66 protein-coding genes and 1 tRNA gene are annotated in these 48,742 nt (G+C 61.7%); 20 read left to right on the forward strand and 47 right to left on the reverse strand.

What is annotated here, in order from left to right:
• Nucleotides 1-18 precede the first annotated feature (18 nt).
• The 4 genes from H7A76_RS08470 (at nucleotide 19) to H7A76_RS08485 (ending at nucleotide 3,684) form a co-directional block, all read left to right on the forward strand.
• Nucleotides 19-333: a 3-phosphoglycerate kinase gene (locus H7A76_RS08470; protein WP_185698082.1), complete on the forward strand. Its 315-nt coding sequence runs from the start codon at nucleotides 19-21 to the stop codon at nucleotides 331-333.
• Nucleotides 334-491: 158 nt separating this feature from the next.
• Entirely contained in the window at nucleotides 492-1,091 is a 600-nt protein-coding gene (locus H7A76_RS08475) for an FMN-dependent NADH-azoreductase (RefSeq protein WP_185698083.1), read from the forward strand.
• A 211-nt stretch (nucleotides 1,092-1,302) separates the two neighbouring features.
• A complete protein-coding gene (locus tag H7A76_RS08480) occupies nucleotides 1,303-2,166 on the forward strand; it encodes a carboxylate/amino acid/amine transporter (protein ID WP_022642950.1) in 864 nt (287 codons plus the stop codon).
• 273 nt (nucleotides 2,167-2,439) lie between these two features.
• On the forward strand, nucleotides 2,440-3,684 hold the full coding sequence (locus H7A76_RS08485; RefSeq protein ID WP_185698084.1) for an MFS transporter: 1,245 nt from the start codon (nucleotides 2,440-2,442) through the stop codon (nucleotides 3,682-3,684).
• A 219-nt stretch (nucleotides 3,685-3,903) separates the two neighbouring features.
• Here H7A76_RS08485 and H7A76_RS08490 read toward each other — a convergent pair whose 3' ends face one another.
• Nucleotides 3,904-5,202: a mechanosensitive ion channel family protein gene (locus H7A76_RS08490; protein WP_185698085.1), complete on the reverse strand. Its 1,299-nt coding sequence runs from the start codon at nucleotides 5,200-5,202 to the stop codon at nucleotides 3,904-3,906.
• 193 nt (nucleotides 5,203-5,395) lie between these two features.
• Here H7A76_RS08490 and H7A76_RS08495 point away from each other — a divergent pair, with 193 nt between their 5' ends.
• Nucleotides 5,396-6,739 carry a DEAD/DEAH box helicase gene (locus tag H7A76_RS08495; protein ID WP_185698086.1) on the forward strand — a complete coding sequence of 448 codons (1,344 nt, stop codon included), beginning with the start codon at nucleotides 5,396-5,398 and terminating at the stop codon, nucleotides 6,737-6,739.
• A 62-nt stretch (nucleotides 6,740-6,801) separates the two neighbouring features.
• Here H7A76_RS08495 and H7A76_RS08500 read toward each other — a convergent pair whose 3' ends face one another.
• On the reverse strand, nucleotides 6,802-7,077 hold the full coding sequence (locus tag H7A76_RS08500) for a hypothetical protein (protein ID WP_185698087.1): 276 nt from the start codon (nucleotides 7,075-7,077) through the stop codon (nucleotides 6,802-6,804).
• Nucleotides 7,078-7,371: 294 nt separating this feature from the next.
• Here H7A76_RS08500 and H7A76_RS08505 point away from each other — a divergent pair, with 294 nt between their 5' ends.
• Nucleotides 7,372-7,953: a hypothetical protein gene (locus tag H7A76_RS08505; RefSeq protein WP_185698088.1), complete on the forward strand. Its 582-nt coding sequence runs from the start codon at nucleotides 7,372-7,374 to the stop codon at nucleotides 7,951-7,953.
• A 202-nt stretch (nucleotides 7,954-8,155) separates the two neighbouring features.
• Here the strand turns inward: H7A76_RS08505 and H7A76_RS08510 are convergent, their stop codons facing one another.
• Nucleotides 8,156-9,100, reverse strand: a complete 945-nt coding sequence (locus H7A76_RS08510) for a GyrI-like domain-containing protein (protein WP_185698089.1) — start codon at nucleotides 9,098-9,100, stop codon at nucleotides 8,156-8,158.
• A 67-nt stretch (nucleotides 9,101-9,167) separates the two neighbouring features.
• Complete coding sequence (locus tag H7A76_RS08515) at nucleotides 9,168-9,914, reverse strand: thioredoxin family protein (RefSeq protein WP_185698090.1); 747 nt, start codon at nucleotides 9,912-9,914, stop codon at nucleotides 9,168-9,170.
• A 158-nt stretch (nucleotides 9,915-10,072) separates the two neighbouring features.
• Between H7A76_RS08515 and H7A76_RS08520 the strand changes: the two genes are divergently transcribed.
• Nucleotides 10,073-10,465, forward strand: a complete 393-nt coding sequence (locus H7A76_RS08520) for a transcriptional regulator (RefSeq protein ID WP_185698091.1) — start codon at nucleotides 10,073-10,075, stop codon at nucleotides 10,463-10,465.
• A gap of 1 nt (nucleotide 10,466) precedes the next feature.
• On the opposite strand, the gene H7A76_RS08525 is transcribed toward H7A76_RS08520, so the two are convergent.
• From H7A76_RS08525 to H7A76_RS08535, 3 genes are all read right to left on the reverse strand, one after another.
• Complete coding sequence (locus H7A76_RS08525; protein ID WP_185698092.1) at nucleotides 10,467-11,336, reverse strand: DUF6279 family lipoprotein; 870 nt, start codon at nucleotides 11,334-11,336, stop codon at nucleotides 10,467-10,469.
• Between the two features lie 66 nt (nucleotides 11,337-11,402).
• On the reverse strand, nucleotides 11,403-12,122 hold the full coding sequence (locus H7A76_RS08530) for a TorF family putative porin (protein WP_185698093.1): 720 nt from the start codon (nucleotides 12,120-12,122) through the stop codon (nucleotides 11,403-11,405).
• Nucleotides 12,123-12,312: 190 nt separating this feature from the next.
• The gene (locus H7A76_RS08535) at nucleotides 12,313-12,501 is read right to left on the reverse strand and encodes a hypothetical protein (RefSeq protein WP_185698094.1); all 189 of its coding nucleotides are present in this window, start codon (nucleotides 12,499-12,501) and stop codon (nucleotides 12,313-12,315) included.
• Between the two features lie 349 nt (nucleotides 12,502-12,850).
• Between H7A76_RS08535 and H7A76_RS08540 the strand changes: the two genes are divergently transcribed.
• Complete coding sequence (locus H7A76_RS08540) at nucleotides 12,851-13,687, forward strand: S1 RNA-binding domain-containing protein (RefSeq protein WP_185698095.1); 837 nt, start codon at nucleotides 12,851-12,853, stop codon at nucleotides 13,685-13,687.
• On the opposite strand, the gene H7A76_RS08545 is transcribed toward H7A76_RS08540, so the two are convergent.
• Nucleotides 13,684-14,655, reverse strand: a complete 972-nt coding sequence (locus tag H7A76_RS08545) for a LysR family transcriptional regulator (protein ID WP_185698096.1) — start codon at nucleotides 14,653-14,655, stop codon at nucleotides 13,684-13,686. The genes H7A76_RS08540 and H7A76_RS08545 overlap by 4 nt on opposite strands.
• 175 nt (nucleotides 14,656-14,830) lie before the next feature.
• On the opposite strand from H7A76_RS08545, the gene H7A76_RS08550 reads away from it, so the two are divergent.
• Nucleotides 14,831-15,676, forward strand: a complete 846-nt coding sequence (locus H7A76_RS08550) for an SDR family NAD(P)-dependent oxidoreductase (RefSeq protein ID WP_185698097.1) — start codon at nucleotides 14,831-14,833, stop codon at nucleotides 15,674-15,676.
• Between the two features lie 6 nt (nucleotides 15,677-15,682).
• Here H7A76_RS08550 and H7A76_RS08555 read toward each other — a convergent pair whose 3' ends face one another.
• Nucleotides 15,683-16,843 (reverse strand): MFS transporter, encoded by a 1,161-nt coding sequence (locus H7A76_RS08555; RefSeq protein ID WP_185698098.1) that lies wholly within the window; start codon nucleotides 16,841-16,843, stop codon nucleotides 15,683-15,685.
• Between the two features lie 104 nt (nucleotides 16,844-16,947).
• Between H7A76_RS08555 and ptrR the strand changes: the two genes are divergently transcribed.
• Nucleotides 16,948-17,841 (forward strand): putrescine utilization regulator PtrR, encoded by an 894-nt coding sequence (gene ptrR / locus H7A76_RS08560; RefSeq protein ID WP_185698099.1) that lies wholly within the window; start codon nucleotides 16,948-16,950, stop codon nucleotides 17,839-17,841.
• Between the two features lie 134 nt (nucleotides 17,842-17,975).
• Nucleotides 17,976-18,104, forward strand: a complete 129-nt coding sequence (locus tag H7A76_RS32290) for a PA1414 family protein (protein ID WP_022642969.1) — start codon at nucleotides 17,976-17,978, stop codon at nucleotides 18,102-18,104.
• Nucleotides 18,105-18,181: 77 nt separating this feature from the next.
• Here H7A76_RS32290 and H7A76_RS08565 read toward each other — a convergent pair whose 3' ends face one another.
• The 5 genes from H7A76_RS08565 to speB form a co-directional block, all read right to left on the reverse strand.
• Nucleotides 18,182-18,442: an acyl carrier protein gene (locus H7A76_RS08565; RefSeq protein WP_185698100.1), complete on the reverse strand. Its 261-nt coding sequence runs from the start codon at nucleotides 18,440-18,442 to the stop codon at nucleotides 18,182-18,184.
• A gap of 27 nt (nucleotides 18,443-18,469) precedes the next feature.
• Nucleotides 18,470-18,733 (reverse strand): acyl carrier protein, encoded by a 264-nt coding sequence (locus tag H7A76_RS08570; RefSeq protein WP_185698101.1) that lies wholly within the window; start codon nucleotides 18,731-18,733, stop codon nucleotides 18,470-18,472.
• A gap of 265 nt (nucleotides 18,734-18,998) precedes the next feature.
• Nucleotides 18,999-20,378 (reverse strand): sodium:solute symporter, encoded by a 1,380-nt coding sequence (locus tag H7A76_RS08575; RefSeq protein WP_185698102.1) that lies wholly within the window; start codon nucleotides 20,376-20,378, stop codon nucleotides 18,999-19,001.
• Between the two features lie 420 nt (nucleotides 20,379-20,798).
• Nucleotides 20,799-21,167, reverse strand: a complete 369-nt coding sequence (locus tag H7A76_RS08580; RefSeq protein WP_185698103.1) for a DUF4440 domain-containing protein — start codon at nucleotides 21,165-21,167, stop codon at nucleotides 20,799-20,801.
• 10 nt (nucleotides 21,168-21,177) lie between these two features.
• Complete coding sequence (gene speB, locus H7A76_RS08585; protein WP_185698104.1) at nucleotides 21,178-22,128, reverse strand: agmatinase; 951 nt, start codon at nucleotides 22,126-22,128, stop codon at nucleotides 21,178-21,180.
• A gap of 357 nt (nucleotides 22,129-22,485) precedes the next feature.
• On the opposite strand from speB, the gene H7A76_RS08590 reads away from it, so the two are divergent.
• Both H7A76_RS08590 and H7A76_RS08595 read left to right on the forward strand, forming a co-directional pair.
• Entirely contained in the window at nucleotides 22,486-23,379 is an 894-nt protein-coding gene (locus H7A76_RS08590) for a LysR family transcriptional regulator (RefSeq protein ID WP_031321135.1), read from the forward strand.
• Nucleotides 23,380-23,391: 12 nt separating this feature from the next.
• Complete coding sequence (locus H7A76_RS08595) at nucleotides 23,392-23,988, forward strand: tRNA-uridine aminocarboxypropyltransferase (RefSeq protein WP_185698105.1); 597 nt, start codon at nucleotides 23,392-23,394, stop codon at nucleotides 23,986-23,988.
• Between the two features lie 15 nt (nucleotides 23,989-24,003).
• Here the strand turns inward: H7A76_RS08595 and H7A76_RS08600 are convergent, their stop codons facing one another.
• Complete coding sequence (locus tag H7A76_RS08600; protein WP_152896936.1) at nucleotides 24,004-24,399, reverse strand: YbaN family protein; 396 nt, start codon at nucleotides 24,397-24,399, stop codon at nucleotides 24,004-24,006.
• 10 nt (nucleotides 24,400-24,409) lie between these two features.
• Nucleotides 24,410-24,997 carry a YecA family protein gene (locus H7A76_RS08605; protein WP_185698106.1) on the reverse strand — a complete coding sequence of 196 codons (588 nt, stop codon included), beginning with the start codon at nucleotides 24,995-24,997 and terminating at the stop codon, nucleotides 24,410-24,412.
• Nucleotides 24,998-25,329: 332 nt separating this feature from the next.
• Between H7A76_RS08605 and recQ the strand changes: the two genes are divergently transcribed.
• The gene (gene recQ, locus H7A76_RS08610) at nucleotides 25,330-27,453 is read left to right on the forward strand and encodes a DNA helicase RecQ (RefSeq protein WP_185698107.1); all 2,124 of its coding nucleotides are present in this window, start codon (nucleotides 25,330-25,332) and stop codon (nucleotides 27,451-27,453) included.
• Between the two features lie 120 nt (nucleotides 27,454-27,573).
• Complete coding sequence (locus H7A76_RS08615; RefSeq protein WP_085595951.1) at nucleotides 27,574-28,008, forward strand: MarR family transcriptional regulator; 435 nt, start codon at nucleotides 27,574-27,576, stop codon at nucleotides 28,006-28,008.
• A gap of 100 nt (nucleotides 28,009-28,108) precedes the next feature.
• Here H7A76_RS08615 and H7A76_RS08620 read toward each other — a convergent pair whose 3' ends face one another.
• Entirely contained in the window at nucleotides 28,109-30,298 is a 2,190-nt protein-coding gene (locus tag H7A76_RS08620) for a patatin-like phospholipase family protein (protein ID WP_185698108.1), read from the reverse strand.
• A gap of 71 nt (nucleotides 30,299-30,369) precedes the next feature.
• On the opposite strand from H7A76_RS08620, the gene H7A76_RS08625 reads away from it, so the two are divergent.
• Complete coding sequence (locus H7A76_RS08625; RefSeq protein ID WP_185698109.1) at nucleotides 30,370-30,657, forward strand: SelT/SelW/SelH family protein; 288 nt, start codon at nucleotides 30,370-30,372, stop codon at nucleotides 30,655-30,657.
• Here H7A76_RS08625 and H7A76_RS08630 read toward each other — a convergent pair.
• Together H7A76_RS08630 and H7A76_RS08635 are read right to left on the reverse strand one after the other, a co-directional pair.
• On the reverse strand, nucleotides 30,651-31,544 hold the full coding sequence (locus tag H7A76_RS08630) for a DMT family transporter (RefSeq protein ID WP_185698110.1): 894 nt from the start codon (nucleotides 31,542-31,544) through the stop codon (nucleotides 30,651-30,653). The two genes, H7A76_RS08625 and H7A76_RS08630, sit on opposite strands and share 7 nt — an antisense overlap.
• Nucleotides 31,545-31,590: 46 nt before the next feature.
• Nucleotides 31,591-32,406, reverse strand: coding sequence for an AraC family transcriptional regulator (locus H7A76_RS08635; protein ID WP_185698111.1), 816 nt, complete (start codon nucleotides 32,404-32,406; stop codon nucleotides 31,591-31,593).
• Between the two features lie 132 nt (nucleotides 32,407-32,538).
• On the opposite strand from H7A76_RS08635, the gene H7A76_RS08640 reads away from it, so the two are divergent.
• On the forward strand, nucleotides 32,539-33,360 hold the full coding sequence (locus H7A76_RS08640; protein ID WP_185698112.1) for a UDP-2,3-diacylglucosamine diphosphatase: 822 nt from the start codon (nucleotides 32,539-32,541) through the stop codon (nucleotides 33,358-33,360).
• Nucleotides 33,361-33,445: 85 nt separating this feature from the next.
• Here H7A76_RS08640 and H7A76_RS08645 read toward each other — a convergent pair whose 3' ends face one another.
• The 28 genes from H7A76_RS08645 to H7A76_RS08780 form a co-directional block, all read right to left on the reverse strand.
• Entirely contained in the window at nucleotides 33,446-33,757 is a 312-nt protein-coding gene (locus H7A76_RS08645; RefSeq protein ID WP_022642985.1) for a DUF962 domain-containing protein, read from the reverse strand.
• Between the two features lie 61 nt (nucleotides 33,758-33,818).
• Nucleotides 33,819-35,069, reverse strand: coding sequence for an Arm DNA-binding domain-containing protein (locus H7A76_RS08650; RefSeq protein WP_185698113.1), 1,251 nt, complete (start codon nucleotides 35,067-35,069; stop codon nucleotides 33,819-33,821).
• 255 nt (nucleotides 35,070-35,324) lie between these two features.
• The gene (locus H7A76_RS08655) at nucleotides 35,325-35,498 is read right to left on the reverse strand and encodes a ribosome modulation factor (RefSeq protein ID WP_185698114.1); all 174 of its coding nucleotides are present in this window, start codon (nucleotides 35,496-35,498) and stop codon (nucleotides 35,325-35,327) included.
• A gap of 312 nt (nucleotides 35,499-35,810) precedes the next feature.
• A complete protein-coding gene (locus tag H7A76_RS08660) occupies nucleotides 35,811-36,146 on the reverse strand; it encodes a hypothetical protein (RefSeq protein ID WP_185698115.1) in 336 nt (111 codons plus the stop codon).
• Nucleotides 36,147-36,195: 49 nt separating this feature from the next.
• Nucleotides 36,196-36,588 carry a hypothetical protein gene (locus tag H7A76_RS08665; protein ID WP_185698116.1) on the reverse strand — a complete coding sequence of 131 codons (393 nt, stop codon included), beginning with the start codon at nucleotides 36,586-36,588 and terminating at the stop codon, nucleotides 36,196-36,198.
• Nucleotides 36,589-36,638: 50 nt separating this feature from the next.
• Nucleotides 36,639-36,890 carry a hypothetical protein gene (locus H7A76_RS08670; RefSeq protein ID WP_185698117.1) on the reverse strand — a complete coding sequence of 84 codons (252 nt, stop codon included), beginning with the start codon at nucleotides 36,888-36,890 and terminating at the stop codon, nucleotides 36,639-36,641.
• Nucleotides 36,880-37,341, reverse strand: a complete 462-nt coding sequence (locus H7A76_RS08675) for an HNH endonuclease (protein WP_185698118.1) — start codon at nucleotides 37,339-37,341, stop codon at nucleotides 36,880-36,882. The genes H7A76_RS08670 and H7A76_RS08675 overlap by 11 nt, the downstream gene beginning before the upstream one ends.
• Nucleotides 37,338-37,850, reverse strand: a complete 513-nt coding sequence (locus H7A76_RS08680) for a hypothetical protein (RefSeq protein WP_185698119.1) — start codon at nucleotides 37,848-37,850, stop codon at nucleotides 37,338-37,340. The genes H7A76_RS08675 and H7A76_RS08680 overlap by 4 nt, the downstream gene beginning before the upstream one ends.
• A gap of 41 nt (nucleotides 37,851-37,891) precedes the next feature.
• Nucleotides 37,892-39,049: an RNA-directed DNA polymerase gene (locus H7A76_RS08685; RefSeq protein WP_185698120.1), complete on the reverse strand. Its 1,158-nt coding sequence runs from the start codon at nucleotides 39,047-39,049 to the stop codon at nucleotides 37,892-37,894.
• 212 nt (nucleotides 39,050-39,261) lie between these two features.
• The gene (locus H7A76_RS08690) at nucleotides 39,262-39,615 is read right to left on the reverse strand and encodes a four helix bundle protein (protein WP_185698121.1); all 354 of its coding nucleotides are present in this window, start codon (nucleotides 39,613-39,615) and stop codon (nucleotides 39,262-39,264) included.
• 51 nt (nucleotides 39,616-39,666) lie between these two features.
• On the reverse strand, nucleotides 39,667-40,236 hold the full coding sequence (locus H7A76_RS08695) for a DUF1566 domain-containing protein (RefSeq protein WP_185698122.1): 570 nt from the start codon (nucleotides 40,234-40,236) through the stop codon (nucleotides 39,667-39,669).
• A gap of 116 nt (nucleotides 40,237-40,352) precedes the next feature.
• Complete coding sequence (locus H7A76_RS08700) at nucleotides 40,353-40,829, reverse strand: hypothetical protein (protein ID WP_185698123.1); 477 nt, start codon at nucleotides 40,827-40,829, stop codon at nucleotides 40,353-40,355.
• 57 nt (nucleotides 40,830-40,886) lie between these two features.
• The gene (locus H7A76_RS08705; RefSeq protein ID WP_185698124.1) at nucleotides 40,887-41,240 is read right to left on the reverse strand and encodes a hypothetical protein; all 354 of its coding nucleotides are present in this window, start codon (nucleotides 41,238-41,240) and stop codon (nucleotides 40,887-40,889) included.
• Between the two features lie 2 nt (nucleotides 41,241-41,242).
• Nucleotides 41,243-41,731, reverse strand: coding sequence for a single-stranded DNA-binding protein (gene ssb / locus H7A76_RS08710; protein WP_185698125.1), 489 nt, complete (start codon nucleotides 41,729-41,731; stop codon nucleotides 41,243-41,245).
• 14 nt (nucleotides 41,732-41,745) lie between these two features.
• Nucleotides 41,746-42,363, reverse strand: coding sequence for a lambda exonuclease family protein (locus H7A76_RS08715; RefSeq protein WP_185698126.1), 618 nt, complete (start codon nucleotides 42,361-42,363; stop codon nucleotides 41,746-41,748).
• Complete coding sequence (locus H7A76_RS08720; protein WP_185698127.1) at nucleotides 42,347-43,120, reverse strand: ERF family protein; 774 nt, start codon at nucleotides 43,118-43,120, stop codon at nucleotides 42,347-42,349. The genes H7A76_RS08715 and H7A76_RS08720 overlap by 17 nt, the downstream gene beginning before the upstream one ends.
• Nucleotides 43,121-43,378: 258 nt before the next feature.
• On the reverse strand, nucleotides 43,379-43,528 hold the full coding sequence (locus H7A76_RS08725; RefSeq protein WP_185698128.1) for a hypothetical protein: 150 nt from the start codon (nucleotides 43,526-43,528) through the stop codon (nucleotides 43,379-43,381).
• Entirely contained in the window at nucleotides 43,525-43,728 is a 204-nt protein-coding gene (locus H7A76_RS08730) for a hypothetical protein (protein ID WP_185698129.1), read from the reverse strand. Before H7A76_RS08730 ends, H7A76_RS08725 begins: the two co-directional genes overlap by 4 nt.
• Nucleotides 43,725-44,135 (reverse strand): hypothetical protein, encoded by a 411-nt coding sequence (locus H7A76_RS08735; RefSeq protein WP_185698130.1) that lies wholly within the window; start codon nucleotides 44,133-44,135, stop codon nucleotides 43,725-43,727. The genes H7A76_RS08730 and H7A76_RS08735 overlap by 4 nt, the downstream gene beginning before the upstream one ends.
• 20 nt (nucleotides 44,136-44,155) lie before the next feature.
• A complete protein-coding gene (locus H7A76_RS08740) occupies nucleotides 44,156-44,440 on the reverse strand; it encodes a DUF551 domain-containing protein (RefSeq protein ID WP_185698131.1) in 285 nt (94 codons plus the stop codon).
• Nucleotides 44,437-44,688 (reverse strand): hypothetical protein, encoded by a 252-nt coding sequence (locus H7A76_RS08745; RefSeq protein ID WP_260497932.1) that lies wholly within the window; start codon nucleotides 44,686-44,688, stop codon nucleotides 44,437-44,439. The genes H7A76_RS08740 and H7A76_RS08745 overlap by 4 nt, the downstream gene beginning before the upstream one ends.
• 134 nt (nucleotides 44,689-44,822) lie before the next feature.
• Nucleotides 44,823-44,890 (reverse strand) — tRNA-OTHER (locus H7A76_RS08750).
• Nucleotides 44,891-45,025: 135 nt separating this feature from the next.
• The gene (locus H7A76_RS08755; protein WP_185698132.1) at nucleotides 45,026-45,508 is read right to left on the reverse strand and encodes a DUF1566 domain-containing protein; all 483 of its coding nucleotides are present in this window, start codon (nucleotides 45,506-45,508) and stop codon (nucleotides 45,026-45,028) included.
• Nucleotides 45,509-45,529: 21 nt separating this feature from the next.
• Entirely contained in the window at nucleotides 45,530-45,670 is a 141-nt protein-coding gene (locus tag H7A76_RS08760; RefSeq protein ID WP_185698133.1) for a hypothetical protein, read from the reverse strand.
• A gap of 26 nt (nucleotides 45,671-45,696) precedes the next feature.
• The gene (locus H7A76_RS08765; RefSeq protein ID WP_185698134.1) at nucleotides 45,697-45,939 is read right to left on the reverse strand and encodes a hypothetical protein; all 243 of its coding nucleotides are present in this window, start codon (nucleotides 45,937-45,939) and stop codon (nucleotides 45,697-45,699) included.
• Nucleotides 45,940-45,996: 57 nt separating this feature from the next.
• Nucleotides 45,997-46,224 carry a hypothetical protein gene (locus H7A76_RS08770; protein ID WP_185698135.1) on the reverse strand — a complete coding sequence of 76 codons (228 nt, stop codon included), beginning with the start codon at nucleotides 46,222-46,224 and terminating at the stop codon, nucleotides 45,997-45,999.
• 426 nt (nucleotides 46,225-46,650) lie between these two features.
• Nucleotides 46,651-47,142 carry a hypothetical protein gene (locus H7A76_RS08775; RefSeq protein WP_185698136.1) on the reverse strand — a complete coding sequence of 164 codons (492 nt, stop codon included), beginning with the start codon at nucleotides 47,140-47,142 and terminating at the stop codon, nucleotides 46,651-46,653.
• A 12-nt stretch (nucleotides 47,143-47,154) separates the two neighbouring features.
• Nucleotides 47,155-47,859: a helix-turn-helix transcriptional regulator gene (locus H7A76_RS08780; RefSeq protein WP_185698156.1), complete on the reverse strand. Its 705-nt coding sequence runs from the start codon at nucleotides 47,857-47,859 to the stop codon at nucleotides 47,155-47,157.
• A gap of 105 nt (nucleotides 47,860-47,964) precedes the next feature.
• Here H7A76_RS08780 and H7A76_RS08785 point away from each other — a divergent pair, with 105 nt between their 5' ends.
• Genes H7A76_RS08785 through H7A76_RS08795 form a run of 3 tightly spaced genes read left to right on the forward strand, consistent with a single transcriptional unit; the run spans nucleotide 47,965 to nucleotide 48,616 of the window.
• Nucleotides 47,965-48,171, forward strand: a complete 207-nt coding sequence (locus tag H7A76_RS08785; RefSeq protein WP_185698137.1) for a transcriptional regulator — start codon at nucleotides 47,965-47,967, stop codon at nucleotides 48,169-48,171.
• Nucleotides 48,172-48,185: 14 nt separating this feature from the next.
• Complete coding sequence (locus tag H7A76_RS08790) at nucleotides 48,186-48,380, forward strand: hypothetical protein (protein ID WP_185698138.1); 195 nt, start codon at nucleotides 48,186-48,188, stop codon at nucleotides 48,378-48,380.
• Between the two features lie 38 nt (nucleotides 48,381-48,418).
• On the forward strand, nucleotides 48,419-48,616 hold the full coding sequence (locus tag H7A76_RS08795) for a hypothetical protein (protein WP_185698139.1): 198 nt from the start codon (nucleotides 48,419-48,421) through the stop codon (nucleotides 48,614-48,616).
• Nucleotides 48,617-48,742 lie beyond the last annotated feature (126 nt).

Below are 48,742 nucleotides of genomic sequence, written 5' to 3' on the forward strand. Positions count from 1 at the left end.
CGCATTGGAGAGCGCCGAATGAGAAAATTCTGTTGTGTGCTGCTGGCCTTGCTGCCCCTTGGGGCCTGGGCCTATCCCATCGATGTCGACAAGCAACTCAATGGCCTGGGCATCGACTACATCACCTACGATACCGACGCCGACATCGGCTCGATCCAGTTGAACAACTACGGCAAGACCGATGCCGTGTGCTCGGTGGTTTTTCGCAACGGTCCCGAATCACCGCGTACTCGCAGGGTGGAGGTCGCCGCCGGCAAGAGCCGCAACGTGACCGTCAAGTTCAACCGCAACATCATCAAGCTGCGCCTGGACCTGAACTGCCAGGCCAAGTGACCGCCGTGATGCCGGTCCTGTCGATCATGGCGGGACTGGGCTTGCTTATAAACGAATTTATTGATTGGTTATAGCAGTTATTTGCGCTTTTTCATCGATATATCTCTATTTAATCTGCGCCCCATCGACTTACGCATACCCCGATGGAGGCTTCACCCATGTCCCGCGTCCTGATCATCGAAAGCAGTGCCCGCCAGCAGGATTCCGTATCCCGCCAACTGACCCAGACCTTTATCCAGCAGTGGCAAGCGGCCTATCCGGCGGACTCGATCACTGTGCGCGACCTGGCTCGCAACCCGGTGCCGCACCTGGATGCCAACCTGCTGGGGGGCTGGATGAAGCCTGCCGAGCAACGCAACGCCGCCGAGCAGGATTCGCTGCAACGCTCCAATGAGCTGACCGAGGAGCTGTTGGCGGCCGACGTGCTGGTGATGGCGGCGCCCATGTACAACTTCGCCATCCCCAGCACACTCAAGGCCTGGCTTGACCACGTGCTGCGCGCCGGGGTCACCTTCAAGTACACGGAGACCGGTCCCCAGGGCCTGCTCACTGGCAAGCGCGCCTTCGTGCTGACGGCCCGGGGCGGGATCTACGCCGGCAGCAGCACTGATCATCAGGAACCCTACTTGCGCCAGGTCATGGCCTTCATCGGGATCCATGACGTGCAGTTTATCCATGCCGAGGGCCTGAACCTGGGTGGTGATTTCCACGAGAAGGGCCTGAACCAGGCCAACGCCAGGCTGGCCCAGGTGGCCTGAGGGGTTAATCCCCGGATAATCGCTGGATGTTCAAATAGCTCCTGCGTGCCCCTTCAAGCAGGTCCGCGCATCGAACCTCCCTTTGCACTGCGTGCTCCTTCAGTGCCGACGCCCGATCTAGCGCCTTGCGAGATCGGGCTTTTTTTGCCGGGGATTTCACCCGCGCCGACAAAAACCGTTATCGTCGCCGCCATCCAACGATGAGGCGAGCATGGGCTATCTACTGGTTGTCACCCTGATCCAGGCGTTTTCCTTCAATCTGATCGGCGAGTACCTGGCCGGGCATGTCGATAGCTACTTCGCGGTGCTGGTGCGGGTGCTGCTGGCAGGCTTGGTGTTCATTCCGCTGACCCGCTGGCGCCGGGTGGAACCGGCCTTCATGCGCGGCATGCTGCTGATCGGCGCGCTGCAGTTCGGCATCACCTACGTGTGCCTGTACCTGAGCTTCCGGGTGCTGAGCGTGCCGGAAGTGCTGCTGTTCACCATCCTCACGCCGTTGCACGTGACCCTGATCGAGGACGCCCTGAACCGGCGCTTCAATCCCTGGGGCCTGCTGGCGGCCCTGGTGGCGGTGGCGGGCGCCGCAGTGATCCGTTATGACCGGATCAACCCGGACTTCTTCATGGGTTTCTTGCTGCTGCAATTGGCCAACTTCACCTATGCCGCCGGGCAGGTGCTGTACAAGCACCTGGTGGCGCGCTACCCCAGCGACCTGCCGCATTACCGGCGTTTCGGCTACTTCTACCTGGGGGCCTTGCTGGTGGTGTTGCCGGCGTTCCTGCTGTTCGGCAAGGCGCACTTCTTGCCGGATGCCCCGGTGACCTGGGCGGTGTTGCTGTTCCTCGGGCTGGTGGCCACGGCCCTGGGGCTGTACTGGTGGAACAAGGGCGCCTGCCTGGTCACCGGCGCGACCCTGGCGGTGATGAACAACCTGCATGTGCCGGTGGGCCTGCTGCTCAATTTGCTGATCTGGAACCGCCATGAAGACCTGGGCCGCCTGGCTCTCGGCGGGCTGGTGATCCTGCTGGCGGTGTGGGTCAGCCGCCATGGCCAGCGCAGGGTGGCCACGGCGTGAGGGTTACGGGCGCCAGCCAGATTGGGTAGCGGTTCTACGCAACTGTTACCCCCATCCCCAGGAGCGATGCTTTTTCCAGGACCCGCCACACCGGCGGGTTCTTTTTTGTTTTTGTTTTTTCCATTTGAAACAATGAGTTAGATGAGTCAAGAGAAGAGCCGAGCGCTCGGTGACGCGTCTGGCCGTAAAATTGCATTCATATGTATATACAAGACATTACAAGATGAGCTGGCTTTGCTGACGCCAGTTCCTGGCAAGGGAGGGCGTTGTGCCATGAAGTTCCAGGTATTCCACGGCTGGTATGTGGTGTTGGCCACCCATGTGCTGCTGGCGCTGATCTTTGGCGGTGCCTACTCCTTCGGTGCGTTCTTCTCGCAGATCCAGGCCAATTTCGCAGTGGGGAGCTTTTCCGTGGCCTCGGTGTTTTCCCTGACGGCGTTGATCTATTACGCCATGGGGGTCGTCGCGGGCGTGCTGGCCGATCGCACTTCCACCCGGCGGGTGGTGGGGAGCGGCATCCTGTCCCTGGCGCTGGGTTTTTTCTGCGCGAGCCTGGCGTCCGGGTCGTTGTGGTGGTTCCTGCTGTGCTTCTGCGTGCTGGTGGGGCTGGGCGTCGGCCTGGTGTATGTGCCGGCGGTGGCGGTGGTCCAGCGCTGGTTCGTCAGCCGGCGCAGCCAGGCCTCGGGCCTTGCCCTGGCGGGAACCGGGGTCGGGACTTTTGCCGGGCCGCTGCTGGCCGGCTGGCTGATGGAGCATTTTTCCTGGGAGGCGACCCTGCAGATCTTCGCCGGCGCGATCCTGCTGCTCGGCCTGGCTGCCACGGCCCTGATGCGCAGCGGCCCCCAGGAGCTGGGGCTGTTCGCGGACGGCCTGCCCGCCATGGCCGAGCGGCCCCAGGTGGCCACGGCCGGCCTGTGCCTGGCCGAAGCCTTGGGCATGGCGCGCTTCTGGTGGTACTTCGCGGCGATCCTGTGCGGTTCGGTGGGGCTGTTCGTGGCGTTGGTGCACATCAATCCCTATGCCCGGCAGGCGGGGCTGGGGGTGTCCGAAGCCAACTTGCTGATTGGCCTGATCGGCGTCGGCAACGTCGGCGGCCGCTTGTTCCTCGGCAGCCTGGGCGACCGGATCGGCAGCCGGCGCCTGCTGATCGCCCTGACCTTGGCCCTGGTGCTGTTGAACCTGCTGTGGCTGCTGGCCGATGGCTTCATGGCCCTGGCGTTGTTCGCCCTGTGCTTTGGCGTGGCCAACGGCGGTTGCATTTCGCTCTACCCGGCGGTGGCGGCCGATTGGTTCGGCACCGCCAACCTGGGGGCGATCCTTGGTGCCCTGTACATGTCGGTAGGTATCGCGGCATTGCTGGGTGGCAGTCTCGCCGGCTGGCTGTTCGACCTGTACCAGGGCTACGGCGCGGCGATTGGCCTGGGGGCTGCGTGCGCGTTGCTGTCCGTGCTGTTCATCCTGATGGCTTGCCGTTCGCTGCCCGACCCGCTGTCCCAGGCAGCGCCGACGGCAGCCTGAAACGCCAGGAACTGGGGGGGGGCTGGCGTTTGCGTTGGGCGCAGAGCGCCTAGTGCCGGCCAGTCAAGCGAGGCGGCCCCCTGTAGGGGCAGCCGATCGACGCTCGATTGCTCGCGAGGGGCGTAAACGGTGGCGCGTGTTCACCGGGTAAACGCAGCGCTCTGAGGTCCATCGCGGGCAAGCCTCGCTCCTCACCGTTCCTTGACTGATCGGCATGGGTCAGAGCGCCTGTTTCTCGCTCGGGCCGATATGGCTGGCGCCCAGTACCGCCGGCAGCAGGCCGGCCCGCAGGTCGCTGCCGCTGGGTTGCTGGTACAGGCTCAGGCCGAACTCCGGCATCACCGCCAGCAGGTAGTCGAAGATATCCCCCTGGATCCGTTCGTAGTCGGCCCACACCGTGGTGCGGGTGAAACAGTAGATCTCCAGGGGAATGCCCTGGGCCGTGGTCTGCATCTGGCGCACCATGCAGGTCATGTTCGGCTGGATCTCGGGGTGGCTCTTCAGGTAGGCCAGGGCATAGGCGCGGAAGGTACCGAGGTTGGTCATGCGCCGACGGTTGGCCGCCAGCGCGGCAACGTTGCCCTGGGCCTCGTTCCAGCTTTTGAGCTCGGCCTGCTTGCGCCCGATGTAGTCGGTGAGCAGGCGTACTCCGCTCAGCCGCGCCTCTTCGTCGTCATGCAGGAAGCGCACGCCGCTGGCGTCGATGAACAGGCTGCGCTTGATCCGCCGGCCGCCGGATTGCTGCATGCCGCGCCAGTTGCGGAACGATTCGGACATCAGCCGCCAGGTGGGGATCGAGACGATGGTCTTGTCGAAGTTCTGTACCTTGACCGTGTGCAAGGTGATGTCCACCACGTCGCCGTCGGCGCCCACCTGGGGCATTTCGATCCAGTCGCCGACCCGCAGCATGTCGTTGCTGGTCAGCTGCACGCTGGCGACGAAGGACAAGAGGGTGTCCTTGTACACCAACAGGATCACCGCCGACATGGCGCCCAGGCCCGAGAGCAGCAGCAGCGGCGAGCGGTCGATGAGCGTGGCGACGATGATGATGGCGCCGAACACGTACAGCACCATCTTCGCCAGTTGCACATAACCCTTGATCGAGCGGGTGCGGGCGTGCTCGGTACGGGCGTAGATGTCCAGCAGGGCGTTGAGCAGGGCACTCAGGGCCAGCAGCTGGAACAGGATGGTAAAGGCCATGGCCAGGTTGCCGAGGAACAGCTGGCTGGCCTGGCTCAACTCCGGGACCAGGTGCAGGCCGAACTGGATCACCAGGGACGGAGTCATCTGCGCCAGGCGGTGGAACACCTTGTTCTGGCGTAGGTCGTTGAGCCAGTGCAGGGCCGCTTGCCGACCCAGCAACCGCACGCCATGCAGCACCAGGTAGCGGGCCACCCGTCCGAGTACCAGGGCGACCACCAGCAACAGGGTCAGGCCCAGGCCGGCGTGGAGGAGCGGGTGTTGGTCGAGGGCTCCCCAGAGGTCCTGGGTATCGAGCCAGAGCTGTTTGAAGTCCATGGGCTAAAACGATTCTTCTGTGTGGCACAAGGGGGGATTAGAGCATCTAACCCCGGCAAAGTTACGGCGTGAGAAAAATCGGCTAACAAAAAAACAACTCTTTGCCACCGTTTGCACAAAGAAACTCGGCCTTGGCGCTCGAAACCGTTACCCTATGCAGCTGTTTTTCTGCACATCTTCGAGGTAGCACCCCGTGTTTTCCCAATTCGCCCTGCACGAACGCCTGCTCAAAGCCGTGGCCGAGCTTAAATTTGTCGAGCCGACTCCGGTACAGGCCGCGGCTATTCCGCTCGCGCTGCAAGGGCGTGACCTGCGGGTGACGGCACAGACCGGCAGCGGCAAGACCGCGGCCTTCATCCTGCCGATCCTCAATCGCCTGATCGGCCCGGCGAAGATCCGCGTCAGCATCAAGACCCTGATCCTGCTGCCGACCCGGGAACTGGCCCAGCAGACCCTGAAGGAAGCCGAGCGTTTCTCCCAGTTCACCTTCATCAAGTCCGGCCTGATCACCGGCGGCGAGGACTTCAAGGTCCAGGCCGCCATGTTGCGCAAGGTGCCGGACATTCTCATCGGCACCCCGGGCCGCCTGCTGGAACACCTCAACGCCGGCAACCTGGACCTCAAGGAAGTCGAAGTGCTGGTGCTCGACGAAGCCGATCGCATGCTCGACATGGGTTTTGCCGAAGACGTGCAACGCCTGGTGGATGAATGCCCGAGCCGCCAGCAGACCATGCTGTTCTCCGCCACCACTGGTGGTTCCGGCCTGCGGGAAATGGTCGCCAAGGTCCTCGATAACCCCGAGCACCTGCAACTCAACAGCGTCAGCCAGCTCAACGAGACCACGCGCCAGCAGATCATCACGGCCGACCACAACCAGCACAAAGAGCAGATCGTCAACTGGCTGCTGGCCAACGAGACCTACCAGAAGGCCATCATCTTCACCAACACCCGGGTCATGGCCGACCGCATCTACGGCCGCCTGGTGGCCCAGGACTACAAGGCGTTCGTCCTGCATGGCGACAAGGACCAGAAGGATCGCAAGCTGGCCATCGACCGCCTGAAGCAGGGCGGGGTGAAGATCCTGGTGGCCACCGATGTCGCTGCCCGCGGCCTGGACGTCGAGGGCCTGGACCTGGTGATCAACTTCGACATGCCTCGCAGTGGCGACGAGTACGTGCACCGCATCGGCCGTACCGGCCGCGCCGGCAACGAAGGCCTGGCCATCTCGCTGATCTGCCATGGCGACTGGAACCTGATGTCGAGCATCGAGCGCTACCTCAAGCAGAGCTTCGAGCGTCGCACCATCAAGGAGGTCAAGGGCACCTACGGCGGTCCGAAGAAGGTCAAGGCCTCGGGCAAGGCCGCGGGTACCAAGAAGAAAAAGACCGATGCCAAGGGCGACAAGAAAAAGTCCCTGGCCAAGTCTCCGACCAAGCGCAAGAGCGCCAACCGGCCGAAGAGCGACGGTCCGGCCCTGGTCAGCCAGGACGGCCTGGCGCCGCTCAAGCGCCGCAAGCCCGCGCCGGCCGCTGAGTAAAGTGCAGGCCTGAGCGCCATGAAAAGCCCGGACCTGGTCCGGGCTTTTTGTTTTCCGGACTTTCAGCGGTCGGCTTTTTGCTCGGCGTCGGCCAATTCCTTGAGGCGTTGGTCGATCAACTGGCAATCGTCGGGCAGATCCTTGCTGGCGCTGCCAAGGTTCATCTTCTGCAACTCATCGTTGATTTCCTTGGCCTTGGTCGGGTTCTGCTCGGTGATCTTGCTGACCTCCCGGGCCAGTTGCTCGCGCTTGGCGCTGGCTTCGTCCGGGGTACAGGCCCAGGCGGGCAGGGCCAGCAGCAGGCTGCCGGCGAGGGTGAGCAGGTTCAGGGTTTTCATGGGCAGTGCCTCATGTGGCGGGCAGGGGGACATCCGGTTGAGGCGCCAGGAGCGGGCAAAGTTCAGTTGGATCAACCCCGGCACGCCCGTTCTGCAAGCTGGGTTGAATTGACGCCTGGATGGTGGCGAACTAATATCGCGCGCCTTTCCTGGTATCGCTGCTGTCCCTTAGGGGCGAGTCTTCGCGTTTTCCCCTCAAGCGTCCCGGGTCAGGGGCGAGCGCCAATCGCCTGGATGCGTTTCCTTGATCCGAGCCAGTGCACCCAACGAAATCGCTTTCAAGGAAGATCCTTAATGCGCCTGCTGTCGCTGTTGTTCACCTGTGTCTTGCTCGTAGGGTGTGCCTCCCGGCCGGATTACTACATCTCGTCCAAACCCGTGCGGATTCCTGCCGACGCCACCTACTGGATCGACCATTTCGATCTGCAACTGATCGGGGAGAGCCCGCGCTTCTTGCCTGAGGACAAACTGCGCCAGCAACTGGGCACGGAGCTGATCCAGCAACTGGGCAATGCCAATCGCTACGCGGCCACCAAGGAGAGTGCCGATTACCTGCTGGATGTGGAGGCGGTGTACAAGCGCCGGCTCAGTGATTCCCAAGGTGGGCTGGTGTCCAAGATCGTCGATGACAATACGATCCTGGCCAGTGTCGACTTCGCTTACAAAGTTCAGGTCAAGCGTGCCGGTGCCGAAGTGTTGCACTTCGCCCAGCAACGCGATGGGCTCCAGCCTGCCGGCGCCATGGGCCAGTTGCGCAATATGAAAACCATGCTTGGGGTGATTACCAACAGCGGTAACTCCGATGTGGAGACCTTCTATGTCCGGGTTCTGCCGCGCTTCATCGTGCGCGATATCAGGGCCATTCCGTCCCGCTGAGGCCAATGCGCTGGTCATGAACCTGGCAAAAATGACGGGGGAGCACAGGCTCCCCCGTTTGCATCTGGCGACTACAGGATCGTGAGCGTAATGCCGGGCTTGCATTCCGGCCCACCGGCGCTGGGAACGTGGTGGGCATCCACCGGATAAGCTTCGCATCCGGGCGGCCTGCTACCTCCTGCGCATTCAGATTCTTTGTGGCTTACAGCGCCTTGACCGGAAAGCAGATATCGAACTCCAGATCACCGGTTCGATCGTTCCAGGCGTCCAGCGGATACAGCTCGAAGGCTGGCCGCGCGTCGGGCTGCATACCGCTCTTGGGCAGCCAATCGCGGCACAACTCGCTCCAGGTATCGGCGATATCGGGGCCTTTGCCCTGGTAGTGAGTGATCGCATAAAGGCCGCCGGGCAGGGTGGTGACGACCGCGGGAGCGCGGCCTTTGAAGTCGAGGGGGACTTCGACGCAGGCGTCGTAGCGACATTTCTCGGGCGGGGTGACGTAGGGGTCATCATGCCCGATGCCATAGCGTGCGCGGCCCAGCAGCCCGTTCTCGGCCATCCAGGGGATGACGGTCTGCTGCCAGAACAGGCCGATCCCCGGTCCGTAGGCGCCGATATAGCGCAGGTAGGCGACGCGGACGGGAGGCAGTTCCTTGATGGTGACCTTCATTGTGAGCTCCTTCAGGTGAATGAAGGCATCAGGGTCGTCGAAAGCCGGGATGTGGGTCTGATCAGGATTGCGCAATTGCCGCAGGCGGCGTTCGCGAATGTCGTCCAGGCGTCGGTGCCAGCGCTTGGGTTCGGTGTCGCGCCAGGTGCTGGGCGAGACTGAGAAGTGCTGCTTGAACGCCCGGGAAAAGGCCTCGCCGGAGCCGAAACCGACTTCCAGAGCGATCTCCAGGATCGAGGCAGCGGGGCGGCTGGCCAGCAGATACGCGCCGCGGGCCAGGCGCCGGCGCCGTAGATAGACGCCCAGGGGTTCGCCGACCCAGGCGCTGAACAGGCGATGAAAATGAAAAGGCGAGAAATGCGCCACCTGCGCCAAGTCACTTAGCTCCAGGGGCTGGTCCAGGTGTTGGTCGATATGCTCCAGCACCCGGTTCATGCGCAGGGTGTATTCGTGGAGGCTGTGGTAGGCAGGAGTCATGCCTACAGCTTAGCTGGCACCGTGGTGGAACCGCTACTACGGTGCCACCGTCGATCGTGCGCGTCGTTCAGTGGTCGCAGCAGCATCCCGCCCGCGGCTCTGCACCTGGGGTTGGCGCATAGCGGTCATGATGGCGAACCCAGTTCATGATCGGCCCCTCGTTGCGCCCCTTGGGCGTGAGATCGAGGAAGTTGTATGTCCCCAGCAGCAGGTCCAGGCCCCGGGCATAGGTGGAGTAGGTATGGAATATCTGTCCCTGCTCGTTGCGATAGAACACGCTCAGGCCGGGCCGCTCCAGCTCGTTGCCGCTGACTGGCGCGTAGTTGTAGCTGGCTGTGGCGCTGGCCAGCTGTTCGCTGTCGAAACTGACGCCGAAGTCCTGGTTGAAGTCGTTGCCGGCGCTGGAAAACCAGTCGAAGCGCCAGCCCATGCGCTGGCCAAAGGCCTGGAACTGCTCGTAGGGCGCGGGGGACACCGCCACCAGCGCCACGTCATGGTGGGCCAGGTGCAGGTTGGCCCCATCGAAATGATCGGCCAGGAATGAGCAACCCTTGCAGCCTTCCTCCCAGCCGTCACCGAACATGAAGTGATAGACCACCAATTGGCTGCGACCGCCGAACAGCTCGGCCAGCTCCAGTACGCCTTGGGGGCCGTGGAAGCGGTAGGGCTTGTCGATCCGTACCCAGGGCAGGGCCCGGCGTTCGGCGCTGAGCCGGTCGCGTTGGCGGGTGAAGGCCTTTTCGTGGAGCAGATGTTGCTTGCGCGCTTGCAGCCATTGTTCCCGGCTGACCACGGGATGATCGTTGATATCCATGACGTCGTTCCTCAGGGCGGGGATGGGTTCTACACACGCTAGTCGTTTGGCGGCCAAGCCGATCGACAAGTTGCCAGGCGGTGCGAATTTCCTGAACGGCTGGCTTAGCCACCGGTCACAACTCAGGCAAGGCATTGCATTCTGGAGGTTGAATCGACATGGCGAATTACGACTGGGATTTGATCGAACGCTTGCTGCACGAAGTGCAGAACGGTGCTGGCCACAGCTTCACTCCAAGGCCCTATGCCGAGCAGCATGCGGCGGCAATGGCCGCCGAAGGCGCGCCCACGGGCAACCTGGATGAACTGAAAAGTACCGCCACCGAGTACGAAAAACTGCTGCTGGACCGGGAGTTCATCCAGAGCAGGCCGGAAGAAGAGGGCGGTAACGGCGAGAACTTCATCCTCACGCCCCGGGGCTCGAGCTTGTTGTGTTTGCTCGACAGCAGCATTCCGGGCAACGAGCACCCACGCCAGGTGCTGGACGAGCAGGCCGATGCCCTGGACCCCCTGACCTTCGACGAGCTGGCATCCAAGGCCCAGATCGCCTGAGTCAGGGACGGCGGGCGTCCTGCAAGCATTTGAGGTTGGTGAAGTCCTGGCGCACGCTGTCGATCTTCTTCAGCAGGCGCTGGCGTTGTTCGGGGCTGCTGCTGGCCATCAAGTCCACTACGAGGCTGCGCGCGGCCTGTTCGGTGTGCTCGTAGGCCTGGCGGTAGTCGGCGGTCCACAGGCTTTCGCGGTCCACCAGCAATTGCTCGATGCGCTGCGCAAAGTCGCTGGCCCGCCGCTGCTGTACTGCAGCGCTGAACAGTGCCTGCCAGTGGGCGCGGTTGGCAATCCACTGGCGGTTCTGTTCGCCCAGGGATACGGACCATTGCTCGACACGCAGGCGCTGTTGCGGGTTCAAGGGGCCGAGCCAGGCCCTGAGGCATTTTTCCATGCGCTGGCTGCGCTGTTCGATCTGCCGTGCCAGGGTCGGCTGGAGGTACTGCTCGCGGTGTTCCTGCAGGTCCTTGGCCAGGGAGCTGTTCATCTGCGCCACTTGCCGCTCATCCAGGCCTTGCAGCAACTCCACGGCCGATGGGGTGATCTGGCGGGCGATTGTGGCGATGGCTTGCTTGGCTTCCCGGGTGCGCGCCTGCAGCGCCGCATCATTGACCTGGTTGTCGCGGATCATCGATTGCAGGCGGTCGAGCCAGTCCAGGTAGCCTGGTAGCTGGGTGCTGCAATGCCAGCTCAGGTGCTGCTGCAGACGCTGGTCGAGCCAGCTCTTCTGCTCGCTGTTCATATCCAGGTAGTCGTCCAGGGTCCAGGGAATGATCACGTCCAGGTTGCGGTAGGCCAGGCCCACCCGGCTACAGGCGCCCAGCAGCAGGCTGGCGATCAGCAAGGCGATGAAGAGGTAGCACCGGCGCGACATATCCAGGTCCTTGGGTGTGCGGGTTGCTGCATCTGAATCCTGAAGGCTCCCGGCAGTTCAGCTCTTCTAGTAGAAGCTGCGCTCGGCCTTGAAGGTCAGCAGGCCGTCGCAGCGGCTGTTGTGTCCGGAATAGGCCGGGCAATCGCTGCCGTTGAGGCTGGAGTCGCTGTAGATCAGGTTGAGATCGATCCCCAACCAGGGGCGGGAGAACTTGATCGACCAGTCGTTGAAGCTGGAGATGTAGCCGCCCTTGGCCACCGACACGGCATTGTTCAGGCGGTAGGTGCTGTACTTGACGCTGACCCCGATCCCGAACGGTGGGTTGCCGCCCAAGTCGGCGAACAGGGTGCTGTTGCGTCGGTCCGGGTCGTTGCTGAAGGCCGCGCCGAAACGGCTGCCCAGCAGGCTCAGGCCGCCGTAGAGCTGCTGGCTGTCCTGGGTGCGCAATTGCGGATAGTTGTAGTGGATCACTCCCAGTTCATAACCCAGGTTCTGGTCGAGGGGCTGCTTGAAGCCCAGGTAGGAATCGACCTCCAGGCGGCTCGCGGGGCTCAGGCCCAGGCTTGGCGACCACTGGCCGAAGTACCAGCCGCTGTCGTGACCCAGGTCGAGGCCGCCATGGAAAGAGCCGCTGGAAGCTGGCTTGACCAGGCCCTGGGCCATGCTGCGGCTGGGGCTGGTGCCCAGCTTGAGGTCGAAGTCGCCCAGCTCGCGCTGGAAGATCTGCGCCTGGGCCAGTGGACACGCCAAGGCCAGGCAGATGGCCAGGAAAGTGGGTGTGCGCATGCAGCACTCCTTGGACTGCGGGGAGTGACAGCCTGGGATGGCTGAAACGATTTATCCAGAGGCTGCAAGCATACTGGTCATGGCCTGCCGGTTCGGGCCGTTCGTCGATTTTTGCTGGGGAGGGGAGAAGATGGCGCCAGTCCCGGCGCTTGGGGCAAGCGCCAGGGGACCAGGAAAAGCGGGAGGAGTATTACTTCTTGCCGAGGCTGATCTGCTTGGATGGGCTGAAGGTCTGGCCGCTGACGCCCTTGGCGATCTGCTGGATCTGGCCGCCGGATTTCAGGAAGGCGGCGACCTGTTCATTGATCGATTCGCTGGTTTCCACCACGGGGGCAGGTTTGACTTTGCTGTTGGAGTTTTTTACTCGCATGGTTGCCATTTAACCTTTGGGAAAATTAATTTGGCCAGCCATCCTAACAGAGTCGCCAGATAATTGTTTGTTTGTCTGGATATTAGTGCGGGTCGGGGTTTTTTCTTATTCCTGCAGTGTTATCTCGAATATGCCGCTAAGTCGCTGTTTTAAATAAGACCTGCCATGCCAATGGCCGTCATGGAGCGAGGGCGAATGGCCAAGACGGCGGTTCCTGGCCTGACGAATGGGCTGCAGCCTGTCGCCAAAGCCGGGAAAACCGCCACCTGGCGCGGATTTTCCGCAGCGGCGCCACAGCGGCACCAACCTGGCCATGGAAAACAGGTAGAATGCCGCCCACGCAATGAGGGTATTGGAAATGGCTTTAGTCGGGCGTTACAACAGTTTGCAAGTGGTTAAACACACCAACTTCGGTTTGTATCTGGATGGCGGTGCGGATGGCGAGATATTGCTGCCCAATCGTTATATTCCCAAGGATATTCCCAGTGAAGATGAAGATTGGCTGAACGTTTTTGTTTACCTGGATAGTGCAGACAAGTTGATTGCAACAACCGAGAAGCCGAAAGTCCAGGTCGGTGAGTTCGCCAGCCTCAAGGTCGTCGAAGTCAACAGTATCGGCGTCTTCCTGGACTGGGGACTGTCCAAGGACCTGCTGCTGCCGTATTCCGAGGAAAAGCGCCAGCTCAATGCCGGTGATTATTGCGTGGTGCATGTCTACCTGGACCGCCACACCCGCCGCATCACCGCCACCGCCCGCCTGGACCGTTACCTGGACAAGACCCCGGCCAACTACCAGGCCGGCCAGGAAGTCGACCTGCTGGTGGTGGAGTCCACCGACATGGGCTTCAAGGCGATCATCAACAACAAGCACTGGGGCCTGATCCACAAGAACGAGGTGTTCAAGTTCCTGCGTTCCGGCATGCAGGAAAAGGGTTTCATCAAGGAACTGCGTGCCGATGGCAAGATCAGCCTGAGCCTGCAACCTGTGGGTGCCCAGGCCGCCAGCAGCCTGAATGCCAAGATCCTGGCCAAGCTGCGGGAAAACAATGGCACCCTGGAGGTCAGCGACAAGAGCGACCCGGCCCTGATCAGCCGCCTGTTCGGGGTCAGCAAGGGCAACTTCAAGAAGGCCATCGGCGCCCTCTACAAGCAGGGCCAGATCGTCATCCACGCCGATCGTATCGAGCTCAGTTAAGGCTCGTTCCCCTCCACTGCGGGGGCTTTGCGTCCCCGGGCCGGCTCCCAGGCCACTTCGGCGGACGCCGGCGGCGCAAAATCCAGCAAGTCGATGAAGTTCTCCAGCAGTGGCGAGGCGTTGAGCCGGTTGTGGCTCATGTACAGGCCGATGCCGGGATTCGGCTTGCGCCCCAGCGCTGTTATCGGGCGGAACACCACCTTGCCCCGCAGGGTGGTATCGGCCACTGACTCCGGTACCAGCGCCACCCCGAAACCACAGGCTACCCAGCCGATCTGGGTATGGACCCGCGCCGCTTCCTGGACCACCCGGGGCTGGAAACCGGCGGCTGCACACAGGCCCATCAACTGGCTGTGGTATCCGCTTCCCAGGGGCTGGGAGGTGAACACGAAAGGCTCGTCGGCAAACTCCTGCAAGCGCACCTCCTGGCTGTTGGCCAGTGGATGCCCGGCAGGCAGGGCCATGAGGATCCGCTCGTCGAGGATCAAGCGTGATTCGATGGAGTCGGCAGGCAAGGGCAACAGGCGCATGAAGGCGATATCCGCCTCGCCCGCCAACAGGGCCTTGGCCTGGCTGGCGGAGGGCATCTCGCGGATGACCAGCCGGACCTTGGGATAGCTTTCGCGAAAACGCCGCAGGCCATGGAGCAGGCCATCGTAGTAGGTCAGGGACAGGGTGCAGATGGTGAGCTGCCCGGCGATACCTGCACCGACCTGGCGCGCTTGCTCGATACCCTGCTCCAGGTCCTTCAGGGTGCGGTAGGCGACATCGAGGAATGTCGAGCCGGCCGGGGTCAGCCTGACCTCGCGCCGGTTGCGGATGAAGAGGCCGAAGCCGAGCTTCTGCTCGAGGCGATGGATAGCCTGGCTCAGGGCCGGTTGCGCCATGAACAGGCGGTTGGCGGCCTTGTGGAAGTTCAGTTCCTCGGCGACCGCGATGAACTGCCTGAGCAGGCGGGTCTCGACCATTTCTCGCATTCCCTCGTTGGCATTGAGCGACACGCCGCCATCATAGAGGCGCCGCCGGTAGGCTCCAACCGGGCCCGGGCTGATAGCTGCGGGGTATCAGTGGCGCATCGATAAAGTATCAAGTCCTTCCGTTGTTTGTTGTTAAGGTGCGGGCGACACAACAGGAGAGGCCAGCATGGATTTCAAGGGTAGGACTGCCATCGTCACCGGGGGCGGGCGCGGCCTGGGCCTGGACTATGCCCGCGCGTTGGCCGGGCTGGGTGCCCGGGTGGTGATCAGCGACCTGGGCACCGATCGTCTGGGCGCGGGCGCTGATGAGCAGGTGGCCGTCACCGCGGCGCGCATGCTGCAGGCCGAAGGCGGGCAGGTGGTCGCCCATGCCGGCGACCTGGCCGATGAAGCCACGGCCCGGCAGTTGGTGGCCTTGGCCGTCGATACTTTCGCCGGGGTGGACATCATCATCCATAACGCCGGCTGGGTCGGTTACCAGGGCATCGAGGACACCGACCGCGAGTTTCTTTCGCGGGCGCTGGACGTCAACGTGCAGGCGCCGACCTGGTTGTGCAAGCACGCCTGGCCCTATCTCAAGCGTTCTGACGCGGCGCGGGTGGTCCTGACCACCTCGGACCGGGCCATGTACCAGCAGTATGCCCAGCCCGGGCTGTTGGCCTATGCGGCCGGCAAGATGGCCCAGTTGGGCATCATGAATGCCCTGGGCATGGAGGGGCGGGAGCACGGGATCCTGGTGAACGCCGTCTCGCCGGTGGCCAAGACCCGGATGTGGGGCGTGACCGAGGCCCCGGTCGAGCTCAAGCCGGAATGGGTGACCCCGGGAGTGCTCTACCTGGCCAGCGCTGCTTGCCGTGATAGCGGCTACGTACTGCGGGCCAGCAATGGCCAGTTCACCGCGACCCGCTTCAGTGAGAACCCCGGGGTCGACTATCCCCGGAGCCTGGCCCGGGTCGCGGCGAGCAGTGTCGAGGATGTCGCCCGCCTGTGGGAGCCAATCAAGGAAGGCTGAGCAGTCTCAGGACAGCGCCGCGCACGAGGGCTGCAGCCGTTGTCGGCCCAGCAGCAGGCCCCCGCCAAGCAGCAGGCCGCCACCTGCAACCAGCAGGGCCGGTTGCAGGCTGCCACTGAAGTGGCTGCTCAGCGCCGCCAGGAGTGGGCCGCTCAACTGGCCCACGGCGAAACAGGCGGTGAGCAGGCCGGTGTTGCGCTGGACGGCGTGGGGCGCCAGCTCCCGGGAGCGTTGCATCACCAGTTGCATGCAGGCCAGGAACGGCGCGCCGCACAGCAGCACCCCCAGCAACAGCCCCCAGCCGCTGTCCAGCAGGCAGGCGAAGACGCCGATGGCCTGTAGCCACAAAGTCGCGACCAGCCAGTGGCGGGTGCTGTCCGGAGAGTGCCGGCGCAGGCTGACCAGCAATACCCCCAGGGCGGCGGCCATGCCGAACCCGGGCCAGAACAGGTCGGCCTGCCACTGGCCATGGAATCGGGTGCTGGCCATTTGCGCGAGAAAGGTCGCGGGGATGATGTAGCCCACGCCGTACAAACCGTAGACCAGCCCCAGGCGGCCCACGCCTGGCTCGCTCACCGGGTTGGCCTGGACGGCACCCTGCGGATCGGTGTCGGCCTGGGGCAGGATCGGCAGGATGACCAGCAGCATCAACAAGGCCATTGCGGCGTACAGCAGCCACAGGTCGGCCGAGTCGTGCCCCAGCAGATTGCAGCCCAGGGCCAGCAGGCCGGTGAGCATGATACCCAGCCCGGGGCCGGCGAACACCAGGGCTCCCAGCCGCGGGCGCCCGGCAGCCTGGGCCAGGGGCTGGCTCAGGGCGGTGATCATCACCAGAGCCCAGGCGCTGGCCACCCCGGTGCCGAAACGCAGCAGCCAATGCGGCCAGAAGCCCCGGGCCCAGAACGACGCCAGGGTCAGCAGCACGCACAGCCACAGCCCTCCCAGCAAGCGTCCACGCACCTGGGACGGGCGTCGGGCCAGCATCGCGTCCAGGGCACCGATGAGATAACCCAGGTAGTTGGCGGCGGCAATCAGTCCGCCGTCAGTCAGGTCGACCTGGCCTTCGCTGATCAGGTGCGGCAATTGCGGGGTCAGGGCGAAGCGGCCAATGCCCATGGCCAGCATCAGGGCAATGAAACTGGCGAGCAGACGGATCAGGGGAGACATGGTCGTTGTTCCAGTGACAGGAAGGATGACCGTCAGGCTAGAGTCGATTGACTTTCGTTAAAAATGAATAATATTGAGTAACTTGTTCAGTTTTAGAGAAAGTCATGGAGTTCAGCCAACTGCGTATCTTCCAGGCCGTAGCCGAGGAAGGCTCCATCACCCGGGCCGCCGAGCGCCTGCACCGGGTGCCGTCGAACCTGTCGACCCGGCTCAAGCAGTTGGAGGATCAACTGGGTGTCGAGTTGTTCGTGCGCCAGCGCCAGCGCCTGCAACTGTCGCCGGCGGGCAAGGTACTGCTGGACTATGCCGTGCGCCTGTTCGCCCTGCACGACGAAGCCCAGGCGGCAGTGCTGGGGGGCCAGCCGGCCGGCGATTTTGTCCTGGGTACCATGTACAGCACGGCGGCCATTCACCTGCCCGGGCTCCTGGCGCGTTACCACCGTACCTATCCGGCGGTGAACCTGCATGTGCAATCCGGCCCCACGGGTGAGCTGCTCGAAGGGCTGCTCGCCGGACGGCTGGACGCCGCGCTGGTGGACGGGCCGAAGGAGCTGGCGGGGTTGGACGGCGTGCCCTTGTGCAGGGAGAGCCTGGTATTGATCAGCGAGATCGATCATCCGCCGGTGCACACGGCCCTGGATGTCGAGGGGCGGGCGGTATTCACCTTTCGCCAGGGCTGTTCCTATCGCATGCGCCTGGAATCCTGGTTCGCCCACTACCATGCGGCAATGGGCCGGGCCATGGAGATCGAGTCCTACCAGGGCATGCTGGCCTGCGTGATCGCCGGTTCCGGGATTGCCCTGATGACTCGTTCGATGCTCGACAGCTTGCCCGGGCGCGAAAGCGTGGCGGTGCATCCCCTGGCCGAACCGTTCGCCTACTCCACCACCTGGCTGATGTGGCGCAAGGGCATGGTGGGGGCCAACCTCAATGCCTGGATCGAACTGCAGCAAGGCTCCGCTGGTCCGATAGAGCAGTCGGTGCGTGCCTCGGCATGAGCGGTCCTGGGCGATTGGCCATAATCCAGTAACAGTTCATTGCCATCACAGGGCAGCGCACGGGAAAACTTAGGACTATTATCTGCTTGAGGCGGCGTATGACAGCCGCTTGGCATGACCCTTGAGGGGGCACTATGAAAGATAAACTGCAAAGCTGGCTGCACGACCTTGGCGTCGCACTGGGCCTGATCGAGCCACCGCTGCAACCGGTGCCGATTCCTACCGAGGAAGAACTGCGGCGCCGTCGGCAACGCCGTCGCTGAGTTCGCTGCGAGAGCGGTACAGGCCCCGGCTCTCGCCTGTTGCTCCCTGACGCCGGGCCGCAAGCCGGCCCTGCGAATCAATCCTCTTGTCGCCGTGACATCTCCAGCAACCATTCGATCAGTTCATGAACGCAACGCAGTTCCCGGAGCGCGCGCTGTTCCTCGCCGGTGGGAACGCATAGGCCAAAGCGGTCTTCCAGGCGCCACAGCAATTCTTCCAGGTCATCCCGTTCCAGCCCCAGGGCCCTCAGCTCGCTGCTATCGTCCAGGCAGGTGCGTTCGCCCAACCAGCAGCGAATGAGCGCATGCACGGCCCGACGGGCTTCGCTGCGGTTCATCGAACTGTCTTGCGCGATGATCGCGGGTCACGGATGCATGGGGCGAAGGTCCCGGCGCCGGGTCTTTTCCAGGATGAACAGGCTCAGCTCGCTGATGGAATGGATCCAGTACAGATCGTGCTCGGCGTCGAGCCGGATGTCGAACTCGCTCTCCAGGCTGTGCAATAGGGCCTTGAGGTCCAGGGAGTAGGTGTCGCTGGTGTGCGCCAGGCTGGGAGGGGTCCGCCATTTCTGGGCCATTTGGGCTTCGATGGCCTGGCGGATGCTTTGCTGGATGTCGAAACGGTCCATAAACACCTCGGGGCAGGGGGAGAGGTTTTTATTGTTATGACCCCGTCCAAGGGTGATGCGATAGCGCGCACAGTTGCTGCCAGCGATCCTTGTACCGTTCTCCTGCGGGAACGATCGTCGCTGAGTCAGAGTACAGCACAGGATTTTTGCCACAGGGGTGACCATTCGTCCCCTGGGAAATGCCGCAAGCCTCGTGCTGTGTTGCCTGGGCGAAAAAAAACGGGTGCGGCCACCGACGCCGCACCCGTCGAAGAAAAACTTCAGCTCAGATCGCACTCGCCAGCGGGGCCGTGCGCCGCGAAGCCAGGCTGACCGCCACGAAGCTCACCAGGCCCGCCATCAGGCTGTAGTAGATCGGAGTGTTGGCATCCAGGCCGTCCTTGAACATGAACACCAGGGCGGTGATGAACCCCAGGCTCATGCTGGCGATGGCTCCGGCGGTGGTGGCGCGCTTCCAGAAGATCGCCCCGATCAGCGGGATCAGCATGCCGCCTACCAGCAGGTTGTAGGCCAGGGTCAGGGCGCTGATTACGTCGTTGACCACCAGCGCGATACCCAGCACCACGATACCGGTGAGCAGGGTGAACAGACGGTTGATCCCCAGGCTCGATTGCTTGCCGCCACGCAGCCGTGGCAGCAGGTCCTCGGTCAGGGTGGTGGACGCGGCCAGCAGTCCGGCGCTGGCGGTGGACATCATGGCGGCCAGGGCGGCAGCGATCACCAGGCCACGGATGCCGTCCGGCAACGAGGCCTTGACGATGGCGGCGAAGGCGTTGTTCGCGTTGTCCAGGTCCGGCAGCAGCACATGGGCGGCCATGCCGATCAGGGCGCAGGCCAGGCCGTAGAGCACGCAGTAGAAACCCGCCAGGGTGCCGGCGTACTGGGCGACCTTCTCGGTCTTGGCGGTGAACACCCGCTGCCAGATGTCCTGGCCGATCAGGATGCCGAAGAAGTAGATCATGAAGTAGGTGATGATGGTGTCCCAGCCGATGGTGGTGAAGCTGAAACTCGCGGCCGGCAGCTTGGCCACCAGTTCATCCCAGCCGCCGACGCGGTACAGGCAGATCGGCAGCAGCAGGAACATCAGGCCGACGGTCTTGATCACGAACTGGACGATATCGGTCAGGGTCAGCGACCACATGCCGCCGATCGCCGAGTAGATCACCACTACGCCGCCGCCCAGCAGTACCGAGAGCCAGAACGGCAGGTTGAACAGCACTTGCAGCACGGTGCCGATGGCAAGGATCGAGGTCACGCCGATCATCAGCGCATAGGCCAGCATGATCACGGCGCTGGCCTGGCGGGCCATGGGGTTGTAGCGCTTTTCCAGGACCTGGGTCACGGTGAAGATCCGCAACTTGAGCAGCGGCTTGGCCAGCAGCAGGTTCAGGGCGATGATCCCGGCACCGAGGGCGGCGCACAGCCAGAAGCCGGAGATGCCATGGACGTAGCCCAGGCGCACGGTGCCGACGGTGGACGCACCACCCAGCACGGTGGCGGCCATGGTGCCCATGTACAGGCTCGGTCCCAGGTTGCGTCCGGCCACCAGGTAGTCCTCGTGGGTCTTGGCCTTGCGCATGCCGTAGTAGCCGAGCACCAGCATGCCGGCGGCGTAGATGAGTACGACGAATAGATCTAGAGCCATGATGGCGTGTCTCCGATTATCTTTTTTATGTGAAACAAACAGGTCATGTGCCGCGGTGGCTGGCCCGCCACCGCGCGCAGGTCAGGCGACTTGGCGCAGGGGGCTACGCCGGGCACACCGGGCATGCTCGCGCGGATCCTCGGGGGCGTTAGGTCTCTGCAGGTTTCGGGCCGGGGCCCGACAGAACGTTGCCGCAGCTACCGAGTGAAGAGCGGGCGAGGAGGGGCGACAGGCCGCGCAATGAGCCACTGGTGCGCTCGGGCACGTCAGGCCGGATGTCGTCGGAAATGGGGCGCAGGCGCTCGCGAGCTCCCGCGTTGCGTGTGCGTGGCTGGGGATCTGTTCGACCCTGTTGATTTCAATGCTGCTAAGGCGTGTTTCTTTGTTGTTGTTATTCATGATCTGCTCCGATCACATTGGCTAAGGGGGTGGCAGCCCTTCCGGCATCGCGGACAAAAAATCGTGGCAGGCCAGCCATAGGCCTTCTTGTTGTTGGCGCAACCCGAGGGTGGCGCGCTCCTGGCTAAAGTGTTGCTCCCCTTGCATGCGCGGCATCGTGGCCACGTCATGGACAAACACGACGGCATCGGCTTGCAGGCCGGCGACGACGTTGTTCGCGCTACGTGTCCGTACCGCGAAACCATCCCTGGTCCGCCGCCTACCCGGCGATGCCGACTCGGCATCACGGGACAGCGACGATTGGGGACGGCGGTGGCGCCAGCCGGCATCGACCGTCGGCGCCGCGAGCCATCCCGCTGCGGCGTCGAGGAGGCAGTGCCACTGGCTCATGCCCTGGTTCTCAGCGATGGGTTACGCCGGGCAGTACGCAGAGCATTTCATAGAGCAGGTTGGCACCCAGCAGCGAAGTGTTGCCGGTGGTGTCGTAGGGTGGCGATACCTCCACCAGGTCGCAACCCACCAGGTCCAGGCCCTGGCAGCCACGTACGATCTCCATGGCCTGGATGGTGGTCAGGCCGCCGATTTCCGGGGTGCCGGTGCCTGGCGCCCAGGCCGGGTCGATGCCGTCGATGTCGAAGCTCAGGTACACCGGGCCGTCACCGACCTTCTCGCGGACTTCGGCCATCAGCGGGGCCAGGGACTTGTGCCAGCACTCTTCGGCCTGCACCACACGGAAGCCCTGCTTGCGGCTCCAGTTGAAGTCCTCGGCGGTGTAGCCCTGGGCCCGCAGGCCGATCTGCACCACGCGGTCGCAATCCAGCAGGCCTTCTTCCACGGCGCGGCGGAAGGTGGTGCCATGGGCGATCTTCTCGCCGAACATGTGGTCGTTGACGTCCGCGTGGGCGTCGATGTGCACCAGGCCGACCTTGCCGTGTTTCTTGTGGATGGCCCGCAGGATCGGCAGGGTGATGGTGTGGTCGCCGCCCAGGGTCAGGGGAATGACGTTGTGCTCGAGGATGGCGTCGTAGGCCTCCTCGATGATGCGCACGGCATCCAGCAGGTTGAAGGTGTTGATCGCCACGTCGCCGATATCGGCCACGTTCAGCGAGTCGAACGGCGCGGCGCCGGTGGCCATGTTGTAGGGACGGATCATCACCGATTCGGCGCGGATCTCCCGCGGGCCGAAGCGAGTGCCGGAGCGCAGCGAAGTGCCGATGTCCAGGGGAACGCCGACGAATGCGGCATCCAGGCCGGCAGGGCTGGGGACATGGGGAAGACGCATCATGGTGGCGATGCCGCCAAAGCGCGGCATTTCATTACCGCCCAGCGGTTGGTGGAGAGTCTTGTCCACGGGATAGGCCTCATCGTTGTTCTATTTATGGGGTCGAAGGCGCGGCAGGTCCTGCCCGTTCGACCGAGTGGGGCCGATTCTGCGAAATGTAGTGCGGAGAAAGAATCGCTACGAACAAATACTTAGTTCAGATTTTTCTAAACTAATTGCAGCGGGCAGGCTAGACTCTGGCGCGCTTTCCGAGGCCCTGCATGGCACAGGCGTTCGGCCCCGGCTGGTGGCGCAGCCGCCGTTAGCCGGGTTGCCGGGGCCAATTGGAAGTGCACATGGACGTCATCGCAGCTGCTTGCCCGCCCAGCGACGCGAGCTTGCTCGCCACAGGGAAGGTGTGTTTATCACCTGCTAGCGGAGCCTGTCATGGCCAACGCTTTACCTGATCTGAAACTATTGCGCATCTTCGTCAGCGTGGTGCGGCATCAGGGATTCGCCAATGCCCAGCATGAGCTCAATCTGTCGACGTCGGCCATCAGCACCTACATGAGCCAGCTGGAAGCGTCCTTGGGGTTGGTGTTGTGCCACCGGGGGCGGGGCGGGTTCAGCCTGACCAGCAAGGGCGAGTTGTTCCACCAGGAAACCCTGCGCCTGCTGGGTGAGCTGGAGGGCTTCGAGCAGTATGCCGCCGCCCTCAAGGGCGAGTTGCGCGGCACCCTGAACCTGGGGGTGATCGACTCCACCGTGAGCGACAAGGCCCTGCCGTTCGCCGAGGCGATTGGCGCCTATAGCCAGGAACACCCGGCGGTACACCTGCACTTGTCGGTGATGAGCCCCCACGAGCTGCAATTGGGGGTGCAGGACAATCGCCTGGACCTGGCCATCGGGGCTTTTTCCACGCGCATGAGCGGCCTGGTGTACATGCCGCTGTACCGCGAGCAGCACTGGTTGTATTGCAGCAATCGCCATCCGCTGTACAGCGAGCGGCGGATCCCCGAGCAGGTGATCACCCAGCAGCGCATGGTGGGGCGTGGTTATTGGAGCCAGGCCGAATTGGCCCGGCATGGCTTCAAGCACAGCGCGGCGACGGTGGAGAGCATGGAGGCGCAGTTGATCCTGGTGCTCTCCGGGGCCTATATCGGCTACCTGCCGGAGCACTATGCCCAGGCCTGGGCCGACAGGGGCGATTTGCGGGTGCTGCTGCCGGCGACTTTCGGTTACCAGGCGCCGTTTTCCATGATCATGCGCCGTGGCCGTGGCCGGGAGCCGCTGATCCAGACTTTCCGGGACCTGCTCAAGGCCCAGCTGAACCAGGTGTAGCAAGGAGTTTTCATGTCTCGAGCACGTTGCGAGCGATGCCTGCGTCCAGCAGGCCATTGCCTGTGTCCACTGATTCCACGGTTGTCCAGTCGCACCCGGGTATTGGTGTTGCAGCACCCGAGCGAGGTCAATCACGCCCTGAATACCGCGCGACTGGCGGCACTGGGGCTGAGCAACGCCGAGCTGAGGGTCGGGGAAGTGTTCGAGGACCTGCCGGAGCTGCTCGGGCGTCCCGGTTACCGGCCGCACCTGCTGTTCCCGGCGGACGCTGCCCAACCGCTGCGGGCCTACTCGCCAAGCCAGGAGCCGATGTTGCTGGTGGTCCCCGATGGCACCTGGCGCAAGGCGCGCAAGCTGCTGCACCTCAACCCGCTGTTGGCGCAATTGCCCAGGGTCACCCTGGAGGCTACGCCGACCTCGCGCTATTGCCTGCGCAAGGCACCCGGTCCCGGCGCCTTGTCGACCCTGGAGGCCATAGTCGAGGCGTTGCAGGCCCTAGAGGCACCGGCTTCGTTCGAGCCGCTGCTGCGTCCCTTCGACGCCTTGATCGAAGGCCAGATCGCCGCCATGGGCGCCGAAACCTACCAGCGCAACCACGCCAAGCCCTGATCCCGTTCGGGTTTTTCAGGGCCGGCGCAGGGTCTTCTGGCGCAGGATGTAGATGCTGACCAGCACTGCGCTGGTGAGCATGAAGCCGCGGGCCCAGGGCAATGGCACCAGGTAGCAGGACAAGCCGATGCTCAGCCACATCAGGCCGATCGCGTAGACCTTGCCCTTGAGCGGAATGCCGTTGCCTTCCAGGTAATCGCGGATCCATGGCCCCAGGCGCGGGTGGTCTACCAGCCATCGGTAGAAGCGCGGAGAACTGCGAGCGAAGCAGGCGGCCGCCAGCAGCAGGAAAGGAGTGGTGGGCAGTACCGGGAGGAAGATGCCGAGTACCCCTAGCGCTACGCTCGACCAACCGATGGCCAGTAGAACGTAACGCAACAGCAGGGGACGCTGGCCTATGGGCTTGGCCATAGGCTCAGGCTCAGTGGTGGCGAGGCTTGAGCAGTGCCGGTTTTTCGTCGGGGGCGTTGCACAGCAGGTACAACGCGGTCAGTGCTTCAGGAATCTGCACGATCATGTCGTCCATCAGGTTGGCATCGCTGGCGATATCGGAGAACTCGGGCTGTTCGTCGAACAGGCCGGAACCCACCATGATCGGCAGGAGCATCTCGCTGACTTCTTCCTCGGCGGTTTCGAACCAGGCCGCTTCACGCAGGAATACGCCTTCCATGAAGCCGATGCACCAGCCGCGCAGGTCGGAGTCGTCCGGGTCGTCGCCCAGGTCGAGATCGCATGGCAGTTCGAACTCTTCATCCGAGGCCAGTTGGCGCGCGATGTGCGCCTTCAGGGCCAACAGGGTCGATTCGATGGCTTCGCGCTCGGCGTCGTCGCGATAGTGCGGCTCCTCGGCGAAGAGGGTGTCGATCCATTCACGCTCCGGGACGTTTTCCGAGCAGATCGACAGCGCGGTCAGGTAGCCGTGAGCGGCCACGTAGTCCAGCGCCTCGTCGTGCAGATCATCTGCATCGAGGAAGACTTGCAGGCGGGTTAGTTGCTCAGCGAAGGACATTGACGGCTACCTTGGGGAATAAACGATGCTGAATTCTAGGCTTTCTTGAGCGCCCAGGCCAGCCACGATGCAGCTGCGAGCGGTTCCAAAGGTTACCAGCGGTCCATTGTCGGCGCCCTTTGCGGGGGAGGGCTCGGGTATACTCGCGCGTTTCGTGTGACCCGCCAGGCCGATGGCCAGGCCGGGGCCGCCCGCCCAGGCAGCTGCCGAGGTTCCCGGCACCGGTGCAGGTGGGCGTTGCAACCTGGCGGCGACGCCATGCCATGACCCATCGCACAGGCGGCCGGGTAGCGGCGTTCCCCTGGCGATTTCCGTATTTTTTGGAGTTTTTCATGCTCGAACAGGCTCAGCGCGTCCTCAAGGACATCTTTGGCTACGACAGTTTCCGTGGTCGCCAGGGGGCGATCATCGAGCGCGTGGCCAGCGGTGGTGATGCGCTGGTGCTGATGCCCACCGGTGGCGGCAAGTCCCTGTGCTTCCAGGTCCCGGCATTGTTGCGTCCCGGCCTGGCGGTGGTGGTGTCGCCATTGATCGCGCTGATGGAGGACCAGGTCGCTACCCTGGAGGAACTGGGGGTCGCAGCCGCGGCGCTGAACTCCACCCTGAGCCCCGAGCAGCAGCGTGACCTGGCGGTGCGTATCCGGCGTGGCGAAGTGAAGATGCTCTATCTCGCTCCCGAGCGGTTGGTCCAGCCGCGGATGCTGGCGTTCTTGCAGAGCCTGGATATTGCCCTGTTCGCCATCGACGAAGCCCACTGCGTATCCCAATGGGGGCATGACTTCCGTCCCGAGTACCTGCAATTGGGGCAACTGGCGGAGATGTTCCCCGAAGTGCCGCGAATCGCCCTGACGGCCACCGCCGACAAGCGAACCCGCGAAGAGATCGTCAATCGCCTGCACCTGGAGAACGCCGAGCGCTTCCTGTCCAGTTTCGATCGACCGAACATCTTCTATCGGATCGTGCCCAAGGAGCAGCCGCGCAAGCAGTTGCAGGCGTTTCTCAACGAGCGGCGCAGCGATGCCGGGATCGTCTACTGCCTGTCGCGCAAGAAAGTCGACGAGGTGGCGGCATTCCTCTGCGAGCAGGGCTTCACCGCCTTGCCCTACCACGCGGGGCTGCCGGCCGAGTTGCGCGCCTATCACCAGAAACGCTTCCTCAACGAGGAGGGGCTGATCATGGTGGCGACCATCGCCTTCGGTATGGGCATCGACAAGCCCAACGTGCGTTTCGTCGCCCACCTGGACCTGCCCAAATCCCTGGAGGCCTACTACCAGGAAACCGGGCGTGCCGGTCGTGACGGCCTGCCGGCCGATGCCTGGATGGCCTATGGGCTGCAGGACGTGCTGATGCTCAAGCAGATGCTGCAGAACTCCGAGGGTGACGAGCGCCACAAGCGCCTCGAGCAGCACAAGCTCGACGCAATGCTGGCGCTGTGCGAGGAAACCCGTTGCCGGCGCCAGGCGCTGCTGGCCTATTTCGATGAAGACATGCCGCAGCCCTGCGGTCATTGCGACAACTGCGTCGATGGAGTGCAGACCTGGGATGCCACCGAGCCGGCGCGCCAGGCGCTGTCGGCGATCTACCGCACCGGCCAGCGCTATGGCGTCGGGCACCTGGTGGACGTGCTGTTGGGCAAGGACACGGAAAAGGTCCGCAGCTTCGGTCACCAGCACTTGTCGGTGTTCGGTGTCGGCAAGGCCCGTAGCGAAGGCGAATGGCGCTCGCTGTTCCGCCAGCTGGTGGCTCGCGGGTTGGCCGACATCGACCTGGAAGGCTACGGCGGCCTGCGCTTGAGTGACAGTTGCCGGCCGTTGCTCAAGGGCGAAGTCTCCCTGGAACTGCGCCGCGATCTCAAGCCGCAAACCGCGGCCAAGAGCACCAGCCAGGCCAGCCAGTTGGTCCGGGGCGAAGAGCGCGAGCAGTGGGAAGCGCTGCGGGCGTTGCGCCGCAAGCTGGCGGAAGAGCACGGCGTGCCGCCCTATGTCATCTTCCCCGACTCGACCTTGCTGGAAATGCTCCGCAGCCAGCCTGGTTCCATGGCCGAGATGGCTCGGGTCAGCGGCGTCGGTGCCCGCAAGCTGGAGCGCTATGGCGCGGCGTTCCTCGAGGTGCTGGGCGGAACTGCCGAGGCGCCGAAGGTGGTTGCCGATATTCGTCACGAACTGATCACCCTGGCCCGTGCCGGCATGACTCCAGCGCAGATCGCCGGTCAGTTGCAATGCACCGAAAAGAACGTCTACACCCTGCTGGCCGAAGCGATCGGCAAGCAGCAGTTGTCCCTGGAGCAGGCGCTGGATTTGCCCGAGGACTTGCTGGGGGAAATCCAGGACGCGTTCCTCGATGGCGAGGGCGAGCTGCCGCCGGTGGCCGAGGTGATCGAGTTGTTCGCCGGCCGGGTGCCCGAGGGCGTGTTGTATTGCGTGCGCGCGGCGTTGCAGTCGGAGTTCGAGATTTAACTTGGGTGCGTCAATGTTGTAACGATTCAGTGCCTTACAGAACTTGCCTACTGGCAAGGGGCATGCTTAGCTGACTAATAATTAGTTTTTCTTTATTTTCAGCCTGATCATGAGTGTTTTATGCCGTTGACCGATGAACACCGTTTTGGCATGCAGCTGGCGCATATGTCCCGCGGCTGGCGTGCTGAACTGGACCGCCGCCTGGCTGGCCTGGGCCTGTCGCAAGCCCGCTGGCTGGTGCTGCTGCACCTGGCCCGTTTCGAAGAGGCACCGACCCAGCGCGAGTTGGCGCAAAGCGTCGGCGTGGAAGGGCCGACCCTGGCCCGTTTGCTCGATAGCCTGGAAACCCAGGGCCTGGTCCAGCGGCAATCGGTGATGGAAGACCGCCGGGCGAAGAAAATCGTCCTCTGCCCTTCGGCGCGCCCCCTGATCGACCAGATCGAGACCATCGCCACCGCCTTGCGCCATGAATTGTTCATCGGCGTCGATGAAGAAGACATGCGGGTTTGCATGCGTGTCCACGGACGTATCCTGGCCAACCTGGAAAAGTCCTGAAGTCTTCGACCGGAGCCGCCTGGCTCCGGTCTCCATCATCTCCCTTCACTGCTGGTCCTGCTGGTCGCCGCTGCGCCAGCGGGCCGCTGGCGCACGCTTGTCAGAAGGTCTGGCCCAGGTTCAGCGACAGGGCCTTCTGGTTTTCGTCGTTGAAGCCATAGCTGAAATTCAGCGGCCCCAGTGGCGTATCGAAGCCCAGGAAGATACTGGCCGCGTTGATGTAGCCGCTGTCGAAGGCGTTGTCGTTGTTCCAGGCCCGGCCCCGTTCCAGGGAGCCGCCCAGGTACAGCGGGAAGTCCAGGGGCAGGTAGGAGCGTGGCGTGAGGCGGCGGAAATACACCGCGCGGGCCAGGCTGATGTTCTGTCCCGACAGGGCGTCTTGGCGAAACCCTGACAACTGTCGTGCGCCGCCCAGCAGGAAGCTGGACGTCACCACGTCGGCGGCGTCCAGGGTCCGCCCATAGCGCCCGCCGAGGATGAAGGTGTTGGGGCCGCTGCTCAGGGCCTTGTCCAGCTTGAACTCCCATTGCCGGTAGTGCTTGTCCGAGCCCAGGCCCGGTTCGAACTGGCGCAGGGTCAGGTGGACGTCTTCGCCCGAGTGGGGGAAATAGACGTTGTCCAGGGAGTCGAAGGAGTACTGCAGCTGATAGTAGCCTTCGTTGAAGTGCAGCTTCGGCAGGTCCTGGTCACCGATGCGCACATCGGCGTTGCCCCAGGCTTCGCCCACACCGAAGCGCACCTCGCCGCTGTTGCCGATCTGCCGGCCCAGGTTGAGGCCGAAGCCGTAGCGCTCGATGCGGTATTCGGCGATGGGGTCGTTGTCCAGCGTGGCCTCGACGTTTTGCGACTGCGCGCTGATGAATGGGGCGACGAAGTAGCGCGAGCCGGCATCCAGTGGTTGGTAGAACTCGCTGTACAGTTCCTGGCGGTCGCCGATCTGCAGTCGCGTCAGCCATTCCGCGCCGAGGCTGTTGATGCCGTTCATGCGGTAGCTGGCGCCGATGTTGAAGGCGCTGTCGCCGCGCAAGTCATCGGACAGGCTCAGGCCCAGGCGCAGGTAGTCGGTGCCGCTGCGCTTGCCCCGGGCGCTGATCACCAGGGTATTGTCCTGGCCCTTGTGGATCACCCGGTACTGCACCTGCTCGAAGAAGTCCAGGCCGTAGAGGGTGCCCATGTCGGTTTCCAGGCGGCCCAGGTCCAGGGGCTCGCCGATGCGCTGGCGAATGTAGTAGCGGATGACGTCGTCACTGACCTTGGAATCGTTTTCCACCTTGATCTGGCTGATGATCGGCGTGCGCTGGCTGGGCTGGCGGGCGGCGGTGAGCTGTGCGGGCTGCGGATTTTCCCGGCGCAGGTGGGCCAGTCGGGTGTCGAGGATGCGGGTGGCGCGGTAGCCAGCGTCGATGATCTCCTGGGCACGGCCGAAATCGGTGACGCCGAATGCCGAGAGCGCCGGCTGGACCAGCACGTCGTCCTTGTGCAGCGCGGCCAGCTGTTCCTCGGAGTTGCGCCGGGTCATCAGGGTGATGGACTGGGTCAGCACGTCGACCACGGTATTGAGTTGCTTGCGCGAGCGCAGCGGCGTGCCGATATCCACCACGATGGCGATATCCACGCCCATTTCCCGGGCCACGTCCAGCGGGATGTTGTCGGTCATGCCGCCGTCCACCAGCAGCCGGCCGTCGAGTTCTACCGGGGCGAATACCGCCGGGATCGACATGCTGGCGCGAATCACCTGGGGCAGGTGGCCCTTGCGGAACACCACTTTTTCACCGCTGGCGATATCGGTGGCTACCGCCCGGAACGGGATCGGCAGCTTGTCGAAATCGCGGGTGTCGCTGGCGTGGGCCAGCTTGCTTTCCAGCAACAGGGCGAGGTTCTGGCCCTGGATCACGCCCAGCGGCAGGCCCAGGCTGCCGTCGTCGCGGAAACTGAGCTTCTGCTTGACCAGGAAATCGCGGTCATCCTGCTTGCGCCGAAAGGGCACGTCTTCCCGGGGCGGCGCATCGGACAGGGCCTGCTTCCAGTCGATCTCCAGGGCCAGCTTCTCCAGCTCGTCGATCGGGTAGCCCGAGGCGTAGAGCCCGCCGATCACCGCCCCCATGCTGGTGCCGGCGATGGCGTCGATGCGGATGCCTTGTTCTTCCAGGGCCTTGAGCACCCCGACATGGGCCAGGCCGCGGGCGGCGCCACCGGACAGCACCAGGCCGATTTTCGGAGGCGCAGGCTCGGCGCAAGGGGCGATCACGGGGAGCAGGCAGAGCAACAGGCAAGACAGCAAGCGGCGCATCAGGCTTCTCGGGGCTGGCGATAAAGCCGGCTATTATAGCGACGCCCTCTAACTCAGGACCTGGCCGTACCATGACTGAACGTAAGCCCGAAGTGACCATCACCTATTGCACCCAGTGCCAGTGGCTGCTGCGAGCGGCCTGGCTGGCCCAGGAGCTGTTGAGCACCTTCAGCGAGGACCTGGCCAAGGTCTCCCTGGAGCCCGCCACCGGCGGTACTTTCCGTATCCAGTGCGATGGCGTGCAGATCTGGGAGCGCAAGGCCGATGGCGGTTTTCCCGAAGCCAAGGTGCTCAAGCAACGGGTCCGCGACTGCATCGATCCCGAGCGCGACCTGGGCCACAACGACCGGTCTCAGTGAGAGCTGGCCTGGGCGGTTTTGCCCTTGCTGCCTGAACCCGCGGACAGGCGGCTGGAGACCACGATCGCGGTGATGATCAAGGCCCCGCCCAGCAGCATGCGCAGGGTCGGGTTCTCGCCGAACAGCACCCAGGCCACGGTGATCCCGTAGACCGGCTCCAGGGCGAAGACCACCGCCGCGGTGCGTGCCTTGATCACCGCCAGGCTGGCGACGAACAGGCTGTGGGCCAGGCCGGTGCAGAAGATGCCCAGCAGGCTGATCCACAGCCAGTCCATGGCGCGTACCTCGGCCAGTTCCGGCGCCGCCACCGGCAGCAGGCAAAGGCCCACCACCAGGTTCTGGCACAGCGCCGCCTGTACCGCTGGAATCCGTCCCGAGCCGGCGCGGTTGTTCAACGACAGCAGGGAGAACAGCAAGCCCGAGGCCACGGACCAGAGCAGGCCGGTGGTGGCCTGGCTGGCGAGGTCGAAGTCCGGGGTGACCAGCACCAGGCCGATGCTCACCAGGGCTACCAGCAGGATCTCGTTGGTGCGGATCCGCTCGCGGAAGATCAAGCCTTCGAGAATCACCGTGAAGGCCGGGAAGCTGGCAAAACCGAGGGTGGCGATGGCCACGCCGGCGATCTTGACCGAGACGAAGAAACTCACCCAGTGGCCCGCCAGCAGCAGGCCGCTGAGCAGCAAGCGCAACCAGTCGCCGGTGGCCAGCCGCTGCCAGGGCGCATTACTGGCCAGGCGGGCGAAGAATCCCAGGGCGAGCACGGCGAAGGCCGCGCGGCCGAATACGATGACCGCCGGTGAAGCGGCGGCCAGTTTGCCGAACACACCGGTCAGGCCGAACATCAGTGCGCCGATATGCAGGGCGCCAAGGGCGGTACGCGGGGTCATGTCATTCCTTAACGCAAGACGGGCCGTGATGGCCGGGACGATGGGCTCAGTCTACGGGGCCGGCACCGATGTCGTCTGTCGCGAGGCTGCTGGCTTTTGTCGAGCAACTCGCGTGCGCTTCTTGCCGCAACTGGCGGGGCGAGCGGCCGAATTCGCGCAATATCGCCGCCGAGAAAGCGCTCTGGGAGCCATAGCCTACGCGCTCGGCCACCTCGCCGATGGGCATCGATGAGCCACGCAACAGTTCCACGGCCATGTGCAGGCGCCGGCTGCGCACGTAGTCCATGGGCGTGCGCCCGCATTCGGCGATGAAGCGCGCGTGCAGGCGAGTGCCAGACAGACCGGCGATTCGCGCCAGGTCGGCCACCTGCAAGGGATGGGCGGCGTGGCGATCGATATGGGCGTTCAGCGCGGCAAAAGGCAGGCGTCGTTCACCAGGGTGGCCAGCGGCCGGCTGGTTGAGGCTGGCCAATAGCAGCACCGCCCCTTGCTGGGCGATCACCGGGTCGTCCACCGGGCTGTCCGCCAGCCAGTTGACCAGGCGGCTCTGGTTCGGCGCCAGGACCTGGCGCCGCGGGCTGTCGAGCAAGCGCCGGCTGGCCTCGGCATGTTCTCCCAGGGACTGGCCGAGCCAATGTTCGCCGGGTATGTCCAGCACCAGGCACTGGCTGCCGCCGGGGCTGCCGCAGATATGCCGGGCGCCGGCCGGCACCACCACGAAGCTCTGCTGCCGCACTTGGCTGCCCTGGCCCTCGACCTCGAAGTCGAGTTGGCCCGAAAGGCCGAATACCAGTTGCGCATGCTCGTGGCTGTGGGCGATCAGGTCGTGGCTATAGTGGCGCAGGGTGAGGATAGATCCCATCGCGGTCTCCTTGGCAGGCCCGCAGTCTACACCGGCCGTCGGGCCTTTCGCGCTGTCATCGCTCTGCCGCATATCCGTCATGGGCCATTAACCGCTTGGGCGCAAGCTCGCAAAAAATCCCGGAGAGCGTCCATGACCCATGCCGAACTCGCCAAACCCAGCCGCAAGCAGCGGGTACGCACCCTATGGATCTCGGATGTGCACCTGGGCACCCGGGATTGCCAGGCCGAGCACCTGGCGCAGTTTCTCAAGAGCTATCAGGCCGATCGCATCTACCTGGTGGGCGACATCATCGATGGCTGGAAGCTGCGGGGCGGGATGTACTGGCCCCAAGCCCACACCAACGTCATCCGCCGCTTGCTGACCATGAGCAAGCGCGGCACCGAGGTGATCTACGTCACCGGCAACCACGACGAATTCCTGCGGCGCTATTCCAAGCTGATCCTGGGCAACATCCAGTTGGTGGACGAGGCGGTGCACGTCACCGCGGATGGCCGCCACCTGCTGGTGATCCACGGCGACCAGTTCGACGTCATCACCCGCTATCACCGCTGGCTGGCGTTCCTGGGCGATTCGGCCTACGAGTTCACCCTGACCCTCAACCGCTGGCTCAACCACTGGCGAGCGCGCTACGGCTATGGCTACTGGTCGTTGTCGGCCTACCTCAAGCACAAGGTCAAGACCGCCGTGAGCTTCATCAGTGATTTCGAGGAAGCCATCGCCCATGAATGCGTCAAGCGCGAGCTGCACGGCGTGGTCTGCGGCCATATCCACCATGCCGAGATCCGCAAGGTGGGCGAGGTGGAGTACCTCAACTGCGGGGACTGGGTGGAATCCTGCACGGCGCTGATCGAGCACTGGGATGGCACCATCGAGCTCTATCGCCTGGCCGAGGCCCAGGCCCGCGAGGCCCAGCTCAAGGCCGAGCGCATGAAGCTGGCCGAACCTGCCTGAATCCCGGGGTTCGCGTTGGCCTGAACCGGGCCGACCGGCTCGCGCCACCTTTGCAGCAACCTCTCCCCTCGGGCCGTGGCCCGGCCTAGAAGGGCACCTTGCCCAGCAGCATGTCGCGGTACATGACGAAGTCGCCCAGCAGGCTGTACAGCGGATGCTGGAAGGTCGCGGGGCGGTTCTTCTCGAAGAAGAAATGCCCGACCCAGGCAAAGCCGTAGCCCGCCACCGGCAAGGCCAGCAGCAACAGCCAGGCACCTTTGCCGATGGCCAGGGCCAGGAGGAAGATCACCAGGGTGGTGCCGATGAAGTGCAGGCGGCGGCAGGTGCTGTCGCTGTGTTCGCTCAGGTAATAGGGGTAGAACTCGGCGAAGCTGTGGAACTGGCGGACGTTTTCCATGGCTGCGGTCTCGGTGCTTGTTGTCATGTGAGCGGGTGCTCTGCAAGGAGCCTACCTGAGTCTAGAGTCCCGGGCCGCAGCGGCCAGTGACAATAGGCGCCACTTTAGTATCCTTGGGGAAACTACCGTGTAATGGGGCCTGTAGAGACAATGTTGTCATAACCTTGGCATTACCGCCGAAAAGAGCCTCTGCACGGCCCCCGGCGTCGGTGTCAGCGGATGGCATCCAACGGCCGTAAATTCTGGCAATCATTGTCCAATCTTTGTGACCCATCTGGCTGGCTACCCACATCGGATGTTCTCCAGCCGACAGCATCATCGACGCATAGGTATGTCGTGTTTGGTATGGACGCCGATATCTGACCCCGGCCTTGCGCAGAGCCGGGAGCCAGATCACCTTTCTGATTTCCCCAGATTCCTCCCATGGCTGGGCGCTGTTAGGATTCATGAATACCCGGCCGCCAGCCAAGAAGGTCTGAGCCTTCTGTTTGAGCAGCGCATCTCGTGCAGGGCCAAGCAGCTTCACTGACCGTCTGCCACTAGCTGTTTTTGGAGTTTCCGGCGAATTAGCCGCCCGGGTCTTGGCACGAACGATTCGAACAACTCCGCCTATCCAGTCAATATCCCCCCACTCAAGAGCAATAAGCTCGCTCGGGCGAATTCCAGTCCAGAATGAGAAGATCACCTGGGCCTGACGATCCTTTGGTGTAGCTGCCAGGATTGCCGCCTGTTCTTCAGCCGTGAACGGATCGACGTCATCGTCCTCCTTCAGCTCCTCCCGATTCCGATAGTTCCAGCCAACCATTGGGTTCACATCAAGAATTTCGTCTTCTACCGCATCATTTAGAGCCGACCGAAGGCAGCTCTGAAGATTGGTCAAGGTCTTGTTCCCCGCCTTGTATTGCGAAAGCCTGTCCCTAACATGCTTTCGAGACAGTTCGCCCAGCGACAAGCTGCCAAACATGGGCACCAAGCGGCCCATGATCATTTCACGGTAGTGCTCTGCAGTGCTCGACTTGAGCTGCAGCTTTTTCCTGTCCAGCCATTCGACCAGGTACACGCCAAGATTTTTCTTGTCCTCTGGCGGTCGAAAGGCCTGGGCCTTCTTCGAGTTTGGAAAGGTTGTGGCGTAATCGAAGGTTCCGGCGAGAATTGCATGTTCAATTGCTGCCTTGTGCAGCTCGGCTTTCTTCAGGTTAGCGGCGGTGGGCTTGAGCTGGATGCGCTCACGGCACCGGACACCCTGGAACTGGAATGTGATCTCGATACTACTTGCAGACGCGGCGCGGACGCCTCCCCCATCTCGACCCATGAGTAATATCCCTCTACGTCTATTAGAACTCTTCCATCTGGAGCTTTGCGCCAGACGACATGCTTCGGCCATTTGCCGTCGCGGATTTTGGTTCGGATGGCGTCCGGTGTATACCCGGACTCCCGTGAGAACTGCTCGATGGTTTTGTATCTGACCAGACTCACACCTCACCCCCTTTGCTCATGGCTACGCCGATGCAATGGCGCAATTGGCAAGTTTCAAGTGGCATGCCGATCACACCTCTTGTGATTTCGCTCATGTCTTCCTCCATGCTTCACGCTGTGCTTTATTCCAGCCGTCTACCCATTTCTGTTTTGAGTAGGGGGAATTTTCGAATGGGTTGTGTTCGAGGCTTACGCCGCGCAAGAAGGCGGCATATCCCTGTTCGAATGGGGTTATTTTCTGGCCGTGCAATTCAGCAGTTGCCATGTCGTGCTACCTCGATGACTTGTCTAATTCCCTTGGCATAGTCAGCAGGCTTGCACTGAGCTGACTGCTCGAGATTGCAGATCATTGTCTCGACTGGTCCGCGGTCGTCGAACATCGACCGCGGCAGGTGTGACGCATGCATCAGCATTTCTGCCGCGAAGTTGCGGCCTTCTTGTAGTTCGATAGTGGACACAGGCGACTCCCGCCCGCGGCTGCAGGCTGTCTGAGTGTTGGTTTGAGGTGTGTCTGATTGCCGCCGGCGTTGCGCCGGGGCACTGCTTCAGGGGCGAGAGGATTCTTCAACTCTCGTAGTCATGGCCTCCAGCCTTTGCCCACGCGGTACACCATCATCATGTTGTGATGGAGTGGCACCTTGAGGACGTGGTCGAAAAACTCGCCCTTTCCAGAGATGAATCCGGTAGGAACCTTGGTTCCTCCGGTGCCGAATTCACGCCAGCATTCTTCGCCGCCGTTCTTTTCCCAGTAGGCGCGCTCACGCTTTGGGATCTCACCGTAGGTTTTTTCGAACATGGAGATGTCCGGGATATCGCAGATCCGGCGCCATGCAGGATTGCGCCTGCACCAGTCGGCGGCATGCTGAGAGGCTTGATCGACAGAGTAGAATTCCTTTGTGCTTTGTTCGGTCATGGCCTTGGCCCCCTGTAGATCAGGTAGGCCATGTACAGGGCGGGGAGGATCATGGCTGCACCTCCTTGCGGTAGCCGGCGTCATAGATAGCAGCGGCAGACAGCCAAGCGATGCCTGGGGCATTGGCGCGGAGCTCTTCAATCCCCCTCATCCGCTCTTCCGCCGCGATCTGCTCTGGGGTGCGGATGGGGCGGAAACATCCGAAGTTGCCCTGCTCTACCTGAACCATCCCGCGATCTGGATTTTCAGGGTCAAAAGTGAAGGCTGCCAATGTGAAGTCGCCGCACTTGAAGTGAGCGATGATCGTCACCTTGGCGCCTTCTTTTAGGTCCTTGTCGAATGGGTCGGCCGCGCAATTGGTGCCGCCCGCGAACTCGCACACCGCCCCAACAGGCGGCAGGCCTTCACCGGACCAGGGCTTAACTTCATTTTCTTCAGGCATGACTTGTCCTTGCCGCTGCTGCGGCTGGCTTGAAAGTGGGGAAGGGGTAGTTACTGCTGGGGAGGGTTGAGATCCGCTACTTCGTCGATGCAGGCGTTCCAGCCTTCCTGGTAGGCCGTGTCCGGGTCAAACTTGCTGTACTCCTGGCGCTCAGGCAGCACCACCGCAGCCGGCGCGGGCTGCTCGGCAGGCTGGGCGAGAAGGGCGCGCAGCTTTCTTTGCGCAGCAAGCACGTCTTTCATTTCACCGCCGAGCGCCTGCGCCAGCAGCTCACGCGGGACTTCCAAAAAGTCACTGCTCATTGAGATGGCTCCAGCTTAAACCGCGAATGGCCTGGGAAATCACATACTGAGAAACGCCGAATTTTCTGGCGAGTGCGTGCGTACCAAGAGTACGGCTTCGCGGTATGTACATGGCTCTGCATAGCCGCACAGCGGCATCTGTGAGTTTTGCATTTCCGTGATGCTCACCTCGAGCCGCTCTGTTGCGCTCAATGGCATCACGTTTATTATCCGCATCGGTTCCAGGGATAAGATGGTCAGGCCTTATGCATCTTGTGTTGTCACATCGATGACGAATCACAAGTCCATCTAGGTCTTTGATATCCAAGTTGTTAGCTTTGGCGTAAACGACTCTATGAAGCAGAACTTGCGATTTTCCTTCATGCCTTACCCTGGCATAGCCTCTTGGGTGTAGGTTTTTGTTTTTTCCATGGTCAAGGCATTCGCCAATTCCGGCGTAGCATTCGCTCATGGCTTGCGCTCCAGGGCGGCGCGGGCTTGCCATGCCTCCCAGGCGTCCATCGTTTTTCCATGGTCGTGGGGATCGGCGCCATGCCAATCGATCACATAGGCAGGCTTGGAGTTAAACCACGCCTCAAAGTCGGCCCGCTCGTCGCGCTCGACCTGCGGTGCCGGCTCTGCGCTGGCGGATAGCGCGGCAGCCTCCCCAATGGCTCGCAGGGAGTCCTGGTGATCGCTTCCGGTGATACGCCGCAGCAGCACATCCCGCTCGGCCAGCTTAATTTCAGCGTCGTGCAGCTTGGTCGCTTCCTCGCATGCGCGTTTTTCCCAAACTGCAGCTTCAGCATCCCGATCAGCCAGTAGCGCTTGCAGTCTCTGCGCCTCGTCGAACCAGCTGCGCCGTGACAGCTCGCGCTCGTTGTTCTCTGTTGCTGCGTCGTCCAGGGCCTGGTCCCGGGCGTTGAGATCTGACTGAAGGGCAGCTACTCGCTGCTCCAGGTGTTGGGCTTCTGTTGGCATGAGGAGTCCTATCCGGGGCACGCCCGGGTGGTGATAGATGGTTACGACTTCTTGAAGGTCTTGGTCAGCGCCGAGTTGACGCTGTTGCCGCGCAGCAGAACAAGTCGGGCAAGCTTCTCCCGGTCTTTTGCGCTATGGCTGGCCTGGCCAAGCAGGCCGAAGTAGCTGTTTGCTGTCTCGCGCAGATCTTCGGCAGGTGCTGCGGCGGTTCGCTTCAGTGCCTGAGCCAGCGACCGCTTGCGGGTTGTGCGCCGCCAGGGCTTGATCACATGCCCGACAAAGTCCACGCCGCGGTCGACAGGCTGCAGGATGGTCTTGCTGGGATTGAGCCGGGCGCCCAGACTGGGCAGGAATTCTTCGACCTGGACCAGCCATTGGTTGAGCTGTTGCGGCGACTCATGCAGGAACACAAAGTCGTCGACGTAGCGGATGTAGTGCTTGGCGCGTAGCTGGTGCTTGGCGAACTGGTCCAGCGCATCCAAGTACACGTTGGCGAAGAACTGCGAGGAAAGGTTGCCGATCGGCAAGCCAAGATGCGCAGGCTGTGCAGTGAGTCGCTTGTGCTGCGGTACCCGGTTGAACAGATGTGCCGGGCTGCGTACTTCGTAGTCTTCACGCGGGTCGTGCATCAGGATCTGTTCGGCCAGGGCAAGCCACCAGGGTTCGGTGATGCGCTTGGCCAACTGCTGGCGTAACACCTGCTTGTCAATGGCGACGAAGAAGTTGGCCAGATCGAGCTTCAGGTAGAAAACTGGCTTCGACCAGTTCTCGCTGGCGCTGCGGATCTTCGACTCAAGGCGCTTTGCGGCGTACAGCGTGCCGCGCCCGGGGATACAGGCGCAGCTGTCCGCTATGAAGCTGCGCTCGATCCGTGGGCCGATGCGGTTGTACAGCAGGTGGTGCACGATGCGGTCGCGGAAGTCGGCGGCCCACACTTCGCGGGCCTTTGGCCTGGTGACCACAAAGCAGATGGAGCGACCAGGCCGGTAGGTTCCGGCCTGGAGCTCTTCGAATAGGTCGAGGAGGTTGGATTCCATGTCCACTTCGAAGCGTCGGGCGCTCGCGGTATTCCGCTTGTGCCGCCGGCAGTCGTAGTAGGCCTTGGCCAATTCCTCGAAGGTGAAGCTCGCAACGGGCGAATCTGCGGACAGGACGGACAAGACGCTCGTTGTTCTTGTCGTTGTTGTTGAGCCAGCCATCTTCAAAGTCCATGTTGTAGGCGTTGTTGGCTGAGTACTGCGACCTGTCGTGCTATCTACGTCGCTCTGCTGAAGGTGATACCGATCAGCAAAGAAACTGCGCGAGACCAGCCCGAACGCTTTAGATCGGCGGTATCTCTAGTGCGCATAGCGGTGTCCAACTGGACAGCGGCACGACCAGATTCAGCGCACAGGCAGGAGAGCCTTAACCCTCAAGCAGCGGGCGCGGTTGCGGATTTCTTCCAAGCGTTGGCCTGACGACCTACAGATGCAGTGAGCTTCATTGCTCTTGCATGCTGCCCCTTGCTGATCAGGCCCTTATTGGCGAGCGCGCGAAGCAGGTAGTTGAGCATCCAGATGCTTTCGAGCAGGAGGTTCAGGTGTGGCAGCTTGTCCCTGGCCATGTTGGCCCGACCGATCAGAACCAGTGCTGCCAGGCATTCGTCACGGATCTTTGAACCAACAACCTGCTTGAGGTCTCTCGGTATATTTCGGACAAGGTCAAGCGCCAAGCCGAGAAGTTCTTCGGCTACCTTATGAATCTCTAAGTCTGTGTGAATGGCCATCCTGGCCTCCCGAAAGCAAAGGCGCTCCGCGCCTATGAATGAAGAACTGAATTAAGGAATGAATCTGCGGACAGGACGGACAAGACGCTCGAGGTTCTTGCCGTCGTAGTAGAGCCAGCCATCTCCAAAGCCCATGGTGTAGGCGCCGTTGGCTGAGTACTGCGTAGAGGACCAGTGATAGGCCTTCTCGAACAGCTCTGGCACGTTCGCCTCTGCGACCTGAAGCTCTCGCCGAGCCGGCAGGTAAAAGTCGCTGTGACCATCTGCGGTGAACTCGCTGGCCAGTTTTGCTGCTGGGTGTTCATTGCTGTCTGCAAGCAGCGCTTTTGTGTTGGCCGCGCCATCGCCGGAACTAGTTGCACCTTCGCATTCCTCGCCGTAGCCGCCCCATTCAGCACGGATCTGCTCAGTCAGTAGTGGAACGATCAGGTAATAATCCAGCGAGCCATTTTCTCCGCGCATCAGTCCGGCGTTATATCCGCCTTGGCCGGGCCAATACGAACCCAAGGTTGGAACTACTGATTGTTCAGTGATGATCGGTTTGGTTCCAAGCAATTTCTCGAGGCCGAGTTTCATGAGGCTCGACGCCAAAGGGTCGTCAACTGGAATGCTGATCTGCATGATCTTGCTCCTAGGTGAAATAGATGCAGGCGGCCGGCGCTTCCCGGCGAGCTTCTGGTCTGAACGCTATCCTGGCGTACCCGGAATCGCCTGCTGAAAAGCATTGAAGGAATGAATCACTGAATAGGAAGGCTGCGGACAGGACGGACAAGACGTACGTAGACCTTGCCGCTGAGGCTGAGCCAGCCATCTCCAAAGGCCAGGGTGTAGGCGTGGTTGGCTGAGTACTGCGTGCTCAGCCAATGCCAGCGATCTTCGCGCAGTGTGACCAAGTCGTCGGCCTTGGCGGACATAAGTAGAGCGCCTTCAAGGTGGGAAGGGATATGCGCATCCAGCTCCAGCACCCTTGTCGCGAGATCACTTCCCGCCTCGGCCATGGCACGGGTATTCGCTGCCCCGTCGCTGTAGCTCTTGGCGTCGGCGACATCCTGATCGTATTCGCCCCAGGGCCCACTGAGCTCGTCAGGCAGCAGGATCAGGGCGCGCTCGGCGCCGTTGAGCCAGTAGCGGGTGACGAATGTTCCACCCGCGAGGGGTTGGCCACGCTCGGGAAGATCCGATGCGGAAATAGAGTTTTGCTCATGTTGAGTCATGATTTTCTCCGGGTGTGCGCTGGCCTCCGGAGATCGGATGCTCAGCAAAATTAGGGGTTAAGCGGCGTCGTTTAGCTCGTCATTGCGAACGAACTTTGTTCCAGGGTCGCAGCCAAGCAGATCGCAGACACGATTGATAATTTTGAGTGCGCCGTCGAACACCTTGGCATCGTCGGGATCGCGGGCCAGGCGCTTCATGTTTGGCTGGTGTTCAAGGCAGACCTTGTCTACCAGCCTCCACGCTAGCGCCCTTAACTCATCAGCGCTGTCGTGAATGCGAAGGCTCAATGCAAATGCCAGGGCAATGTCGTCTGGTCTGTACTGTCCGCCGCTTCGGGTGTTGTATAGCTTCTTTACTGGTTTGTTCATCCATGCCGGCAGCGTCACAACTCCAGAGGATGCTTTCTGCATGGCTATGCACCTGCTAGGTGGTGGAGTGGGGCGAACGGGATATCGTCGTCAAAGCTTTCGTAGTCAGGTCCGTTTCCACTCTGTTGGTTCTGATGCTGAGCGGCTGGCTGATGTTGGGTGCGCTGTTGCTGGCGTGGCTGCTGAGACTGCTGGCTGCTCTGTGATTGCTGCGGTGGGCTGCCGGCGAACTTGATGACGATCACCCGGCCAGTTAGTTTCACGCCTTGCGTCTGGTCGGACTTGGTGAACACCTCGACGTGGGCGTCGTCGATCGTGAAGTGAACTTGCTGACCTTTGATCAGGTACTGGGCCATGGCCTCAGCCTGTTTTCCCCAGAGCGTGGCATCCACCCACTGGGTAGGGCGCTTGCCATCCTGTCCCTTGCGGCCGTAGTCGCAAGCGATTGCAAGGTTGCACACGGCATCGCCGTTCGAGGTGTAGCGAAGTTCAGCATCGCGGCCAATGCGGCCGATATCGGTAAGAGTAGGCATCGTGATTCCTTGGGTTATGCGGCAGAACGCATGACCTTTTCCATGCGCTCGTCGAGGATTTCGTAGAAGGTCTTCACTCGTTCGTTGAGCTTGCGAATCATTGCCTCGTCTCGATATACGCGCTTCACGAAGAGTGGCATGCCTGGCCAGTAGCTGATGAAGTCAAGCCACTCGCGTTCAGACACCCATAAACCACCCTGACACTGGGCGACGTGCTCCTTGGGCACTTCACCGTTCAGGATGACGCTGACCTGAAACTTTGGGAGCTTGGTCTTGATCTCGGTCAGACCCTGGTCGCCGACCAGAGCATCAGGAGAGTAGCCAATGCCGTGGTTGAGGATGATGCCGACCGAGCGGGTCTTGATGCTTTCGCGTTCCTCGTACAGGCCCCGGGCGACGCCCTCCAATTCGTGGCCGCGAATCGTAGCCGCGGTCTTAAATGGAATCTCGGCTGCCTCCTCAGTGATTCGCTCTCCAATCAACTGGTCCATGTAGGTGAAGGCGGCCACACCGAACCCGGCCTCACCCTTGCCGGCGACTAGCAGACAGTCCAGCTCGGAGCAGGTGATGATGCCCAGGCGAAGGGTGAGCCATTCCGGGGTACCCTGCTCGACATCAGTGATGATCTGCATCTTGGGCCTCCTGCGGCGACGATTCGTGCTGTTTGACGGACTTGCTGAGCATGCCTAGAACCTGGTCGAAAGCCGCTTTCTCCACGGCGGACGGCGCGCCATGGATGCTCGCGAATGCCTTTTTGGCCTTGTCACTGCAGCGCTCCAGTAGCATGGCCAGTTGCGCGGCCTGTACCGAGGTCACTCGCGGCGTCACTACAGCACCGTTACCGTCGTCGTCCTCGCCGGTGGTGGTGAAGTTGAGCAGGGCGCCGGCGGTGTAGCGTTTTCCGTAGCTCACACTCGATGCCACGGCCTGAACGCCGTTCTTGCTGCCGCTGGTGTCGGCTGGCAGAACAAGCGAAGTGGTCTCGCGGTGGCCAGCCCGATGACTCAGCACTCCCTCGACCTCGATGCCGCGTTCACTGCGCGGCGTGCGGAAGGAGAGGGCGAAGCCATGGCGGGCCAGAACGGGTTTGATCATCTCGTTGATATCTTCCCAGAGTGCATAGGTACTCTGGATACGGCCGTTCTTGTCCTTGATGCCGCCGCGCTCGCCGATGACGGGCAGCTCTTCCTGCATCTGAGCCAGGGCCTCATCGAATTGCTGTTTGGCCTGTTCAGCCTGGATGCTCCGGTGCATGACCATCAAGCGCTCCATCTTGTCGATGTCAGCGTTGGGGGACATGGCGACCTGCTGAATAATCTGCAGGATGGTTGCGGCCTCGCCGATGACCACTGGTGGTGTGTTGCGCTCAACCGTAGCTACTGTGGACATGATTGCTCTCCGCGCCACCGGAGAGGGGCGCCGTCGATGATTTAGGAAGTGACGCGATCAGCAAGAGCGCCGAGCAGCATCAAGAATGAGAAGAAGAGTAAGGCGGGGAGGGAGCCGCGCCAGTAGGCGAGACGCCTTGCGCGCTGGCGGCTCATTTGTGCATCGCCGGAGGAGGGAGCTGCTTGATCTCCTCCTGCTCTGTGAGGCTGCTGTAGGCGTAGAGAACGATGATGATGGCAAGGATGATCTGGAAGATCTTCATGCTTTCACCTCGTAAGCAACAGTCCACTCACCGCACAGGCAGGCTCGGCGGCTCCAGGCATGGACGTTTTCGATACCGGCGTCATGAGCCAGCGAGAGGGCGCCAAACCAAGACTTGTGGGTGAACGCGAGGGTCATAGTGTTCATGCTGCCTCCTTGCGGCGCTCAACGATTCGCCGAACGCGCTCACAGTAGTGTTTGAACTCATCAGAACTGATTACAAGGATCGAGAAGTAGTTGACTATGGTCGTCTCTGCTTTGGCTTCTTCGATCTCGCCGGCGCCGGGGAGCAGCATCGTTTCGATAGCTGCCTCGATGGCTTTCACAGCAATGGCATGAGGGCTCATAGCTCGTCATCCTCGGCCTGAGCGATCAGGCCATCAGCAGCGAGAGGGCGAAGGAGGACTCTGGCAATCTCGAACAGCGCCTCCCTGTGGTCAGGGCTGCAAATAGCCTCTATAGCAGCGCCATGGGCGTCTGACGTATCCCTGCGTATCGCGGCCAGGACCAGTCGTCCGATCACCGAAGGGCTGTTGACGTTAGCCATCACGTATTCATCAACGGCCTGGGAGAACTGCTCATGCGTCACGCCCTGGGGGGTTCGCATACGGCGCTGGAACTTCACGTCTTGCCCGTCCAGCAGGTCATAGGCCGCGTTGTCGACCCAGATCCGTTCAGCCTCAGAATTATCCACCGGCTCAGGAGGCAGCATGGCGTCGTACCGGTCCTGGCAAATCTGCATTGCTGTTTGCATGGTCGACTCCAGGTGGTGGGTTACTCGGTGGGTGGAGCCGGAAGTGGCATCCAGTGGGTTGGCGGGTTCTCTTCGGTGAATCCGCCATCCCACGACATCCAGAAGGGCTCGATGTCTTCGTATTCAGGGCATCTACACACGCCGCCGCAGTCGCCTACGTGCTTCAGGAGTTCATCGCCTACGGTGTAGTGCCCCAGCGTTACCCGATCCGGGATCGGCACGCCGTCGAACTTCTGGCCAATTGATGCAAGCAACACCTCAGTACCGTCGCGCGGCGCCGAGGAAATCGGCTGCCAGCCGCTCATGGCTCTTCTCCACGGCGGCGGCGCTCGGTTGCTGCTTCCATGTCCAAATCATGTCGCTCCTCGCTGATCAGCTCGGCTACGGCACTTTCGATTTGGGCCATGGCCTGCTGCCCGTCAGCAGCGCGGCGAATCATCACTCGCAGCAGCTGAATGGCCGCATCAAGGGGTGTCGGGGAGACCTGTGCCAAGAATCCGCCGGCTGCAGGCTCTTGAATCATGACCTGGCCGGAAACGCTCATTCCGCTCATTTGGTGATCCTCAGGACCGCATTGGCCAGGAGCCAGGCGCGAGTGACCAAACCCACCGTGAAGGTGGCCTGGCGCCTGCCAATGCGGTCGATGTGAATGGAAGGGGATGCGGGATGCATCGGTGATTCATCTGTTCGGCTGAGCGGGATTCGAACCCGCGACCTCCCGTGCACTGGCCTCTACCTGACTGAGTTACCAGCCTCAAGCGGCATTGGCATGCCTGCCGTTTCCGCGAGCAGATGAATCACCGATGCAGCCTGCGATGGGGAGCAGGGCATCGGGCAGTTAACGACAGGCTCACGTGGCGCTGGTTGTCAGAAGTAACTGAAGGAATGAATCACTGAAGGAATCTGCGGACAGGACGGACAAGACGCTCGCGGTACTTGGCGTAGAGGTTGAGCCAGCCATCTACAAAGTCCATGATGTAGGCGAGGTTGGCTGAGTACTGCGAACTCGACCAGTAGTACCAATCGGTTGCGAACGACTCGGGCAGGTACTGCCAGGCGTGGTGTAGCTCGCCGACCGAAGGCAAGTAAAAGTCCGCGTGACCGTCTGCGGTGTGACTGGTAGCTGCAATGGCTGCAGGGTGCTTGCCCGAGAGGGCGATGAGCGCTGAGGTGTTGGCGCGGCCATCGGTGCGACTTCCGGTGCCTTCAATCTTGTCACCGTACGAGCCCCAGGCGTGGCGGCCATTGACGTCTTCGGCAGCGTAGATGACGTGACAAAGGCCTTCGGGGTACTGGCGAAGGCCGCCGTAGATGCCGCCTTGGCCGGGCCAGATTTCGCCGATGGCAGGTGGAATGTTCTCTTGTGCGCTCATGTTGGTATTCCTTTCGTTAGGTTAGGCGTTGCGCGCTTCAGCGATCGCAGCGTCGCGGGTATCGGCTGCAAGGTCGGCGGCCCAGGTACGGTCCGCTTTGACGTGAGCCACCAGGTGGTGGTTGTACTCGCGGGCTTTCTTGATCAGCTGTTGCTTGGTCATGGTCCTGCTCCTTCTTGAAGGATCTATCAGTGGCGGCGGATTAACTCGACACGGGCTCGGTGTGCCTGCTTTTCAACGTTTGCGGCCACACTCTGGATAATTGAAATCGCTCGCTCAGTGCCGAGCGTTGCCGCCAGCGCCAGACCGGCCATGCTCATCAGCTTCAGCAGCAGCCTTTCAACGTCATCGACGTTGTTGGGGTTGGCGTCGTTGAGATAGCTCTCGATAAGGCTGTGGGTCACTTTCTCGGCTTGTTCGGGAGTAATCATGGGGCTCTCCGGTTGATTTCCCGTCTGGCCCTCGTCGAAGGCCAGCCAGTGAAATCGTCATGCCACGAACAACTCTTGTTGACCCGGTTGAACTGGTTTCGACTCGGGCTGCTTTTCCTCCGGATAAGGACCCTGGCCAGCCATGTACAAGCATTTGGCTTCAACGCCGTACTCGCGCTGCGTAACCGGATGAACGATCGTCATCACGCCGCCGAAGGCTTGTAGGATCAGCGCGTGTTCCTCTGCCAGTTTCCCGATGTAATCGTATGCTTCTTCTCTGGTCATCGTCCTGCTCCGTTCGTGGCTTTCGAATGCCTCCCGGGGTTGGAGAGGCATTTGTAAAACCAGGAAGAGGAGTGAATCAGCACCCCTCTAGCTGTCTTGCGCCTTGGGGTTCGGCACTACTGGTGCGGTAGCCCCCATTCTGTTTGTTGACTCCGGCCGCGGAACTCCCCGCCGGATAACTGCTTCTGGTGCTTTACGCTGCACACCCGGGTCAGTTGCCAACCCTCTGAACCGTTGAGGCCGGTTCATCGCTGCCTTGTTGATGGCCGGTGTTGGCCGGCGTTGGAATAAATCTACAACCAAAAGTTACAAAGCGCAAGAGCTTTGGTTGTAATTTTTTTGAATAAAAGTTGTATCTCATAATAATCAGTAACTTACAGTTGTTTTTGTGGGTGAAAAAAAGCCCGCGATTGGCGGGCTTATGGGTCAGCTAGCTAGAGCTGCATTCCTGGTTCGTCGAGCCTGACCAGGAATCCTTCCAGTTAGAAGGTAGCTACTTATGGCTAAGATGGATAAGGCTGCGACAAGAGAAATTTGAACCACTGGAAGAAGCCACATCCCAACTAGATCTAGGCTTTTCTCTTCCCAGCAGGTCCAAGAAATCCATACAAAAATAATTACTTCGGCCGCGGATGCAATCCAGAACAGACCTGTCGCAAGGCTTCCAAGGAAATCAGATATCCGATTTCTGATAAGATCAGGGCTATTCCGCTCAAGAAGTACTGCTATGGATTCATCAGCGTTTTCTGGGTAGTCAAGCGCCTGAACAGTCATCCTTAGCTTTATTGCGATGGATCTAAGCTCGCCAGCCAATACCCTGCCCAGAAGCTTTAGCCATAATGATTCAAAAGCCAGATGTATCAAAATTAGAGAAAATACCGATCCCACCACATTTACAAGGGCAAGAAGAACATCCATTGCTAACTCCTGTCAGTGAAATCCACCAGACCAGAACACGCGGCCGAGAATGGTGATCTCATGGTCTCTTACCTGGGCTTCGGTATATTCCTCATCCGGATGCTCATCGCGGTTGAAGCTTCTTATCCTAAGCCCGGCACCAGGCAACCTATAAAGCTGCTTGATTCGCAATTGTCCTGCGTGATCAATGGCATACATGTCTCCATCAACGATCCGCGTGTTGCTCGTATCAACAGCAACGGTTGACCCATTTCGCAGAATGGGCTCCATGCTGTTGCCAACGACTGTTACGCATCTTGCACTACCCGGATCTACTCCCTTGTTCCGCAGGCTTATGCGGCCAAATCTGAGTTTTCTATTGGAGGATTCTTGTATTGAAGTGCGGCCGTTCCCGGCAGACAGTTCGACCTCTTTAAGGAATGGCACGTACACCTCATCACCCTCTAGCGGGGTGTCGTCATCCCATACGGATACTGGCTCAAGCATTTCCATATTGGATCTAGGGGGAGGGAGGCCATCAACACCGGCCACTAGATAGGCCGTAGTTGTGGACAAGGCTAAGGCTATTTCTTCAAGTCTTCGCCCACGAGGGGTCGACTCCTCTGCCTCCCATTTCTGGACGGATTGAGGAGTTAAACCAAGTCGCCTGGCTAGCTCCGACTGGTTCAAGCCAGCCAATTCTCTTTTTTGCGCTATGCGCTTTCCGATTGTACTCATGCCTGAATGATGCAACCGGAAGTTGTAAAAATCACTGCGAATATTGGTTGTAGAAAATGGCTCCATTGGGTAACCTTGGGTTGTAATTGTAACTTTGAGGTGAAAATGAAAGAGCTAGCCATACATAGAGCTGTAAAGGCCGCAGGCGGCCAATCAGCCCTAGCTCGCATCCTCAAGGTCACTCCGCAGGCCGTGCAGAAGATGTGCGCCTCTGGTCGTGTGCCTGCCGAGCGAGCAATAGAAATCGAAAAAGCTACTGGCGTTTCCCGCCATGAGCTCCGTCCAGACCTTTATCCATCTGAAGCTGCATAAGGAGAAGTCCACGCATGAGCGACTTATCACGCCCCAATCACAAGCACATCAACCAGACCAAGGTTCTGCTGGATGACGAGTATGACGAGTGGCTGCAAAGCGCTGCCCGTATTCACAGGACCCCAAAAGCTGTTTTGGCCCGGGAGATTCTGAAGTCCTGGCTTCACCAATCTGTTGCTGATTTTAAGCGGGACACCAACGCAGCCTGAAGTACTACCGCAGGGACCCAGTAGGGACCGGAGAGCATATGTCGGAACAAGACAGCGGTTTGGTTCTCGGTGAATTGCTTGATGAGGAAGAGCTGAAGGCCTTCCAGGAAGAGGCTGAGTTCAGGGGGGTATCCCTAGAACAGTTGGCCAAGTTTGCGATTCAGCAGGCGATCACAGATCGCACCAGGCCGAAAACTATGAGCGGAACGATTCAAGCGTTTCGCAAGCGGGAGTAACGCCCGGAGGCCGGGCACAAAAAAGCCGACGGACGAGGTCGGCTGATTCGATAACGCTGTAGTGAGAGAAATCATGACAAACATCGTCCCATTACGCAATACCGGGGGGTTTACCCGGATGGACAA

The organism is Pseudomonas sp. MSSRFD41, from assembly GCF_014230245.1.
GTDB classification, from domain to species: Bacteria; Pseudomonadota; Gammaproteobacteria; order Pseudomonadales; family Pseudomonadaceae; genus Aquipseudomonas; species Aquipseudomonas piscis.

Coding starts and splice junctions, on each gene's coding strand:
- H7A76_RS08470 (WP_185698082.1), top strand. CDS start 19: ATGAGAAAATTCTGTTGTGTGCTGCTGGCCTTGCTGCCCCTTGGGGCC.
- H7A76_RS08475 (WP_185698083.1), top strand. CDS start 492: ATGTCCCGCGTCCTGATCATCGAAAGCAGTGCCCGCCAGCAGGATTCC.
- H7A76_RS08480 (WP_022642950.1), top strand. CDS start 1,303: ATGGGCTATCTACTGGTTGTCACCCTGATCCAGGCGTTTTCCTTCAAT.
- H7A76_RS08485 (WP_185698084.1), top strand. CDS start 2,440: ATGAAGTTCCAGGTATTCCACGGCTGGTATGTGGTGTTGGCCACCCAT.
- H7A76_RS08490 (WP_185698085.1), bottom strand. CDS start 5,202: ATGGACTTCAAACAGCTCTGGCTCGATACCCAGGACCTCTGGGGAGCC.
- H7A76_RS08500 (WP_185698087.1), bottom strand. CDS start 7,077: ATGAAAACCCTGAACCTGCTCACCCTCGCCGGCAGCCTGCTGCTGGCC.
- H7A76_RS08505 (WP_185698088.1), top strand. CDS start 7,372: ATGCGCCTGCTGTCGCTGTTGTTCACCTGTGTCTTGCTCGTAGGGTGT.
- H7A76_RS08510 (WP_185698089.1), bottom strand. CDS start 9,100: ATGACTCCTGCCTACCACAGCCTCCACGAATACACCCTGCGCATGAAC.
- H7A76_RS08515 (WP_185698090.1), bottom strand. CDS start 9,914: ATGGATATCAACGATCATCCCGTGGTCAGCCGGGAACAATGGCTGCAA.
- H7A76_RS08520 (WP_185698091.1), top strand. CDS start 10,073: ATGGCGAATTACGACTGGGATTTGATCGAACGCTTGCTGCACGAAGTG.
- H7A76_RS08525 (WP_185698092.1), bottom strand. CDS start 11,336: ATGTCGCGCCGGTGCTACCTCTTCATCGCCTTGCTGATCGCCAGCCTG.
- H7A76_RS08530 (WP_185698093.1), bottom strand. CDS start 12,122: ATGCGCACACCCACTTTCCTGGCCATCTGCCTGGCCTTGGCGTGTCCA.
- H7A76_RS08535 (WP_185698094.1), bottom strand. CDS start 12,501: ATGGCAACCATGCGAGTAAAAAACTCCAACAGCAAAGTCAAACCTGCC.
- H7A76_RS08540 (WP_185698095.1), top strand. CDS start 12,851: ATGGCTTTAGTCGGGCGTTACAACAGTTTGCAAGTGGTTAAACACACC.
- H7A76_RS08545 (WP_185698096.1), bottom strand. CDS start 14,655: ATGGTCGAGACCCGCCTGCTCAGGCAGTTCATCGCGGTCGCCGAGGAA.
- H7A76_RS08550 (WP_185698097.1), top strand. CDS start 14,831: ATGGATTTCAAGGGTAGGACTGCCATCGTCACCGGGGGCGGGCGCGGC.
- H7A76_RS08555 (WP_185698098.1), bottom strand. CDS start 16,843: ATGTCTCCCCTGATCCGTCTGCTCGCCAGTTTCATTGCCCTGATGCTG.
- ptrR (WP_185698099.1), top strand. CDS start 16,948: ATGGAGTTCAGCCAACTGCGTATCTTCCAGGCCGTAGCCGAGGAAGGC.
- H7A76_RS32290 (WP_022642969.1), top strand. CDS start 17,976: ATGAAAGATAAACTGCAAAGCTGGCTGCACGACCTTGGCGTCGCACTG.
- H7A76_RS08565 (WP_185698100.1), bottom strand. CDS start 18,442: ATGAACCGCAGCGAAGCCCGTCGGGCCGTGCATGCGCTCATTCGCTGC.
- H7A76_RS08570 (WP_185698101.1), bottom strand. CDS start 18,733: ATGGACCGTTTCGACATCCAGCAAAGCATCCGCCAGGCCATCGAAGCC.
- H7A76_RS08575 (WP_185698102.1), bottom strand. CDS start 20,378: ATGGCTCTAGATCTATTCGTCGTACTCATCTACGCCGCCGGCATGCTG.
- H7A76_RS08580 (WP_185698103.1), bottom strand. CDS start 21,167: ATGAGCCAGTGGCACTGCCTCCTCGACGCCGCAGCGGGATGGCTCGCG.
- H7A76_RS08590 (WP_031321135.1), top strand. CDS start 22,486: ATGGCCAACGCTTTACCTGATCTGAAACTATTGCGCATCTTCGTCAGC.
- H7A76_RS08595 (WP_185698105.1), top strand. CDS start 23,392: ATGTCTCGAGCACGTTGCGAGCGATGCCTGCGTCCAGCAGGCCATTGC.
- H7A76_RS08600 (WP_152896936.1), bottom strand. CDS start 24,399: ATGGCCAAGCCCATAGGCCAGCGTCCCCTGCTGTTGCGTTACGTTCTA.
- H7A76_RS08605 (WP_185698106.1), bottom strand. CDS start 24,997: ATGTCCTTCGCTGAGCAACTAACCCGCCTGCAAGTCTTCCTCGATGCA.
- recQ (WP_185698107.1), top strand. CDS start 25,330: ATGCTCGAACAGGCTCAGCGCGTCCTCAAGGACATCTTTGGCTACGAC.
- H7A76_RS08615 (WP_085595951.1), top strand. CDS start 27,574: ATGCCGTTGACCGATGAACACCGTTTTGGCATGCAGCTGGCGCATATG.
- H7A76_RS08620 (WP_185698108.1), bottom strand. CDS start 30,298: ATGCGCCGCTTGCTGTCTTGCCTGTTGCTCTGCCTGCTCCCCGTGATC.
- H7A76_RS08625 (WP_185698109.1), top strand. CDS start 30,370: ATGACTGAACGTAAGCCCGAAGTGACCATCACCTATTGCACCCAGTGC.
- H7A76_RS08630 (WP_185698110.1), bottom strand. CDS start 31,544: ATGACCCCGCGTACCGCCCTTGGCGCCCTGCATATCGGCGCACTGATG.
- H7A76_RS08635 (WP_185698111.1), bottom strand. CDS start 32,406: ATGGGATCTATCCTCACCCTGCGCCACTATAGCCACGACCTGATCGCC.
- H7A76_RS08640 (WP_185698112.1), top strand. CDS start 32,539: ATGACCCATGCCGAACTCGCCAAACCCAGCCGCAAGCAGCGGGTACGC.
- H7A76_RS08645 (WP_022642985.1), bottom strand. CDS start 33,757: ATGGAAAACGTCCGCCAGTTCCACAGCTTCGCCGAGTTCTACCCCTAT.
- H7A76_RS08650 (WP_185698113.1), bottom strand. CDS start 35,069: ATGGGTCGAGATGGGGGAGGCGTCCGCGCCGCGTCTGCAAGTAGTATC.
- H7A76_RS08655 (WP_185698114.1), bottom strand. CDS start 35,498: ATGGCAACTGCTGAATTGCACGGCCAGAAAATAACCCCATTCGAACAG.
- H7A76_RS08660 (WP_185698115.1), bottom strand. CDS start 36,146: ATGACCGAACAAAGCACAAAGGAATTCTACTCTGTCGATCAAGCCTCT.
- H7A76_RS08665 (WP_185698116.1), bottom strand. CDS start 36,588: ATGCCTGAAGAAAATGAAGTTAAGCCCTGGTCCGGTGAAGGCCTGCCG.
- H7A76_RS08670 (WP_185698117.1), bottom strand. CDS start 36,890: ATGAGCAGTGACTTTTTGGAAGTCCCGCGTGAGCTGCTGGCGCAGGCG.
- H7A76_RS08675 (WP_185698118.1), bottom strand. CDS start 37,341: ATGAGCGAATGCTACGCCGGAATTGGCGAATGCCTTGACCATGGAAAA.
- H7A76_RS08680 (WP_185698119.1), bottom strand. CDS start 37,850: ATGCCAACAGAAGCCCAACACCTGGAGCAGCGAGTAGCTGCCCTTCAG.
- H7A76_RS08685 (WP_185698120.1), bottom strand. CDS start 39,049: ATGGCTGGCTCAACAACAACGACAAGAACAACGAGCGTCTTGTCCGTC.
- H7A76_RS08690 (WP_185698121.1), bottom strand. CDS start 39,615: ATGGCCATTCACACAGACTTAGAGATTCATAAGGTAGCCGAAGAACTT.
- H7A76_RS08695 (WP_185698122.1), bottom strand. CDS start 40,236: ATGCAGATCAGCATTCCAGTTGACGACCCTTTGGCGTCGAGCCTCATG.
- H7A76_RS08700 (WP_185698123.1), bottom strand. CDS start 40,829: ATGACTCAACATGAGCAAAACTCTATTTCCGCATCGGATCTTCCCGAG.
- H7A76_RS08705 (WP_185698124.1), bottom strand. CDS start 41,240: ATGCAGAAAGCATCCTCTGGAGTTGTGACGCTGCCGGCATGGATGAAC.
- ssb (WP_185698125.1), bottom strand. CDS start 41,731: ATGCCTACTCTTACCGATATCGGCCGCATTGGCCGCGATGCTGAACTT.
- H7A76_RS08715 (WP_185698126.1), bottom strand. CDS start 42,363: ATGCAGATCATCACTGATGTCGAGCAGGGTACCCCGGAATGGCTCACC.
- H7A76_RS08720 (WP_185698127.1), bottom strand. CDS start 43,120: ATGTCCACAGTAGCTACGGTTGAGCGCAACACACCACCAGTGGTCATC.
- H7A76_RS08725 (WP_185698128.1), bottom strand. CDS start 43,528: ATGAACACTATGACCCTCGCGTTCACCCACAAGTCTTGGTTTGGCGCC.
- H7A76_RS08730 (WP_185698129.1), bottom strand. CDS start 43,728: ATGAGCCCTCATGCCATTGCTGTGAAAGCCATCGAGGCAGCTATCGAA.
- H7A76_RS08735 (WP_185698130.1), bottom strand. CDS start 44,135: ATGCAAACAGCAATGCAGATTTGCCAGGACCGGTACGACGCCATGCTG.
- H7A76_RS08740 (WP_185698131.1), bottom strand. CDS start 44,440: ATGAGCGGCTGGCAGCCGATTTCCTCGGCGCCGCGCGACGGTACTGAG.
- H7A76_RS08745 (WP_260497932.1), bottom strand. CDS start 44,688: ATGAGCGGAATGAGCGTTTCCGGCCAGGTCATGATTCAAGAGCCTGCA.
- H7A76_RS08755 (WP_185698132.1), bottom strand. CDS start 45,508: ATGAGCGCACAAGAGAACATTCCACCTGCCATCGGCGAAATCTGGCCC.
- H7A76_RS08760 (WP_185698133.1), bottom strand. CDS start 45,670: ATGACCAAGCAACAGCTGATCAAGAAAGCCCGCGAGTACAACCACCAC.
- H7A76_RS08765 (WP_185698134.1), bottom strand. CDS start 45,939: ATGATTACTCCCGAACAAGCCGAGAAAGTGACCCACAGCCTTATCGAG.
- H7A76_RS08770 (WP_185698135.1), bottom strand. CDS start 46,224: ATGACCAGAGAAGAAGCATACGATTACATCGGGAAACTGGCAGAGGAA.
- H7A76_RS08775 (WP_185698136.1), bottom strand. CDS start 47,142: ATGGATGTTCTTCTTGCCCTTGTAAATGTGGTGGGATCGGTATTTTCT.
- H7A76_RS08780 (WP_185698156.1), bottom strand. CDS start 47,859: ATGAGTACAATCGGAAAGCGCATAGCGCAAAAAAGAGAATTGGCTGGC.
- H7A76_RS08785 (WP_185698137.1), top strand. CDS start 47,965: ATGAAAGAGCTAGCCATACATAGAGCTGTAAAGGCCGCAGGCGGCCAA.
- H7A76_RS08790 (WP_185698138.1), top strand. CDS start 48,186: ATGAGCGACTTATCACGCCCCAATCACAAGCACATCAACCAGACCAAG.
- H7A76_RS08795 (WP_185698139.1), top strand. CDS start 48,419: ATGTCGGAACAAGACAGCGGTTTGGTTCTCGGTGAATTGCTTGATGAG.